49 protein-coding genes (2 of these 49 running past the window's edge) are annotated in these 57671 nt (G+C 66.7%); 31 read left to right on the forward strand and 18 right to left on the reverse strand.

Features of this window, described 5'->3' with window-relative positions:
- Nucleotides 1–580 carry the 3' portion of a PEP/pyruvate-binding domain-containing protein gene (locus tag JYA52_RS09510; protein WP_205652940.1) on the forward strand. Its footprint begins 1910 nt before the window's first position, so 580 of the gene's 2490 nt are visible here — the last part of the coding sequence; its start codon lies beyond the left edge, outside the window; the stop codon is at nucleotides 578–580.
- On the opposite strand, the gene JYA52_RS09515 is transcribed toward JYA52_RS09510, so the two are convergent.
- Together JYA52_RS09515 and JYA52_RS09520 are read right to left on the reverse strand one after the other, a co-directional pair.
- Nucleotides 577–1395, reverse strand: a complete 819-nt coding sequence (locus tag JYA52_RS09515; RefSeq protein ID WP_205652941.1) for an alpha/beta fold hydrolase — start codon at nucleotides 1393–1395, stop codon at nucleotides 577–579. The two genes, JYA52_RS09510 and JYA52_RS09515, sit on opposite strands and share 4 nt — an antisense overlap.
- A 42-nt stretch (nucleotides 1396–1437) precedes the next feature.
- Complete coding sequence (locus JYA52_RS09520; RefSeq protein WP_205652942.1) at nucleotides 1438–2022, reverse strand: hypothetical protein; 585 nt, start codon at nucleotides 2020–2022, stop codon at nucleotides 1438–1440.
- 249 nt (nucleotides 2023–2271) lie between these two features.
- On the opposite strand from JYA52_RS09520, the gene JYA52_RS09525 reads away from it, so the two are divergent.
- The 4 genes from JYA52_RS09525 to JYA52_RS09540 all read left to right on the forward strand — a co-directional run bounded on the left by JYA52_RS09525 (nucleotide 2272) and on the right by JYA52_RS09540 (nucleotide 8020).
- Nucleotides 2272–2652 (forward strand): VOC family protein, encoded by a 381-nt coding sequence (locus JYA52_RS09525; RefSeq protein ID WP_205652943.1) that lies wholly within the window; start codon nucleotides 2272–2274, stop codon nucleotides 2650–2652.
- Nucleotides 2653–2695: 43 nt separating this feature from the next.
- Complete coding sequence (gene hrpB / locus JYA52_RS09530) at nucleotides 2696–5383, forward strand: ATP-dependent helicase HrpB (RefSeq protein ID WP_205652944.1); 2688 nt, start codon at nucleotides 2696–2698, stop codon at nucleotides 5381–5383.
- A gap of 172 nt (nucleotides 5384–5555) precedes the next feature.
- On the forward strand, nucleotides 5556–5699 hold the full coding sequence (locus JYA52_RS09535) for a hypothetical protein (protein WP_205652945.1): 144 nt from the start codon (nucleotides 5556–5558) through the stop codon (nucleotides 5697–5699).
- A 143-nt stretch (nucleotides 5700–5842) separates the two neighbouring features.
- Nucleotides 5843–8020 (forward strand): elongation factor G-like protein EF-G2, encoded by a 2178-nt coding sequence (locus JYA52_RS09540; protein ID WP_205652946.1) that lies wholly within the window; start codon nucleotides 5843–5845, stop codon nucleotides 8018–8020.
- A 65-nt stretch (nucleotides 8021–8085) separates the two neighbouring features.
- Here the strand turns inward: JYA52_RS09540 and JYA52_RS09545 are convergent, their stop codons facing one another.
- From JYA52_RS09545 to JYA52_RS09555, 3 genes are all read right to left on the reverse strand, one after another.
- Nucleotides 8086–9243 carry a M23 family metallopeptidase gene (locus JYA52_RS09545; RefSeq protein ID WP_205652995.1) on the reverse strand — a complete coding sequence of 386 codons (1158 nt, stop codon included), beginning with the start codon at nucleotides 9241–9243 and terminating at the stop codon, nucleotides 8086–8088.
- A 342-nt stretch (nucleotides 9244–9585) separates the two neighbouring features.
- Complete coding sequence (locus JYA52_RS09550; protein WP_205652947.1) at nucleotides 9586–10263, reverse strand: alpha/beta hydrolase family protein; 678 nt, start codon at nucleotides 10261–10263, stop codon at nucleotides 9586–9588.
- A 67-nt stretch (nucleotides 10264–10330) separates the two neighbouring features.
- Nucleotides 10331–12244, reverse strand: a complete 1914-nt coding sequence (locus tag JYA52_RS09555) for an alpha-amylase family protein (protein ID WP_205652948.1) — start codon at nucleotides 12242–12244, stop codon at nucleotides 10331–10333.
- A 264-nt stretch (nucleotides 12245–12508) separates the two neighbouring features.
- On the opposite strand from JYA52_RS09555, the gene JYA52_RS23080 reads away from it, so the two are divergent.
- Entirely contained in the window at nucleotides 12509–12667 is a 159-nt protein-coding gene (locus JYA52_RS23080; protein ID WP_372433781.1) for a hypothetical protein, read from the forward strand.
- A 54-nt stretch (nucleotides 12668–12721) separates the two neighbouring features.
- Here JYA52_RS23080 and JYA52_RS09565 read toward each other — a convergent pair whose 3' ends face one another.
- Nucleotides 12722–13063: a YciI family protein gene (locus JYA52_RS09565; protein WP_205652949.1), complete on the reverse strand. Its 342-nt coding sequence runs from the start codon at nucleotides 13061–13063 to the stop codon at nucleotides 12722–12724.
- Nucleotides 13064–13278: 215 nt separating this feature from the next.
- On the opposite strand from JYA52_RS09565, the gene ligD reads away from it, so the two are divergent.
- Nucleotides 13279–14301: a non-homologous end-joining DNA ligase gene (gene ligD / locus JYA52_RS09570; RefSeq protein ID WP_205652950.1), complete on the forward strand. Its 1023-nt coding sequence runs from the start codon at nucleotides 13279–13281 to the stop codon at nucleotides 14299–14301.
- 6 nt (nucleotides 14302–14307) lie between these two features.
- On the opposite strand, the gene JYA52_RS09575 is transcribed toward ligD, so the two are convergent.
- On the reverse strand, nucleotides 14308–14928 hold the full coding sequence (locus JYA52_RS09575) for an L-threonylcarbamoyladenylate synthase (RefSeq protein ID WP_205652951.1): 621 nt from the start codon (nucleotides 14926–14928) through the stop codon (nucleotides 14308–14310).
- 174 nt (nucleotides 14929–15102) lie between these two features.
- Here JYA52_RS09575 and JYA52_RS09580 point away from each other — a divergent pair, with 174 nt between their 5' ends.
- From JYA52_RS09580 to JYA52_RS09590, 3 genes are all read left to right on the forward strand, one after another.
- Complete coding sequence (locus JYA52_RS09580; RefSeq protein WP_205652952.1) at nucleotides 15103–16212, forward strand: DUF6528 family protein; 1110 nt, start codon at nucleotides 15103–15105, stop codon at nucleotides 16210–16212.
- Nucleotides 16213–16332: 120 nt separating this feature from the next.
- Nucleotides 16333–16764, forward strand: a complete 432-nt coding sequence (locus JYA52_RS09585) for a VOC family protein (RefSeq protein ID WP_205652953.1) — start codon at nucleotides 16333–16335, stop codon at nucleotides 16762–16764.
- An 84-nt stretch (nucleotides 16765–16848) separates the two neighbouring features.
- Nucleotides 16849–17529 (forward strand): hypothetical protein, encoded by a 681-nt coding sequence (locus JYA52_RS09590; RefSeq protein WP_205652954.1) that lies wholly within the window; start codon nucleotides 16849–16851, stop codon nucleotides 17527–17529.
- Between the two features lie 27 nt (nucleotides 17530–17556).
- Here JYA52_RS09590 and JYA52_RS09595 read toward each other — a convergent pair whose 3' ends face one another.
- The 5 genes from JYA52_RS09595 to JYA52_RS09615 all read right to left on the reverse strand — a co-directional run bounded on the left by JYA52_RS09595 (nucleotide 17557) and on the right by JYA52_RS09615 (nucleotide 23673).
- Nucleotides 17557–19968 carry a phosphoketolase family protein gene (locus JYA52_RS09595; protein WP_205652955.1) on the reverse strand — a complete coding sequence of 804 codons (2412 nt, stop codon included), beginning with the start codon at nucleotides 19966–19968 and terminating at the stop codon, nucleotides 17557–17559.
- 67 nt (nucleotides 19969–20035) lie between these two features.
- The gene (locus JYA52_RS09600) at nucleotides 20036–20788 is read right to left on the reverse strand and encodes a maleylpyruvate isomerase family mycothiol-dependent enzyme (RefSeq protein ID WP_205652956.1); all 753 of its coding nucleotides are present in this window, start codon (nucleotides 20786–20788) and stop codon (nucleotides 20036–20038) included.
- Nucleotides 20788–21627, reverse strand: coding sequence for a fumarylacetoacetate hydrolase family protein (locus tag JYA52_RS09605; RefSeq protein ID WP_205652957.1), 840 nt, complete (start codon nucleotides 21625–21627; stop codon nucleotides 20788–20790). Before JYA52_RS09605 ends, JYA52_RS09600 begins: the two co-directional genes overlap by 1 nt.
- The gene (locus tag JYA52_RS09610) at nucleotides 21627–22769 is read right to left on the reverse strand and encodes a cupin domain-containing protein (protein ID WP_205652958.1); all 1143 of its coding nucleotides are present in this window, start codon (nucleotides 22767–22769) and stop codon (nucleotides 21627–21629) included. Before JYA52_RS09610 ends, JYA52_RS09605 begins: the two co-directional genes overlap by 1 nt.
- A gap of 106 nt (nucleotides 22770–22875) precedes the next feature.
- A complete protein-coding gene (locus JYA52_RS09615; RefSeq protein ID WP_205652959.1) occupies nucleotides 22876–23673 on the reverse strand; it encodes an IclR family transcriptional regulator in 798 nt (265 codons plus the stop codon).
- Nucleotides 23674–23721: 48 nt separating this feature from the next.
- Here JYA52_RS09615 and JYA52_RS09620 point away from each other — a divergent pair, with 48 nt between their 5' ends.
- The 6 genes from JYA52_RS09620 (at nucleotide 23722) to JYA52_RS09645 (ending at nucleotide 29144) form a co-directional block, all read left to right on the forward strand.
- On the forward strand, nucleotides 23722–25017 hold the full coding sequence (locus JYA52_RS09620) for an MFS transporter (RefSeq protein WP_205652960.1): 1296 nt from the start codon (nucleotides 23722–23724) through the stop codon (nucleotides 25015–25017).
- A complete protein-coding gene (locus JYA52_RS09625) occupies nucleotides 25010–26260 on the forward strand; it encodes an FAD-dependent oxidoreductase (RefSeq protein ID WP_205652961.1) in 1251 nt (416 codons plus the stop codon). The genes JYA52_RS09620 and JYA52_RS09625 overlap by 8 nt, the downstream gene beginning before the upstream one ends.
- A 145-nt stretch (nucleotides 26261–26405) precedes the next feature.
- Nucleotides 26406–26930: an HAD domain-containing protein gene (locus JYA52_RS09630; RefSeq protein WP_205652962.1), complete on the forward strand. Its 525-nt coding sequence runs from the start codon at nucleotides 26406–26408 to the stop codon at nucleotides 26928–26930.
- 153 nt (nucleotides 26931–27083) lie between these two features.
- A complete protein-coding gene (locus JYA52_RS09635; RefSeq protein ID WP_205652963.1) occupies nucleotides 27084–28313 on the forward strand; it encodes an inorganic phosphate transporter in 1230 nt (409 codons plus the stop codon).
- Nucleotides 28310–28531 carry a hypothetical protein gene (locus JYA52_RS09640; protein WP_205652964.1) on the forward strand — a complete coding sequence of 74 codons (222 nt, stop codon included), beginning with the start codon at nucleotides 28310–28312 and terminating at the stop codon, nucleotides 28529–28531. Before JYA52_RS09635 ends, JYA52_RS09640 begins: the two co-directional genes overlap by 4 nt.
- Before the next feature lie 61 nt (nucleotides 28532–28592).
- Nucleotides 28593–29144 (forward strand): dihydrofolate reductase family protein, encoded by a 552-nt coding sequence (locus JYA52_RS09645; protein WP_205652965.1) that lies wholly within the window; start codon nucleotides 28593–28595, stop codon nucleotides 29142–29144.
- 28 nt (nucleotides 29145–29172) lie between these two features.
- On the opposite strand, the gene JYA52_RS09650 is transcribed toward JYA52_RS09645, so the two are convergent.
- Nucleotides 29173–29718 carry a hotdog fold thioesterase gene (locus JYA52_RS09650; protein ID WP_205652966.1) on the reverse strand — a complete coding sequence of 182 codons (546 nt, stop codon included), beginning with the start codon at nucleotides 29716–29718 and terminating at the stop codon, nucleotides 29173–29175.
- A 19-nt stretch (nucleotides 29719–29737) separates the two neighbouring features.
- Between JYA52_RS09650 and polA the strand changes: the two genes are divergently transcribed.
- The 3 genes from polA to rpsA all read left to right on the forward strand — a co-directional run bounded on the left by polA (nucleotide 29738) and on the right by rpsA (nucleotide 35621).
- On the forward strand, nucleotides 29738–32536 hold the full coding sequence (gene polA / locus JYA52_RS09655; RefSeq protein ID WP_425545812.1) for a DNA polymerase I: 2799 nt from the start codon (nucleotides 29738–29740) through the stop codon (nucleotides 32534–32536).
- 90 nt (nucleotides 32537–32626) lie between these two features.
- Complete coding sequence (locus tag JYA52_RS09660; RefSeq protein WP_205652967.1) at nucleotides 32627–33916, forward strand: GNAT family N-acetyltransferase; 1290 nt, start codon at nucleotides 32627–32629, stop codon at nucleotides 33914–33916.
- 229 nt (nucleotides 33917–34145) lie between these two features.
- On the forward strand, nucleotides 34146–35621 hold the full coding sequence (rpsA, locus tag JYA52_RS09665) for a 30S ribosomal protein S1 (RefSeq protein ID WP_026537355.1): 1476 nt from the start codon (nucleotides 34146–34148) through the stop codon (nucleotides 35619–35621).
- Between the two features lie 120 nt (nucleotides 35622–35741).
- Here rpsA and JYA52_RS09670 read toward each other — a convergent pair whose 3' ends face one another.
- Both JYA52_RS09670 and JYA52_RS09675 read right to left on the reverse strand, forming a co-directional pair.
- Nucleotides 35742–36308 carry a type 1 glutamine amidotransferase domain-containing protein gene (locus JYA52_RS09670; RefSeq protein WP_205652968.1) on the reverse strand — a complete coding sequence of 189 codons (567 nt, stop codon included), beginning with the start codon at nucleotides 36306–36308 and terminating at the stop codon, nucleotides 35742–35744.
- Nucleotides 36309–36470: 162 nt separating this feature from the next.
- Nucleotides 36471–37163 (reverse strand): IMPACT family protein, encoded by a 693-nt coding sequence (locus JYA52_RS09675; RefSeq protein ID WP_307869345.1) that lies wholly within the window; start codon nucleotides 37161–37163, stop codon nucleotides 36471–36473.
- A 123-nt stretch (nucleotides 37164–37286) separates the two neighbouring features.
- Here JYA52_RS09675 and coaE point away from each other — a divergent pair, with 123 nt between their 5' ends.
- From coaE to JYA52_RS09695, 4 genes are all read left to right on the forward strand, one after another.
- Nucleotides 37287–38525 carry a dephospho-CoA kinase gene (gene coaE, locus JYA52_RS09680; protein ID WP_205652969.1) on the forward strand — a complete coding sequence of 413 codons (1239 nt, stop codon included), beginning with the start codon at nucleotides 37287–37289 and terminating at the stop codon, nucleotides 38523–38525.
- Nucleotides 38522–40621, forward strand: a complete 2100-nt coding sequence (uvrB, locus tag JYA52_RS09685; RefSeq protein WP_205652970.1) for an excinuclease ABC subunit UvrB — start codon at nucleotides 38522–38524, stop codon at nucleotides 40619–40621. Before coaE ends, uvrB begins: the two co-directional genes overlap by 4 nt.
- Nucleotides 40622–40812: 191 nt before the next feature.
- Nucleotides 40813–41850 (forward strand): TerC family protein, encoded by a 1038-nt coding sequence (locus tag JYA52_RS09690; protein ID WP_205652971.1) that lies wholly within the window; start codon nucleotides 40813–40815, stop codon nucleotides 41848–41850.
- A 132-nt stretch (nucleotides 41851–41982) separates the two neighbouring features.
- Entirely contained in the window at nucleotides 41983–43332 is a 1350-nt protein-coding gene (locus tag JYA52_RS09695) for an MFS transporter (RefSeq protein ID WP_205652972.1), read from the forward strand.
- Here JYA52_RS09695 and JYA52_RS09700 read toward each other — a convergent pair.
- From JYA52_RS09700 to JYA52_RS09710, 3 genes are all read right to left on the reverse strand, one after another.
- The gene (locus tag JYA52_RS09700; RefSeq protein ID WP_205652998.1) at nucleotides 43318–44598 is read right to left on the reverse strand and encodes an alpha/beta fold hydrolase; all 1281 of its coding nucleotides are present in this window, start codon (nucleotides 44596–44598) and stop codon (nucleotides 43318–43320) included. The two genes, JYA52_RS09695 and JYA52_RS09700, sit on opposite strands and share 15 nt — an antisense overlap.
- A gap of 64 nt (nucleotides 44599–44662) precedes the next feature.
- The gene (locus JYA52_RS09705) at nucleotides 44663–45163 is read right to left on the reverse strand and encodes a GNAT family N-acetyltransferase (RefSeq protein WP_205652973.1); all 501 of its coding nucleotides are present in this window, start codon (nucleotides 45161–45163) and stop codon (nucleotides 44663–44665) included.
- 64 nt (nucleotides 45164–45227) lie between these two features.
- Nucleotides 45228–47771: a DEAD/DEAH box helicase gene (locus tag JYA52_RS09710; RefSeq protein WP_205652974.1), complete on the reverse strand. Its 2544-nt coding sequence runs from the start codon at nucleotides 47769–47771 to the stop codon at nucleotides 45228–45230.
- 142 nt (nucleotides 47772–47913) lie between these two features.
- Here JYA52_RS09710 and JYA52_RS09715 point away from each other — a divergent pair, with 142 nt between their 5' ends.
- From JYA52_RS09715 to uvrC, 8 genes are all read left to right on the forward strand, one after another.
- Nucleotides 47914–48690 carry a trans-aconitate 2-methyltransferase gene (locus JYA52_RS09715; RefSeq protein WP_205652975.1) on the forward strand — a complete coding sequence of 259 codons (777 nt, stop codon included), beginning with the start codon at nucleotides 47914–47916 and terminating at the stop codon, nucleotides 48688–48690.
- 130 nt (nucleotides 48691–48820) lie between these two features.
- On the forward strand, nucleotides 48821–50611 hold the full coding sequence (locus JYA52_RS09720) for an ABC transporter ATP-binding protein (protein WP_372433783.1): 1791 nt from the start codon (nucleotides 48821–48823) through the stop codon (nucleotides 50609–50611).
- A 106-nt stretch (nucleotides 50612–50717) separates the two neighbouring features.
- Nucleotides 50718–52502, forward strand: a complete 1785-nt coding sequence (locus JYA52_RS09725) for an ABC transporter ATP-binding protein (protein WP_205653000.1) — start codon at nucleotides 50718–50720, stop codon at nucleotides 52500–52502.
- Nucleotides 52499–52879, forward strand: a complete 381-nt coding sequence (locus JYA52_RS09730; protein WP_205652976.1) for a GntR family transcriptional regulator — start codon at nucleotides 52499–52501, stop codon at nucleotides 52877–52879. The genes JYA52_RS09725 and JYA52_RS09730 overlap by 4 nt, the downstream gene beginning before the upstream one ends.
- Before the next feature lie 44 nt (nucleotides 52880–52923).
- Nucleotides 52924–55851, forward strand: coding sequence for an excinuclease ABC subunit UvrA (uvrA, locus tag JYA52_RS09735; RefSeq protein ID WP_205652977.1), 2928 nt, complete (start codon nucleotides 52924–52926; stop codon nucleotides 55849–55851).
- 131 nt (nucleotides 55852–55982) lie between these two features.
- Nucleotides 55983–56699, forward strand: coding sequence for an HAD hydrolase-like protein (locus JYA52_RS09740; protein WP_205652978.1), 717 nt, complete (start codon nucleotides 55983–55985; stop codon nucleotides 56697–56699).
- On the forward strand, nucleotides 56686–57354 hold the full coding sequence (locus JYA52_RS09745; RefSeq protein WP_205652979.1) for a lysophospholipid acyltransferase family protein: 669 nt from the start codon (nucleotides 56686–56688) through the stop codon (nucleotides 57352–57354). Before JYA52_RS09740 ends, JYA52_RS09745 begins: the two co-directional genes overlap by 14 nt.
- Before the next feature lie 41 nt (nucleotides 57355–57395).
- Nucleotides 57396–57671: the start of an excinuclease ABC subunit UvrC gene (gene uvrC, locus JYA52_RS09750; protein WP_205652980.1), read on the forward strand. The gene runs 1740 nt beyond the window's last position; the window shows 276 of its 2016 coding nt (coding positions 1–276); it begins with the start codon at nucleotides 57396–57398; the stop codon falls past the right edge of the window.

A 57671-nucleotide genomic window follows, 5' to 3' on the forward strand; every position in this document is an offset into this window, starting at 1 on the left:
GCGGCGCGCCCTGCTTGAGCTGGGCCGCAGGCTTTGCGCGGCTGGCGTGCTGGCGGATCCGGAGGAGGTCCACCACCTGCGGTATGAAGAGCTGGCCGCAATCACCGACCCCGGCGCGCTCCCGCCGTCGGAGCGGGAACGGTACCGCCGGCTGGTGCTGGACAGGGCGGCCAAGCGCCGTGAGCTGGACGGGATTCCGCTGCTTGACCCTGCCGTGCTGTTCCGGCAGGGGCGCCGGCCGCCCGGTGTCCTGGTTTCCGGTGTGCCTGCCAGCAGGGGTCAGGCCACAGGAAAGGCAAGGATCATCCGTGGCCCTGCCGAATTCGGGCTACTGCGCAGCGGCGAGGTCCTCGTTTGCCCGTACACCAACCCCTCCTGGACCCCACTGTTCCAGCGGGCCGCCGCCGTCGTGGTGGACGCTGGCGGTATCGGTTCGCACGCTGCCATCGTGGCCAGAGAGTATGGAATACCTGCGGTCATGGGCACCGGATCCGGGACCAGTTTGCTGCGGAACGGGGACCTGGTCAGAGTCGACGGGAGCACCGGCCGGGTCTTCCCGGCAACTGCGCGCGAGCTCTAAGCCCAGGCGTCTCCGCTGGCGGCGATGCGGTCCACAAAGTCCAGGACCGCAGGGTGCGCAGGGTTGATGAGATGGCTGCCGGTGACGAGCACGGTCTGGGTAAAGGGCAGGGCACCGGACAACCTGGCGTTCACCAGCCGGCAGGCCTCAATTGAATCCTGGGCGGTGACGATGAGCGCCGGCCGGCGGATCCCGGCAAGTTGGTCCTCGTCCAGCTCCAGCGCGTCCTCGCTGAGGTCCATGCCGTGGCCCTTGATTTCCGCGAGGACGGCCGGCCCGGTCGCTGCAAAAATCTGCTTGATGTCCTCGGGGAATGACTCCCAGGCGGCGTCGCCCAGGGCCTGCCGAATCACCGCCTCCGCAATCTGGCCGGGTTGCTCGGCGGACTGCTCAAGCACCCTGAGCCGCAGGTTGCGTGCCCAGGCGTCAGCGAGCGGATCGAGCGTGAACAGTGCCGGTTCCAGGAGAACCAGCGCCTTGACCTTGTCGGGAAACCGGCGGGCCAGTTCGATGGCGATGAGGCCGCCGGTGCTGCGGCCGATCACGACGGCGGGCCCCGCGTGCAGTGCCGCCAGCACACCGGCAGCGTCGTCGACGTGGTCAATCAGGTCCAGGGTGCTGAAGGGCGCTGGAGGGGCACTGCGCTGGAAGCCTCTGCGGTCATAGATGATGCACCGGCCGTGCAGCGCGAGCTCCGTGGCGGCGTCCGCCCACATCGCCGCCGAACTTGGCGTTCCGTGCAGGCCAAGGAGCGGGATCCCGTCACCGTGTTCCTCGTAGTAGAGATCCACGCCGTTGACGCTGAGCCTGGACATAGTTCCAGCCTAGGTGTCGGGGTTTTCCAGCGGAAGGGCGCCTTATTCGGCGTCGACAGCCGGGAGGGACTGACGGTTCCTGATCCGTGATTCGCCGAATTCGATCGCAAGCGGCCGGATCTCCCAGTAGCCGGTGCGCGACATTGGACGTCCCACGGCGACGTGCGGTACCCAGCGTGGATACCGGAAGCCGAGGGCGCGTGAGCTGAGGATAAAGTCGTCGACGTTGTCCACGAGAAGGTCCTCCAGCAGTTGGTGCAGCGCCTGCACGAGCATCACCTGAAAGTCCCGAACGCGCTGGGGAACGTCCACTTCGAGTCCGCACACATGGCCGCCGCCCAGCACGATCAGCCGGGCGGCACTGCCCGGGAATCCGTCCAGTATGGGTAGCCCCTTCAGCCAGGCAACTGTCCTGCGGGTGGCCGCTTCGGCGCTGGTGGATCCCTTGGTCCACTCAGTGATGTCCTGTGCAAAGTCCGCAAGGATGCCGATGTGCAGCAGGGTGAGGTGCAGGCCCTGTTGCCTGCGCAGCCCGACGACGTAGCTGCCCAGCTCCTCGTAATCGGAGGAACCGGACCCGATGCTGGTTACCGGAACCTCCACCGTGATCCGCGGAAGCCCATACATCCGGACCCCTCTTGTCGGTGCTGGCAATTGACTTCGGTGCCATTATCCTCCCGGGCGTCGTTTCCCGCGCCCTACTGCGGGGATTTGATCGTCTTCATCGATCTACCTGGTCTGACGTCTTGCCGTGCGGCATTGACTACCAGACGCTGAAGCCTACGATGGTGCGCACAGGACCTTCCGGCACGCCTCCCTATGTCGCCGTGCCTTTCGGGCAGCTCCCCGGGGACCTGGTGAGAAGGAGAATTCATCATGCTTAAGGAACGTGAAGTTATGGCCGTCCTTCCCGCGAAGGACATTTCCAGGGCCAGGAATTTCTATCGCGATGTCCTCGGCCTGGAACCCTCAGATATCTTGGACGAGGAGAACCTCGTCTACCGCTGCGGGAACGGAACGGCTTTCTTGCTTTACCTGACCGACAACGCGGGAACAGCGAAGAACACGCAGTTGAGCTGGGCCACCGACAATCTCGAGGGCGAGGTTGAGGATCTGCGGAGCCGGGGTGTTGTCTTTGAAGACTATGATTTCCCGGGACTGAAGACCGAGAACGGCATCGCCACGAGCAGCGCCGGAAAGGCTGCCTGGTTCCTGGACACCGAGGGCAACATTCTCAGCCTCTTCGAGATGCCGTAGCTCCGTGACCGGCGTGGCTGCCTGATCCGTGCACAATGGACGGGTGACTTCCGCTTTCCTGGACCCTGCAGGCACCGCTGGCCCCTTTAACCTGGGGGCCATCGGTGCCGGACTGGTCTTCGCAGACTCCCTGGGGCGGCTCGCCGCGGCGCTGCGTGCGGACAGCCCGGCCGGGGCCGCGGTGGTGCAGGCCCCGCCCGGCACAGGCAAGACCACGCTGGTTCCTCCGTTGGTCGCCAACCTCCTCTCCGGCGGGTCACCTCCGGAGCCCGGCCCGGCGGGCGGCAAGGTGCCGCGCACGGTGGTGACCCAGCCCCGCCGTGTTGCCGCGCGCGCGGCGGCCCGGCGTCTTGCCGCCCTGGACGGCAGCCGGCTCCGGGACCGCGTGGGGTATACCGTCGGCGGCGAGCGCAAGGCGGGCGCGGGGACCCTGATCGAGTTCGTCACTCCGGGCATCCTGTTGCGCCGCCTGCTCTCGGATCCCGGGCTGGAAGGCACCGGTGCAGTGATCCTCGATGAGGTCCATGAACGAGGGCTGGAAACCGACCTCCTGCTCGGGATGCTCGCCGAGGTCCGCCTGCTGCGTGGCGACCTCACGCTCGTCGCCATGTCGGCCACGCTGGACGCACCGCGGTTCGCCGCGCTGTTGGGGGAGCACGACGGCGGCGCTCCGGTTCCCGTCGTCGACTGCCCTTCGGCGCTGCACACCCTCACAGTGGACTGGGCGCCCTCGGCGATGCCCCGGCTGGACAGCCGGGGCGTGACCCGGCCCTTCCTGGACCACGTCGCAGACACCACGGCCGCCGCCCACCTCCACGCCCTCGAAACAGACCCCGGCATCGACGCGCTGGTGTTCCTTCCGGGCGCCCGGGAGGTGTCCCACGTCGCAGACCGGCTGCGCGGCAGGGTCAAGGCCGAAGTGCTGGAGCTGCACGGCCAGGCCGGCCCGGCGGAGCAGGACCGCGCCGTCTCCGGACGGGACCCCGGCGGCCCCGCCCGGATCGTCGTCTCCACGGCATTGGCCGAATCCTCCCTTACCGTTCCCGGGGTCCGGCTGGTCATCGACGCGGGCCTGTCCCGCGAGCTGCGCCGCGACGCCAACCGCGGCATGTCCGGCCTGGTGACCGTGTCCTGTTCGCGGGCGTCCGCCGAGCAGCGGGCCGGACGGGCGGCCCGCCAGGGTCCCGGAACAGTGGTCCGCTGCTATGACCAGAAGGCCTTCGGTGCTGCGCCGGCCCACCGTACCCCGGAGGTCGCTGCGGCGGACCTGACCGGCGCCGCCCTGGTCCTGGCCTGCTGGGGATCCCCCGGCGGAAGCGGACTGGCCCTCCCGGACGCGCCGCCCAAGGCAGCAATGGACGACGCCGTCGAAGTGCTGCGGGAACTCGGGGCGGTGGCACCGGACGGCCATGCCACACCGCTGGGCAAGATCCTTGCCAGGATTCCGGCTGACCCGCGGCTGGGACGCGCGCTGCTGGACGGCGCCGCCATGGTGGGGCCACGCACGGCGGCGGAGACAGTCGCCGTCGTTTCCGGAGACCAGCGCGCGCCGGGCGCAGACCTTCCGCGCCTGCTCGCATCGCTCCGCGGTGGCAAGGATCCGGCCGCCGGGCGATGGGCCGAGGAAGCCCGGCGCATGGAGGCGATTGCACGCCAGGAGGCGTCCGGCCTGGAAACCGCCGGACTGGAAACCTCCGGCCGTGCGCAGTCCCGGCCCGCCGCGCAAACGGCGTCGGCGGAAGCCGTAGGGTTCGTCGTCGCCCTCGCGTTTCCGGACCGGGTGGCGCGCCGTGTTCCGGGCCCGGGACCGGAGCGCTACCTGCTGGCCTCCGGCACGCGGGCGGGCCTGCCGTCGGGCAGTCCGTTGTCCGGCCATGAGTGGCTGGCTGTCGCCGAGGTGTCGCGGGCCGGTGGGCGGGATGCGGCCGGGACCGGAGCCGTCATCCGCTCCGCGGCGCCGCTTACCGCGGACACGGCCGAAGCCGCCGCCCGGAACCTGCTGGGCGAGACGGTGGAAGCCGGGTTCAGCCAGGGAAAGGTCACCGCCAGAAGGGAACGCCGGCTGGGCGCGATAGTCCTTTCCTCAACCCCGGTGCGGCCCACGGCCGGGGAGGGCCGGGCCGCCGTGGCCCGGGCGCTGGAGCGTGAAGGGCTGGGAACCATCGGATGGTCGACGGCGGCGGACGCCCTGCGCCGCCGGCTCGCCCTGCTGCACCGGGAACTGGGTGCGCCGTGGCCGGACGTTTCCGAGCAGGCCCTGCTGTCGCGGCTGGACGAATGGCTTGCCCCGGAGCTTGAGGCACTCGCCGGCGGGACCCCGGTGAACAGAATCGAGCTGGCAGACCCGCTGCGCCGGCTCCTGCCGTGGCCGGAGGCGGCACGGCTGGGTGAACTGGCGCCGGAAGGCCTTGACGTGCCGAGCGGTTCCCGTGTGCGGATCGACTACCCGGATGTTGGCGACGACGGCGGCCGGCCCGTGGTGGCGGTCAAGCTCCAGGAATGCTTCGGCTGGGCGGAGACGCCGCGACTGGTGGACGGGACAGTTCCGGTGCTGTTCCATCTGCTCTCGCCGGCGCGGCGTCCGCTTGCCGTAACCGATGACCTCGCATCGTTCTGGTCCGGACCTTACGCGCAGGTCCGCGCCGAGATGCGCGGACGCTATCCGAAGCATCCCTGGCCGGAGGACCCGTGGACCGCCCCGGCCACGGCGCGCACGAAAGCCCGGATGTAACCCCCGAACACCGTGTTCCCTGGCACCGGAGGCGATGGCACGGATGCCGGCGGGGTCCGGATAGGTCCCGGTTACAAACCTGAAACTTTTTGTCCCCGCGGTGAAACATTGCCCGGTTACGCTAATGCCAACTGAGACAACGTGGTCTCGGTCCGCATGAAAGGACACAACGATGATGCTTTGGAGCAACTTCCTTCTCGATTTCAGTCCGCATGACGACGATCCGCAGGCAAATGCCGGCAAGGGTGTCACCGAATTTCCCAGCGGCCAGCTGACGTCGAGCGCCTGGGAAGGGTGGTGGCACGACGACTCCTAGGGCTGGTCGCGTCCGGTGACGGGCTCCGGCTCCCGGTTCCACAGTGGCACGCCTCTCCCTATTGCTGTCCGGCCGCCTCAGGGTGTCGAATCGACTTACCAAGGCCGCGTGGCGGCTCAGCACTAGGACGCCGGGAGATGGTCATGTCCCTGAAAGGCACAAATGGCCGGGGCAAGGGCCCCGGCCGCGGCAGTACGGATCTTCGTCGGGCCGATGCGTCTGCGGGGATGCAGGCCGACGCGCCGGAGAAGGTCCGCAACATTGCGCTTGTGGGCCACTCGGGAGCGGGAAAGACGCTGCTGCTTGAGGCACTGTTGGCAGCCACCGGCGTCATATCCCGGATGGGGTCGATCGAGGACGGTAATACGGTCAGCGACGCGGAACCCTCCGAAATCCATCAGCAGCGCTCCGTGGTGCTCTCGGTGGCCCCGCTGCTGTACGACGGCATCAAGGTGAACCTCCTGGACACGCCGGGCTACGGGGATTTCACGGGTGAGCTGCGCGCCGGGCTGCGCGCAGCCGATGCGGCGCTGTTCGTGGTGTCCGCCCTGGATGACATCGATGCGGCCACCACGGCGCTGTGGGCGGAGTGCGACCAGCTCGGAGTGCCGCGGGCCGTGGTGATCAGCCGGCTGGACCATCCGCGGGCCAATTTCGAAGCGACCCTCGCCGCATGCCAGCGGGCCTTCGGCGACTCGGTGGTGCCGGCCTACCTTCCGGTGCGCACCGGTACGGAGATCACCGGTCTGCTGGGGCTGCTCTCCGGGACGGTAGCGGATTACACGGACGGCGACCCGGTCCCGGCAGAGCGCGGGGCCAGCCCCGACGAGCTTTCCGAATCGGAGGCGGCACGCGGGGCCCTCATAGAGGGCATCATCTCGGAGAGCGAAGATGAGACGCTGATGGACCGCTACCTCGGCGGCGAGGAAATCGACGTCGACATCCTGGTGGCGGACCTCGAGACCGCCGTGGCCCGCGGGTCCTTCTTCCCCGTGCTCGCGACTTCGGCGACGACGGGACTTGGAGTAGCCGAACTCCTGGACATGCTGACCCGCGCTTTCCCCTCGCCGGCGGAGCGTGAGCTGCCCGCGGCAACCGATCTTGCCGGGGCGCCGGTGGGCCTGACCTGCGATCCGGCGGGGCCGCTGGCAGGAGAAGTCGTGCGCACCACCATTGACCCGTTCCTGGGCAGGGTGTGCCTGGTCCGCGTCTTCTCCGGCACCCTGCGGGAGGATTCGGCGGTGCACGTCGGCGGCCGCGGGCTGTCCGAGCGGGGCCACGAGGACCACGACAGCGACGAACGCCTCACGCACCTCTACTCGCCGGTGGGAGCCAGCCTGAAACCGGTGAATTCCTGCGTGGCCGGCGACATCTGCGCGATCGCCAAGCTGGCCAATGCCGAGACAGGGGACACCATTTCGGCCAAGGAGCGCCCGCTGCTGGTGGAGTCCTGGGACATGCCGGAGCCCCTGATGCCGGTGGCCGTTGAGGCAGCCTCGCGCAGCGATGAGGACGCCCTCGCCAAGAGCCTCGGGAAAGTGGCGGCCGGCGACCCGACCCTGCGGGTGGAACGTAATGCCGAAACGCACCAGCTGATCCTGTGGTGCATGGGGGAGGCCCACGGCGAGGTGGTGCTGGACCGGCTGCGCGACCAGGGCGTGAAGCTGCAGACGGTGCCGGTGGTGACGCCGCTGCGGGAAACGTTTGCCGCACCCGCCGCCGGCCACGGACGCCATGTCAAGCAGTCCGGGGGCCACGGGCAGTACGCGATCTGCGACATTGAAGTGGAACCCCTGGACCGCGGCGCAGGTTTCGAGTTCATCGACAAGACCGTGGGCGGAGTGGTTCCCGGCCAGTACATCCCGTCCGTCGAAAAAGGCGTCCGGTCCCAGATGCAAAAGGGAGTTTCGGCCGGCTTCCCGGTGGTGGACATCCGGGTGACGCTGGTGGGCGGCAAAGCCCACAGCGTCGACTCGTCGGACGCCGCGTTCCAGGCCGCAGGGGCGCTGGCCCTGCGCGAGGCGGCGGCCGCCGGACGGATCCAGCTGCTTGAGCCGGTCTCCGCCGTGACCATCAGCACCCCGGACGAGTACGTCGGGCCGGTGATGAGCGACCTGTCTTCCCGTCGCGGGCGGCTGACAGGAACGACGTCGGCAGGCGGCGAGCGCACCGAGGTCACCGCCGAGGTGCCCGACGGCGAACTGCTGCGCTACGCCGTCCAGCTGCGTTCGCTGACGGCCGGGACCGGCCGCTTCCGCCGCAGTTACCTGCGGCACGAGCCCGTGCCGGGCAACGTGGCACCGGCTGCCGCCAACGCCTGAACGCAGGTGACGGCTACACTCACCCACTGGCGTGAAGCGGGAACCCCGCTGAGCTAGGGTGCTTTCTACGGTGGCGAGCTACGCCCGAACGCGGACGCCACGGCGGCAGCCGGGCCCTCACTGAAGGACGCTGAAGTTCGTTCAGAAGTACCGCCCTGGCCCTTGGCAGGCAGCAGGGCATGTGACGCAAACGCCTGCACAAGGAAATCCATCAATTCGCGCGAGTCAACCAGCAATGAAGCCAGTGGCGCCTGGCAGCCGGTGGGTGGGGGTGTGGTGGTGCAGTCCTGTTGTGGTGTGCAGCCGGTGGGTGGGGGTGTGGTGGTGCAGTCTTGTTGTGGTGTGCAGCCGGTGGGTGGGGGTGTAGTGGTGCAGTCCGGCTTCGGCGATGATGGCGGGGGTGATGGAATGAGGGGCTCAGTCGGCAAGCCCTCGCTGTAGGTCTTCCCAGGAATAAAGGGAATTGTCCACCCGACGGTTCGCACTGCGCTCGGGTCAAAGCTGATCATCTTGCCAGGCACTAGTTGGTCAATCTGCCGAATGCTTAGTAGTTTCCAGCGTTCCGGGTCTGTATGCACTTCGTTCTCAATGACCTCGAAGTGGAGGTGACACCCTGTGGAGGATCCAGTAGTTCCAACCTCCGCGATAACCTGGCCGACCCGGACCTGACGGTCCTTCTCGGTGGCCACCGCTAGCAAGTGGTTATAGGTCGTTATCAAGCCGTTGCCGTGGTCGACCTCCAACCTGTTGCCGCCTCCCCACGGGTGCCAGCCCGCCGCCCGGACGACGCCAGCGTCGGCCGCGTAGACTCGTTTTCCGCAAGGGGCAGCGAAATCCTGCCCAAAATGAACTTCACCGGGCTCACCGGTAATCGGACTCCGCCGCGGTCCGAACGGAGACGTCCTGACTAACTCTTCAAGAGGCGCCATGAGGAAACCCTTGGCAGGCCGATCCAGTAGCGAAGAAGCCAGTCCAGGTGACGAGGGTCCACTGGCCGTACCCGAACCCACTGGACGATAAGGCACCCTTACCCGGGGGGTGTTGTTCGGATCCAAGAGGACCCCCATCTCGCTGCCGGAGGAGGGCGCCGAAAGGTTCATCTCTGAAGTGGCGGGGCCGTGGAACCCAAACGCGTAGAAGAAGAAACCAAACACTAGTGCCGCCGCGAGAGTTCGCCGCGCTAACCCGTCAAGGCTCTTCCTCTCAGCGAAATCGAGTGCCATAGGTGAGTGTCGTCCGCTTTGAGCTGTCACAGAGTGCTCCTGAAATTGACCCACGTACTCGGTCCCCGGCGAGCATGGACTTCATTTTGACGTCACCTATTGGGCGAGGAAACCCGCCATCGCTGCGCCTGCTTCTGGGCTTTGCCCCTTAGGGCCCCTGCGAGAGAACGTGATCATCGCAATTTCCCTAGAGTACGAGGGGAGAAACACAAACGGATCCCGACGGCCGGTCCGGCTCCGTTTGCCCGTTCGGGCACGGAAGGTTGCCCATGCGGCGACCCGGTACTTCCTCTCCCGCTCACCGCAGCCCTCGGAGGATGCCACCCGCCAGCAGCTGCAGGCCTAGCGGCCGGAGGGGCTGTCGGTGCGTATAAATGCCACCACCGGTTCGGCCAGGGACGCGCCGATCTCGGCCGCGCCGCGCTTGTGTCCTGCCGCGGCAAAGGAATGGTCGCCGCCCTCGCACCAGTGCAGGGTGGCGTTTGGTCCGACGCGGGAAACGACGCCCTCAAGCAGTTCGGGCGTCGCGAAGGTGTCGCGCGTTCCCTGCAGGAACAGCATTGGCAGTTCCAGGCCGTACAGGTGCTCGTCGCGCAGCTTCTCCGGCTTGCCCGGCGGGTGCAGCGGGTAGCCGAGATAGACCAGGCCGGAGGCGGGCATGCCTTCTGCGACCGCCATGGATGCCATGCGGCCGCCAAAGGACTTGCCTGCCGCCCACAAGGGTTCGCCCTCCGACCGGGACCGGGCCGCGTCCATGGCGGCCCGCCACGCGGCGATAGCGGCGGGCGGCCGGTCGGGAAACTTCCTGCCCGCCTCACGGTAGGGGAAGTTGAAGCGCAAGGTGGCGACGCCGTCGTCGTTGAGTGCGCGGGTGAAGCCGCTCATGAACGGATGCTCCATGCCCGCGCCCGCCCCGTGCGCAACCACCAGCGTGGCGAAGGGGTTGTCCGGGCGGGCGTATACACCGGAGACCTGGACGTCGCCGACAGCAATGGTGACAGGGGATTCAGCAAGTGGCATGAGTCCATAATGCCGGATCCCGGATGCGGCGCCCGCACTCGGTGGTCCGGCATAGCCGGACGCCGGCTTAGCCGGCCGGCACCACCCTGAGCCAGACGTAGTCCTGCGGGCGCAGGACGATGCCCTCGTCAATGCGGACGTCGTCGTCGGAAAACAGGTCCCGCGCCACCGCATCGAATCCGGACAGCGTGTCGGCCGAAATCACTGCGGGTCCGTCGCCGAAGTTGGCCAGCGCGAGAACCAGCGACCCGTCTCCGGGCCGCTGGTAGCCAAGTACTCCGGGGTTGTTGGTGGTGAAGGGGACCAGCCGCGTCCCGGCCAGTTCCGGGGTGGCGGCGCGTACCGCCGTCATCCTCCGCAGCCCGGCGAAAATGGCGCCCTCCGGGGTGGCCGGATCTGTCCGGTTGGCGTACCGTTCCGCGGGGAACTGCGGCCGGTGCACCCATCGGCTGTCCGCGTCGTGGCCCTCTTCGAGCGCATAGTCGTAATCGTTTAGCTGGCCCACTTCGTCGCCCAGATACAGCAGGGGGATGCCGCCGGTGCTGAAAGCCACCGAATGGGCGAGCAGGATCCGGCGGATCGCCTCCGCCGAGCCGTCCTCGAGCCCGCACAGCGAGGCGGTGGTTCCGGAGATGCGGCAGTCACCCGTGCGCGGATTGTCCTGGAACGGCACGCCCCGGGCGAAGCTGCCCGGGAAACGGTTGACGTAAAAGGAATTGAGGAAGCGGCGGTGGTCGAAGCCGTTGATGCCGAGCTCGGCGGCGTCCTCATCGGCAAATGTCCAGCCGATGTCGTCGTGGCTGCGCACATAGTTCACCCAGGATGTTCCCGCCGGAATGTTGTGGCGGCGCTGGAGGGCCTGGGACAGCAGGGAAACGTCACGGGTGGCCACCGCCTCCCAGATCAGCGCCATCTGCAGAGGATTGTACGAGAGCTGGCATTCGGCCGGATCAATGTACAGGGCCACTTCGTCGGGGTGGACGATGGCCTCGGACTTGAAGAGCAGCGACGGGGCAGCGAGCCGGCAGACCGCATTGAAGGCCTGCAGCAGCGTGTGGGCTTCCGGCAGGTTTTCGCACGTCGTGCCGAGTTGCTTCCAGATGAAGGCCACGGCATCCATCCGCAGGATCTCCACCCCCTGGTTGGCGAGGAAGAGCATCTCGCCGGCCATGGCCCGGAATACCTCCGGGTTGGAATAGTTCAGGTCCCATTGGAACGTGTGGAACGTCGCCCACACCCAGCGGCCGTCAGGCAGCGGCACAAAGGAGCCCGGATGGTCCTCCGGGAAGATCTCGCGCACGCTCAGCTCGAAGGCATCCGGCATGGTCCGGTCCGGGAAGATCCAGTAGTAATCGCTGTAGCGCGGATCGCCCGCACCGGCTTTCCGGGCCCACTCGTGATCGTTGGAGGTGTGGTTGAAGATGAAGTCGACGACGAGGCTGATGCCGTTGGCGCGCAGTTCGGCGGCCAGTTCGCGCAGCTGTTCCATCGTCCCGAGCTTGGGGTTGACCTCCCGGTAGCTGGACACGGCGTAGCCGCCGTCGGACAGGGGCTCGGGGGCCAGGAACAGCGGCATCAGGTGCAGGTAGGTGAGGCCGAGTTCCTTGAAGTAGGGAATCCGTGCACGCACACCGTCAAGGTCCGCGGCGTACCGGTCCACGTAGCAGACCCCGCCGAGCATGCGGTTGGACTGGAACCAGTCACCGCTGCCCTCCCGTTCCGCGTCCAGGATCTTCAGATCTGTGGGGCGTTCCTTCCAGGAACGTGCGGTCTCCAGTACGAGGGATGCCAGCTGGTCCTGGAAGTCCGGCCGTGAGCCGTAAAGGGAATGGAACAGCCGGGCCAGGTCGGGGAAATGGCGGTCGAAGCGCCGCTCGAAGTCTGCCCAGTCCCTGCTTCCACGTGGAATATCCACCTGCGCGGCGACGGCGCTGAGCACCTGCTGGCCGGCTGTCTGGTCCAGACTGGCGGATTCAACCATGGAAAGTGTCCCCTTCGACGACGGTGGGCGCCAGATGGCGCCGGGTCAGTTCACATCCTTGCGGTTTCTACCGGACGCCGCAACAGGCCCCTGCGCCCGCGCCCCCCGTAAAGTAAGCAGGGTGAGCAGACGAATCAGCCCGTACGATGCATGGCAGCGCCTGCTTGACGGCAACGAGCGGTTCGTCTCGGGAGATTCGCTGCACCCGAACCAGAACGCCTCACGGCGCAGCGCGCTAGTGAGGACAAGACGGACGTCAACGACATGGTCGTCGAACACGCCAAGCAAACCGTTCGCCGGTTGCTGGACAGTTCACGGGTGATTTTTGACGCCGTGGACGATTACTCCACTGCGGTGATCGCCGTCGCCTACCGGCTCGAAGAGGGCCGGGCGCAGCTCGTCTCCGCATCTGGCGTCCTGTAAGCAGCTAAAGCGGCTCGCGCGACGTACGACCGACTCTGCCTGAGGTTGCCCCCGTCAGCTGGCCGGGTCGTACCCGAATTGCCGGACCTCTTGCGAACAGCGGCAGGCGACGGCGATCTTCGCGGCCCACTCGAGTGCCGCCTCCCGCGACGGCAGCTCCAGAACGGTGTAGCCGCCGTTGGGCACCTTGTGGCCGGGGTACGTGCCCTCGGTGACGGTGCCGTCACCGGCCACGAGCACCGGGTCTACGTCCTCATCGATCCCGCCGCCGAAGACATACACGCCCGCCGCCTTGGCTTCCTCGATGACGGCATGCGAGGCTTCGACCACCGCCTCGAAGTCCTCCTCGGGGACCACCATGGCCTCGCCGGGGAACGAGATCAGGTACTTCGTCATTCGAGGGCTCCTCTGCTCCGGCGGCGCCATCCGTCGGCTCTTCACTGCGGCACCGCTTTGGTGCCCCGCCCGATTATGGCTCCGGCGCCTGGCATGTGGTCAAGGGTCAAGCGTCGCGTCCGACACTTGTGCCTGGTTGCCGGGCGGCACCAGTGGCCCAATGCACTGGGCGGAAGGTACTGACGCGCCGGTGAAGGCCGGGGTAGGTTGTCCCCATGGCCAGCGAACAGACCACCCTTACCGTAACCGGCCCCAACGGCCCCCGCGACATGCGCATCTCGAGCCCCAGCCGGGTCCTTTGGCCCGAGTTGGGCCTGACGAAGCTGGACTTGGCGCGCTACATGGTGGACGTCGGCGAGCCCTTCATCCGGGCCAACGGTGACCGGCCGGTCTCGCTCCAGCGGTTTTCGGACACCGTCGACGGCGAGCAGTTCTTCTCCAAGAACCCGCCGAAGGGAACGCCGGACTTCATCCGGTCCGTCAAGGTGACCTATCCGAGCGCCCGATCGCATCCCCAGCTGGTCCTGGACGAGCCTGCGGCCGCGGTGTGGGCCGTGCAGATGAACACCGTCGTGTTCCACCCGTGGCCCTCGCGCGCCGAGAACTCCGACAACCCTGACCAGCTCCGAATTGACCTTGACCCCCAGCCCGGCACGGACTTCGATGACGCCGTCCCGGCCGCCCTGGCGCTGCGGGAAGTACTGTCCGAGGCGGGGCTCGATGCCTTCATCAAGACCTCAGGCAACCGCGGCCTGCATGTCTACGCCGCGATCGAGCCGAAGCGGGAGTTCCTCGACGTGCGCCATGCAGTGATCGCCGCCGCACGGGAACTCGAGCGTCGGATGCCGGACAAGGTGACCACCAACTGGTGGAAGGAAGAGCGCGGCGAACGCGTCTTCCTGGACTTCAACCAGGCCAACCGTGACCGCACCATTGCCGGCGCGTACAGTCCCCGCGCGCTTCCGCATGCCCCCGTGTCCTGCCCGATCAGCTGGGACGAGCTGGAAGGCGTCAACCCGAAGGACTTCACCATCCTCACCGTGCCCGAGCGGCTGAAGACCGTGGGCGACCCGTGGGCGGACATGAACGCCAACCCCGGGACCGTCGATACGCTGCTCGGCTGGTGGGAGCGGGACCTCAAGGACGGGCTGGGCGAACTGCCGTTCCCGCCCGACTACCCCAAAATGCCGGGCGAGCCGCCCCGCGTGCAGCCGAGCCGGGCCAAGAAGCAGGAGTAGCGCGCGCTATTCGAACCGCGAAGGATCACCGGTTCCCCGGCGCACCACCTCGGCGACGCCGCTCGAGAAGTCGACCACCGTCGTCGGCTCTGCCCCGCAGTCGCCGGAATCGACGACGGCGTCCACCACGTGGTCCAGCCGTTCCTTGATTTCCCAGCCCTGGGTCAGAGGATCCTCCTCGTCCGGCAGCAGCAGCGTGCTGGAAAGCAACGGTTCGCCCAGCTCAGCAAGGAGCGCCTGGACGAAGCTGTGGTTCGGAATGCGCACGCCCACGGTCTTCTTCTTCGGGTGCAGAAGCCGGCGCGGCACCTCCTTGGTGGCCGGCAGGATGAACGTGTAGCTGCCCGGCGTCACGGATTTGATGCTGCGGAACACGTCGTTGCCGATGTTCACGAACTGTCCCAGCTGGGCGAAGTCCCTGCAGACGAGTGTGAAGTGGTGCTTGTTGTCGAGCTGGCGGATGGTGCGGATCCTGTCCAGCGCCTCCTTGTTGCCCAGCTGCGCGCCAAGCGCGTAGCAGGAGTCCGTGGGGTACGCGATCAGCCCGCCGGAGTGGAGGAGATCCACGATCTGGGCAATCGCGCGCGGCTGGGGGTCCTCGGGGTGCACATCAAAGTATCTCGCCATGGCTAGAGCCTACGGCCACCAGGAGCCGCGGGGTATCGGGAAACGCAAGTCAAACCGAAACCGGCATTCATTTACTGCATCGACTGGACATATCTTCGCCGATTCCGTCAGGGTGGATAAAGTGTCCGGCGTCATCCGGCGCCGGCAGCTCTGAGATTCCTGTGGGGGGAAACTATGGCCATTCTTGACCTTGGTGCCGACACGCTCGGAAACCTGAACAAGCAGACGACCCAAGCCCGGGCCGGGGCGAGCCGGCGCACAGTACACAGGCGCACAGTGCTCAAGGGCCTCGCCGCGGGCGCGGTCCTCGGACCGGCGTCGGCCCTGACCAGTGGCGGCACCGCAGAGGCCGCTGCGGGCTACCACCTCGCCGTGGTCGACCAGAACTCCAGGACGGTGCGGATCTTCGACCGCGACGCGGAGCGGTGGAACGATGACGCCGTGATCTGGTCCTTCGCGGGCAAGGAACCATGGCTCGGCAAGAAGTGGTGGTCGGACCTGTCCGACGTCAAGATCCGCAAGACCCAGGCGCGGGGGCGGATCGCGCTGGTCTGCGCCTCCGGCGGTGCCGCTGGAATCGTCCAGGTCAGGCGCGGCGAACACACGGACTCCGACAACGACCTGATCTGGCAGGCCTACCCGGATGACAACCCGCATTCCATCGAGAGGATTCCGCACAACGGCTCGATCCTCACCGCCAGCTCGAAGGGCGGGAAGAACCTCCAGCTCTACTCCCCGAAGAACCCGGACTCGATCGACGACTTCGACAGCTATGAGAAGGTCAACTCCTGGAGATTCCCGGGCGCCCATGGCATCCTCTGGGATCCGCGCACCAAGAACGAGGTTTCCAAAGGAGTCCTGTGGGTGCTCGGCGACGGCAAGCTCGTCGGCTATAAGGTCAAGGGGTCCGGCCAGAACACTGACCTCGACGTCTGGCGCGAAGTGGCCATCGACCATCCCGGCGCCAAAATGGGTCACGACCTGCAACCCGACTTCACCATGCGCGGCCACCTCCTGCTGACCGACAGCAAAGGCGTCTACCGCTACGACGTCAACAGCAACGACAAGGTCATCAGCAACCCGATCTGGGCCAAGGGGCGGGTCAAATCCATTGCCCGGCACCCCGTCACCAAGGAGTACATCTGGGTGGTCGGTTCACCCGAAACAGGCGAGATGGGCACACAGGTAAGCATCGGCAAGGACCTGGGGACGCCGACCCACGAGCGCGGCTGGCCCGAGGCACGCTTCTACAAGGCCAGGATCTTCAGCCCCGACTATGAGTGACCACGTCACGGCAACACCCCGTGGACCCTATGAAGGGCCGCTCGTTTGAGGCAACATGTGTAGTGCGGTCCGCCACATCAGCGGCCATCCAGCCTGTCCCGACTCTCGAAGGAGAATGCTGTGCCTACCGTGCTCAACCCTTACCTCGGCTTCCGCGACAACGCCCGCGATGCGATGACCTTCTACCAGTCGGTTTTCGGCGGGGACCTGGCCCTCAGCACCTTCGGCGACTTCCATGCCAGCGAAGACCCGTCGGAGGCGGACAAGATCATGCACGGGATGCTGACGTCCGGCAACGGGCTCGTCCTCATGGGTGCTGACACGCCGGCGGGCATGGACTACACGCCAGGCAATACCATCTCTGTCTCGCTCAGCGGCGATGACGAAACCGAGCTGCGCGGTTACTGGGAGAAGCTCTCCAGCGAGGGCGGTACCGTCACGGTGCCGCTGGAGCCCGCGCCGTGGGGCGACACGTTCGGCATGTGCACGGACCGGTTCGGCATTGCCTGGCTGGTCAACATCGCCGGAGCCCAGCAGGCGCCGACTGCATGACGCCTACTTCCGTGCGACAGGCGCGGTGCCATCGAGACCGATGTGTCCCTTGAGGTAGGTGCAGGCCGGTGCGACGATTGACGGGTGGAGCCCCTTCTTGATTTCCTCGGCCACTACTGGTGGCTTGTCTTTCCGCTGAGCGGAGTTATCGGCGGCTGGAGCCAGGCCTGGTCCAAGGCGAGTGAACGGCGGCACCAGCGCAAGCTGGAGCTCTACCGGCTCAAGAACCAGGCGCTGTCAGCCGAGAAGGTCCATGAGAACGACGTCGCGTCCTTGATGTCCGCGCACGACGCCGTCAACGGGCGCTGGCTGGAGTACGAACTCGACGTGGGCAAGCTCATCGATTTCCCGGTCATGACGGACGTCCGGGAACCTCTCACCGTTGCCTTTCTGCGGGCCAAGCGTGACGCTGACGGACTGCGCCCGTCGAGCCAGTCGGACATTCTGAGCAAGTCACGCCTGGACGAATACCGGGCCGCGGTCCGCAGTTTTGAAGTCGCCTTCGACGTTGCCGAGCGCGAAGCCCGAAGAATCAGGCACAGCAATTTTTCCGCGGGCGAGCGCCACCGGCTGGCCACGGCCAGGAAGCTGCTGCGCATCGCCGAGGACGAAGCTGCCACACCTGCGGAACGTCAGACGGCATACAAGCGTGCGCGGCACGAATTGGAGGGCCTTATCGTTCTGCCCGATGCCACACGGGCAGCACTCGAGGAAAAGGTCGCCCGGATGCTCGGCACCGGTTCGTCGACGGCCACCCGACCGTAGGACGTGCCTACTCCGGCGGAGCCGGCTCTACTCAGGCGGAGCCGGCGGCGTCCAGGTCCAGTTGCGGATTTCGGGGAGGTCTTCGAAATACTCGCGGATGTACCGGGCGTGGGCGTCCAGCTGCCGGCTGCACAGTTCGGCCAGGTCCTCGGCCCCCGGGAGCCGGCGCGGCAGGCGCCGCAGCGCCTCGAGAGTGAGGTGGTAGCGGCTCATCCGGTTCAGCACCACCATGTCGAAGGGGGTGGTTGTAGTGCCCTGCTGGCTGTACCCGCGCACGTGGAACCGTTCCGGGTTGGGCCGCCCGTGCAGCAGCTGGTGGAAGGATCGGGCATAGCCGTGCCAGGCGACGACGACATCGCATCCTTCCGTGAACAGGGAGCTGAAGGTACCGCCGTCGAGGCCGTGCGGGTGGGTCTGCCGGGGCGGGAGGACCATGGCGTCCATGATGTTGACCACGCGGACACGGGCTTCGGGGACGTGGCGTTGCAGCAGCCAGGCGGCCGCCAGCGTCTCCTCGGTGGGGATGTCGCCGGCACAGGCAAGGACGATGTCCGGGTCGGACGTGCCTTCCGGCGGCTCGTTGCCGGCCCAGTCCCAGCGCGATGCGCCTGCCTCGGCGTGGGCGCGGGCCTCGTCCAGCGTGAGGTATTGCGGGTGCGCCTGTTTGTCCACCACCACAAGGTTGACGTAGTCGGTGCTGAGCAGCGCGTGTTCGGCCGCGGCCAGCAGGGTGTTGGTGTCCGGCGGCAGGTAGATGCGCGTCACCTCGCCGGAGAGGGAGAGCACCGTATCAATGAGGCCCGGCCCCTGGTGGCTGAACCCGTTGTGGTCATTGCGCCAGCAGGTGGACGTCAGCAGGATGTTGAGGCTCGGAACGGGCGAGCGCCAGTCCAGTTCGCGCGCGTGCTGGAGCCATTTGGCGTGCTGGACTGTCATGGAGGCACTGACCATGGCGAAGGCTTCGTAGCTGGCGAAGAAACCGTGCCTCCCGCTGAGCAGATACCCCTCGAGCCAGCCCTGGCACAGGTGCTCGGAGAGCACCTCCATCACGCGGCCGTCGGGGGAAACGTGGTCACTGGACCCCGCGGCGTCGCCGCTGCCGGGCGGGAGCAGCAGGCAGCGGTCGCTCGCCTCGAAGACAGCCCCCAGCCGGTTGCTGTTGGTCTCGTCAGGGCAGAAGAGCCGGAACCGCGGGTCTGCCTCCGTGCTCCGGTAGAGGTCGCGGAACAGTTCGCCGAGCGGTTTGGTGGTTTCTTTGCTGGTGGAGCCGCGCTCGCCGGGATCCACGGCGTACCGCGTCAGATCAGGGATCTCCAGCGGGACGGACGGCAGGCCGTTTGCGGGCGGTACGGATCCCATCCGCAGTGCACCCTCCGGGGCCAGGGCCGCCAGCTCAGGAACCAGCCTGCCGTCGGCGTCGAACAGTGTTTCGGGCTGGTAGGAACGCATCCACTGTTCGAGCTGGGCGAGGTGCTCCGGATTGTCCCGGACCCCCGACAGCGGCACCTGGTGGGAACGGAACGTTCCTTCCACCGGGCTGCCGTCGACGGTTTCCGGTCCCGTCCAGCCTTTGGGAGTCCTCAGGATGATGGCCGGCCAGCGGGCGGCGCCGGTCACGCCGTCGCTGCGGGCAGCCTCCTGGAACCGGCGGATATCCGCATACGCGCGGTCCACGGCGGCGGCCAGGTCCCGGTGGACCCGTTGGGGGTCGTCGCCGGAGACCGTGACGGGAGCCCAGCCGTGGGCGTGCAGGAGGGCCTCCACGTCCGCGTCGGAACGGCGGCCCAACACGGTGGGTCCGGAGATCTTGTGCCCGTTGAGGTGGAGGATCGGCAGGACGGCGCCGTCTCGGGCCGGGTTGAGGAAGAAGGGCGCATCCCATGACGCCGCAAGGGGACCGGTTTCGGCCTCTCCGTCGCCCACCACACAGGCAGCGATCAGCCCGGGGTTGTCCATGACGGCGCCGGTGGCGTGCATCAGGGAGTAGCCGAGCTCGCCGCCCTCATGGATGGATCCGGGTGTGGCCGGACCCGCATGGCTCCCGATGCCGCCGGGGGTCGAAAACTGGCGGGCCAGGCGCCGCAGCCCCGCCGCGTCCTGGCTGACCTCCGGGTATACCTCGGAATACGTGCCTTCGAGGTACACGTTCGCCACCACTGCCGGCCCGCCGTGGCCCGGGCCTGCAAGGAACAGGACCTCGGCGCCGGTCCGCCGGATCAGACGGTTGAGATGCACGTAGATCAGGGACAGCCCCGGGCCGGTTCCCCAGTGGCCGAGCAGCCGCGGTTTGATGTGGTCCGGTGCCAGCGGTTCCCGCAGCAGCGCATTCTCCTGGAGGTAGATCTGGGCCACCGTGAGGTAGTTGGCGGCGCTCCAGTACCGGTGCAGCAGGTCAAGTTCATCGGTGGAAATGGCGTCGGCCGCATCGGTGGTGCCCATGCCCTGCCTCTCGTCGGATCTGGTCCAGCGCTGACGGGCACAGTCTATCCTCCGGGATTTTCGAACCTCAGATCCACGGGGGCGCGGCCGGCACTTCCGCTCGTGGGGCTCCGCTGTGTGTGGCTGTGAGCCTTTGGGTGCCGCGGCCGGTGGCCCATTGCGCGACGGCGGCCAGCGGCCCGGTGATGACCGTCGGGTTTTCGGCGGGCGTGTCGCCGAAGGTCAGGTCCGTGCCCGTCACCTTAATGAGGAGCCCCGCATCGGTGCCGCGGGTGTGCCAGGCTGCGGTGATGTCTTTGAGGAGCCGGGTGAGGACGGGTGCGGGGATGTCGGTGAAGGCTGCGCCGTTGTCGAGGTCGACGGCGTGGACCCAGACTTCGCGGGTGCGCATCCAGACTGTTTCTTCGGCCGGGACGGTGCGGCCCTGGGCGGTTTTGACTTTGTGGTGCCAGGCGTCGGCGGGCAGGTCGCGCCATTCGACGTTGAGGTGCACGGCGGAGTGGTCGAAGAGGTTCCGCAGCGCGGTCGGGGATAGCGTGGCGCCGAAGTCGATTTCGTAGCTCCGGGCCTCGGTGGAGGCGTACATCGGAGTCTCGACTCCGGTGGCGGCCCACTCGATGAGCCGGGCGATGGCGCGGGCGTTGTAGCCCACATGGGCCACGAGGTGGCGGCGGGTCCAGCCCGGAAGCAGGGTGCCGCCGTCGAGCTCTGCGTCGGAGAGTTCGTTGAGTTTGCGGGCGAAGTACGCCGTGCCGCGCCGCGCCTGCAGGAGTTCGTCCTGCAGGCGCGGGTCGGTGGTTTGGTCGGTGCGGGCGGCCATCAGGCTTCCTTGACCACGCGGTTGCTCAGCTGGCCCAGGCCCTCGATGGTGGTGACCAGGATCTGGCCTTCCTGCAGGTAGCGCTTGGGGTCTTGGGCGTGGCCCACGCCGCCGGGGGTGCCGGTCGCGATCACATCACCTGGGTTCAGCGTGATGATGGTGGAGATGTAGGACACCAGGAACTCCGGAGTGAACACCAGGTCCCCGGTCGGGGTCTGCTGCTGGATTTCGCCGTCCACGGCGGAAGTCATCAGCGGTCCGGCGCTGAATTCGTCCTTGGTGACCAGGGCCGGGCCGAACGGGGTGGACTTCTCCCAGGTCTTGCCCTGCAGCCACTGGATGGTGCGGAACTGATAGTCGCGCATGCTGATGTCGTTCAGGACGGCGTACCCGGCGATGTGCTCGGCGGCGTCGGCTTCGCTGATCCGGCGGCCCTTTTTGCCGATAACCACGGCCAGTTCGGCTTCCCAGTCCACGGTGTCCGATTCCTGCGGCAGGGCGAGGTCATCGTTCGGGCCGATCAGGGACTCGGCGTACTTGGCGAACAGCGTGGGGTACTCCGGGACCTCCCGGCCCATTTCCTTGATGTGGTTGCGGTAGTTGTGGCCCACGCAGATGATCTTGCCGGGGGAGGGGACGACGGCGGCGAGGTCCGCGCCCTCGAGCGCGTGCGTGGCGCCGCTGGCCGCCTTCGCCTTTTCCTCCCACGCGGAGTCGCGGAGGAGCTCCCCGACGTCGGCGAAGCCGCCGATTTCGGTCAGGGTGTCGCCGTCCTGGCGGACGGCCGTCGTCGTGACTGTGTTGTCGGCAGAGGGGAGGCGGAGGGTGAGGAGTCTCATTACTTGGTGCGTCCTTCGGTGTAGGTGCGGTTGAAGTTCAGGCGTTCAAAGATGGGGGCGTCGCTGAAGCGGAACAAATCAAACTCTGTTTGAGAGCCAGTCTCGGCCTGCAGGGACCATTCCTGCCAGGAGGGGACGACGAACAGGTCGCCCTTTTCCAGGGTCCGGGTTTCGCCGTTGAAGACCACGGAGCCGGTGCCTTCGAAGACCTGCCACACACTGGAACCGACCTCGCGGACGGGTTCGGTGGTGGCTCCGGCGCGGAGGCGGTGGAACTCGGCGCGGATGGTGGGCATCACGTCCCCGCCGGTGGTGGGGTTGGAGTACCGGATGGCGGCGTGGCCCTGGGACACGGTGGCCGGATGGCCCTCGTCCTCGAGCAGCAGCTGTTCGCGCAGCGCCGCGTCAGTGTGTTCCCAGCGGTAGGCGGCGATGGGGGAGTTCGTGGTGTCCTCCAGCCCGGAGAGCGGGCGCAGCCCGGGGTGGGCCCAGAGCCGCTCGGAGCGGGAGATGTCCGGGGTGGCCTCGTCGGTGACGCGTTCGGTGCCGAACTCGAAGAACCCGGCATCGGCGTAATGCACGAACGGGATGTCCAGCCCGTCGATCCACGCCATGGGCTGGTCGGTGTCGTTGTGGTGGCCGTGGAAATTCCAGCCCGGGGTCAGCAGGAAGTCACCGCGCCGCATCGCCACCGGATCGCCGTTGACGACGGTCCAGACGCCCTCGCCCTCGACGACGAACCGGAACGCGTTCTGCGAATGCCGGTGCTCCGGGGCGGTCTCGCGGGCGCCCAGGTACTGGATCGCCGCCCACAGCGTCGGCGTGGCATACGGCGTGCCTGCCAGGCCCGGGTTCGCCAAGGCGATGGCCCGGCGTTCACCGCCGCGGCCCACCGGCACCAGGTCACCGGCACGCGCGGCCAGCGGGTACAGGTCGCTCCACCGCCAGACGTGCGGCACGGCCTTCGGGGACGGAACCATCGGCATCAGATCCCCGATCTCCGTCCACAACGGGATCAGATTCTCCGTGTCGAAGTCCCGGTAGAGCTGCTCCAGCTGGGCAGCCTCCTCCGGGGTCGGCTCCGGACCGGCCTGTCCGGCGGCAACAGATTCGTGCGTTGGATTTTCGGCGCTGATGGACACGGGGGCCTCCTCGTTGAGTGCGGAATACGTTGGGCGCATTTCCGACATTAGAGAGGCGTGTCCGCAAGCCTCCAATAAATTCTGCTATACAGAATTTAGTGCGCGCTCAGTCCGGTTCCGCCGGATTCGCGGCGATGTCGATTTCCAGCTGGCGGCGGGTCTCCAGCATGACGCCCACGAGTCCGGCGTCGAACAGCTTGCGGAACCTGGCCACAGGGGTCGCGACACTGATGGCTCCCACAACGTCACCCTTCCGGTTGTGGAGTGCCATGCCCAGGGCGCTGATGCCTTCCTCGGTTCCCTCGAAGTTGGCGGCAAAGCCGTTGCTGCGGATGGTGTCCAACTCGCGCACGAATGCCGGAAACTCCTCATCCGGAATGCTGTCCCCGCCAATCTCAGCGTTCTGGCTGCGGAATAACTGGTCGAGCATTGCCGGCTCGAGCTCTGCCAGCATCGCCTTTCCGCCCGAAGCCTTGTTCGCGGGAAGGACTGTGCCCTGGCGGTCACCCACGCGGAGGGCGTTCGTGCTTTCAACGGTGTCCAGGAACCGGACCTTCGTTCCCACGCGGATCATCAGGTTGACCGACTCGTTGACGCGGGAGCACAGCAGCTCCATGTGGGGGCGGGCCAACTCCCGCAGGAGCCGCGTCCAGCTGACGCCCGCCGGTCCTGCGCCCATCGCCGGCCCCGGCACATAGCGCCGGGATTCGTCCTGGACCGCAAAGCCCCGGTACACCAGCATGGCCAAGAGCCGGTGGGCAGTGGAGGGCGCTACCCCGAGCTCGCTTGCCGCATCCTTCAGCCTGAGGCTCCCGCCGTCGCGCAGCAGCTGCAGCAACTGGAGTGCGTTGTCCACCGCCTCGATGGAGTAGGTGGGCTTCTTCTGGAGTGGAAAGTTCTGCATAGCAGAATTGTATAGGCGCTGCCGGGCGGCGGCCCCGACAGTGGTGGGATGAATCACACACCTTCCGCTGCAGCGCCGGAGCGGTCCACCCACGGCGCAGACGCTTCCACCGGGCCCTCGCCCCGGTTCTCCAGGCAATCTGCCATGGCGGTTCTCGTTTGCTGGTTGCTTGTCGTTTTCGACGGCTACGATCTCATCGTCTACGGCACTGTGCAGGCCTCGCTCATCAATGACACCGGCTGGGGGCTGACGAAGGCGACGGCCGGGACGGTCGGGTCCATGGCTTTCGTGGGAATGATGATCGGCGCCATCTTCGCGGGCAGGATGTCCGACACGTGGGGGCGCCGCCGGACCATCCTCGGCTGCGCAATCCTGTTCTCCGTTTTCACCATCCTGTGTGCCTTCGCTCCGAACGCCCCGGTCTTCGGCGGCCTGCGGCTGCTGGCCGGCATCGGCCTCGGCGGGCTGGTTCCTTCGGCCAACGCCCTCGTGGCGGAGCTGGTACCCGCAAAATGGCGGTCCACCATCGCCACCCTGATGATGTCCGGGGTCCCGATTGGCGGCTCGATTGCCGCGCTGGTTGGCATCCCGCTGATTCCCGCCTTTGGCTGGCCCGTCATGTTCCTCATCGCGGTCATCGCGTTGCTCGTCGTCATTCCGGTGGGTCTTCGCTACCTGCCCGAGACCCTGCCTCCGGTCCGCGCCGGTGACGAGGCCAAGGAGCCTGCTGGCTTTGGTTCCCTGCTCCGGGCCCCATTCCTGGGCATGAGCGTGCTGTTCGCCATCGCTACCCTCGTAACGCTCTTCGCGTGGTACGGCCTGGGCACCTGGCTGCCCAACCTCATGCAGCTGGCCGGCTACAACCTCGGCTCGGCGCTGACCTTCGCCCTGGCACTGAACCTCGGCGCCGTCGCGGGCTCGGTCATCACCGCCTGGGCCGGCACCCGCTTCGGCCCCATACCGACGGCGATAGCGGCGGCCGCCGTCGCCGCCGTCGCCCTGGTGGTCCTGGTGGCGGGTCCTCCCGTCACCGTCGTCTATCTCATGCTGGTCCTGGCCGGCATCGGAACGCACGGCACACAGTGCCTGGTCATCGCCGCAGTGGCCAGCCACTACCCGCCGCATCTCCGCGGCACCGCCCTGGGCTGGGCGCTCGGCGTCGGACGCATCGGCGCCGTCGCCGCACCCCAGGTGGGAGGGCTGCTGCTCGCAGCCGGACTGGGCGTCAATTCGAACTTCCTGGCTTTCGCCGGGGCAGCCGCCGTGGCAGCCATTCTGCTCGGAGCCATCGGCATCAAAATCACCTCAAAACCCACAACTTCAGTAGGAGCAAGCAATGTCTGACCCGAAACCGTCCACGGATGTCCTCGTTATCGGCGGGGGAATGGCCGGCCTGGCCGGAGCCCTGGCACTGCGCGCGAACGGCGCCGAGGTAACGCTGGTGGAACGCGCGCCGGAATTCGGCGAAGTCGGCGCCGGCCTGCAGATGGCCCCCAACGCTTCCCGGGTCCTGAAGCGCTGGGGGCTTCTTGAGAAGGCGCTCGAGATAGGGGTTCGGCCCAAGCACCTCGTCTTCCGCGATGCAGTCACCGGCGAAGAACTGACCCGCCAGACGCTTGGTGGCGAGTTCGAAGAACGCTACGGCGCCCCGTACGTCGTCATCCACCGCAGCGACCTGCACCGGGTCCTCCTTGAAACCTGCCAGGAGGCCGGCGTCCGCCTCGTCAACGACGTCACGGTGGAAAGCGTGGAGACGGTCAATGGCCGCGGCGTTGCCCACACCGCCGGTGGCACCGATCATGAGGCCGACGTCGTGATCGGCGCCGACGGGCTCAAGTCCACCCTCCGTCCGGCGGTGGCGCAGGACGGACCCGTCTCTTCGTCCTACGTTGCGTACCGCGGAACCGTTCCCATCACGGAAAACACGCCCGCCACGGACCTGGAAGACGTGATTGTCTACCTCGGGCCGGACTGCCACCTCGTGCAGTATCCGCTGCGCAAGGGTGAGTTGCTGAACACCGTTGCTGTTTTCAAATCGCCGTCCTTCGAGCGCGGCGAGGAGCAGTACGGCGGCGTGGACGAACTCGAGGCCGCCTACCAGGACTGCGTCCCCGCCGTCCGGGCAGCCCTCAAAAACCTGGCCACCGGCATCCGCTGGCCGATGTACGACCGCGATCCGATCGAGAACTGGGTTGCCGGCCGCCTGGTCCTAATGGGCGACGCCGCCCACCCCATGCTGCAGTACCTCGCCCAGGGCGCCTGCCAGGCCCTTGAGGACGCCGCGGTCCTCCAGGATGTCAGCCACGGCACTGTCTTCACTGACGACGGCGTGGACGCGGGCGCCTGGGACGCTGCCATCGCCGAGTTCAATGCCAAGCGGGCAGCACGGACCGCCCGCGTTCAGCGCACGGCCCGCGTCTGGGGTGAGTCGTGGCATGTCTCGGGACTTGCCCGGACCCTGCGGAACCTGCTCTTCAAGAGCCGCAGGGACGGGGACTTCCAGTACAACGACTGGCTGTACGGCCAGGCCAACGAGGGCGTGCCCGCCGCGGAGGCCCCTGCTGCGCGCGTCAGGGCGGCCGCCTAAGCCCCAGGCACGGGGGGCGGCCGGACAGACACGCGCAGTGTCCCGGCCGCCCCGGGCTGTCCCCGGTGCCCTTGCCCGCCGGCACCCCTGATCCGTAGCGTTGGCTGGAGGACCTGGGACGTGCCGCGCAGGAAGGACACATGCCGTGGGTCAGGACGGTGCAGCGGAAAGAGTGGCGCTTTACCTCGACGTCGACGGCGTGGTGTGCCCGTTTGGCGTGACCGGGCGTACGCCGTGGGGTTCGGCCTGGAGGTACGCCTACGCCGGCATGCTCGAGGTGGCGTATGCGGCGGAGTTGGTGGATGAGCTGAACAGCCTGGCGCCCACGCCGGGCCTGCGCTGCGTCTGGCTGACCAGCTGGGAGGAACTGGCGCCCGCGGTCCTGTGCCCGGCCACCGGGCTCGACGGCGGAGAATGGCCGGTGTTAACCGCGGACGGCGCAGGCGGCGGAGCGGACTGGTGGAAGCTGGAGGCCATCCAAGCCGACGTCGAGTTCAGCCGTCCCGAGCGGATCGTCTGGGTGGACGACCAGCTTGCCTTCGAAGGACGGGCCCAGTCGTGGGCCAGGTTCCTGCGCGGGCGCGCGCTGCTGGTCTCACCCGATCCGAGGCGTGGACTGTCGCCCGGGGAGCTCGCGGCCATTCGGGCCTTCGCCGAGGACCGGGTTTGATCTCAAGTGCGTGGCGCGTACGATCTATAGGGTTTCAAACCCGTTCTGCAGCCACTGAAAGTCCCATCGCGTGAACAAGCGGTGAACTGTGCCTTGCAGGCAGCCGGGGAAATGTGGAACTGCTGATCGTCGACTCTGCAGATTGGGCAACAGGTGGATATCACCTTAATGGTGGCGCTGGTCATAGCACTGGCCTTATTTTTCGACTTCACCAACGGATTTCATGACACCGCGAATGCGATGGCCACGCCTATCGCCACCGGTGCCATCAAACCGAAGACGGCAGTTGCACTTGCAGCGGTCCTGAACCTGGTGGGTGCGTTCCTGTCCACGGAAGTGGCCAAGACCGTTTCCGGCGGCATAATCCGGGAGGGAAACGACGGCATCCAGATCACGCCGGAGATCATATTCGCCGGCCTCATGGGTGCGATCCTCTGGAACATGATCACTTGGCTCAAGGGACTGCCGTCGAGTTCGTCGCACGCCCTCTTCGGCGGGCTGATCGGCGCCGCGGCCGCCGGCATCGGATTCCATTCCATAAACCTGGAGTCGCTGCTGCAGAAGGTCATCCTGCCGGCGATCTTCGCTCCCCTCATCGCCGGGATCGTTGCCTACATCTGCACCCGCGTGGCCTACGCGCTGACCTCCCGGCACGATCCTGAAACGGGCAGCAAGCTCACGCAGAAACGCGGCGGCTTCCGGACCGGCCAGATATTCACGTCCAGCCTTGTGGCACTGGCGCACGGCACCAACGACGCCCAGAAGACCATGGGCATCATTACGCTGGTGCTGATTGCCGCGGGAACGCAGGACCCCGGATCGGGCCCGCAGTTCTGGGTCATCGCCGCCTGCGCGTTCGCCATCGCCATAGGCACGTACGCCGGTGGCTGGCGGATCATCAGGACCATGGGCGCCGGACTCACCGAGGTGAAACCCGCTCAGGGCTTCGCGGCCGAATCCAGCACCGCCTCCGCCATTCTCGCCTCCTCGCACCTGGGCTTCGCCCTCTCCACCACGCAGGTGGCGTCCGGGTCCGTGATCGGTTCGGGCATGGGCCGCAAGGGGACGACCGTCCGCTGGGGCATGGTGGGGCGCATCGCCCTTGGCTGGCTCTTCACCCTTCCCGCGGCGGGCATTGTCGGGGCCCTCACCGCCATCCTCGTCAAGACGGGCGTCGTCGGCGTGGTGATCGCAGCCGTCGCCGGAACGGCAGCCGTGCTGTACATGTTCCTGGTCTCACGCAAGTCCCAGGTTGGCCACCATAACGCGGTGGAGGTCGAAGAAGCAGGGCAGGCAGTCCGCTTCGCCAAGAAGAAAGCCCTCGCCCGGGCACGCGCCGCCGAGCGCGCCAAGGCGAACAAGCCGAAGGATGCGCAGCGATGAAGTGGTTGGAACTCCTCACCGTGGCGGGTGCCACGCTGACGGCTGCGGTAACCGTCGTGGTCCTGTATTCCCTGGGCGTCCGCCTCACCGCCATTGCCGGGGACAGCCAGACCGTCGCCCCGGCATGGGTCCGTTACTTCGCCTACATCTGCTTCGGCCTTTGCGGAGTTGCGGTGCTGTTCGGACTCTACCTGATCATTCCCTACTTCAGCGGATAGGGTTCAGCGGCCGTCGCCTGCCGCTCTGGGAACCCGGCGTGCGAATCGCTAGGCTGGGCCCATGTCCAGCGTCCAGTACTACGTAGCTTCATCCCTCGACGGGTTCATCGCCACGGCCGACGATGACCTTGCGTGGCTGCTGCAGTTCGACGGCTTCGAAGGCGGCAAGGAAAGCTACGACTCCTTCATGGCCGGAGTGGGCTGCATCGTCATGGGCGGCACCACGTACCAGTGGCTCATGGACCATGAGCCCGGCAACTGGCCGTACCCCGACATGCCCTGCTGGGTATTCACGCACCACGAATTCAGCGCCCCGCCCGGTGCGGACGTCACGTTCGTCCGCGGTGACGTCGCTGAGTTCGCCGGCGACTTCACCGGCGACGCCGGAGGCAAAAACGTCTGGGTGGTCGGAGGCGGCGAGCTCGCCGCCCAGTTCGCCGACGCCGGCCTGCTGGATGAGCTGATCGTCTCGATCATCCCCGTCGTGCTGGGACAGGGAAAGCGGCTGCTGCCGCTGAAAGGGCCGACGCCGCCGCTTGAGTTGGCGGAGTCCCGCACCCAGGGGCGGGGCATAGTTGAGCTCCGCTACCGTTTCGGGGGCACGCCGGGCTAGGCGCTGGAGCAGTTAGGCGCCGGAGCAGCTACTGGCCGATGTCCCGGATCAGGTTGGTGAGGCGGGCCGTGGAGAGCCTGCGGCCCTGCTCGTCAGTCATGACAATCTCGTGGGTGGTCAGCGTTCGGCCGAGATGGATGGCCGTGCAGGTGCCCGTCACGGTGCCTGACGCGATGGACCGGTGATGCGTTGCCCCCACTTCGATGCCCAGTGCCTGCCTGCCCGGCCCCGCATGCATCCCTGCCGCGAAGGACCCCAACGTTTCGGCCAGCACCACGTGGGCGCCGCCGTGGAGGATTCCGGCCACCTGGGTGTTCCCTTCCACGGGCATGGTGGCAACCGTCCGTTCGGGGCTCATCTCCAGGAACCGGATCCCCATCTTCACCACCAGGGCGCCGATTCCGAACCCGCCAAGCCAGTCGTGGAGGTTTTCGGGAACCCCGGCTACCAGGAGCTCATCCTTGAACCGCGCTTCATCGCCAGTGCCCGCCGCTTCCGGCGGCCGGGCCTCCTGGCCTTCCCCTCCGGCAGGGCTGGTCTCTCCGGCACGGCCGGGAGTGAAATTGTCCACCATGGCAACTAGGCTGGCACCTGTGAGTGAAACAACCAAACCGGCCCCCTTCCCGTCCACAACCGAAACCCGTCAGGACATCGCGGTGTCCTCGCCTGCCGGCCCGTCAGTGTCGGCCACCGAGGCCCCCGTCATTCCCCTGACGGAGCAGCCCCGGCTTCTGGTGCTGGACGGTCACTCCATGGCGTTCCGGGCTTTCTTCGCCCTTCCGGCTGACAAGTTCTCAACCGCCCGGGGCCAGCACACCAACGCGATCCACGGCTTCACGTCCATGCTCATCAACCTGATCAAGGAACAGAAGCCCACGCACATCGCGGTGGCCTTCGACGTCTCGGACGACACCACTCACCGCAAGGCCGAGTACAGCGAGTACAAGGGCGGCCGCAATGAGACTCCCCGGGAGATGAGCGGCCAGATCGACCTCATCGACCAGGTGATGGGCGCCTGGGGCATCAAGACCATCAAGATGCCCGGCTATGAGGCGGACGACATCCTGGCCACGCTGGCGGCCATGGGTGAAAAGGCCGGCTACGAAGTCCTGCTCGTGTCTGGTGACCGTGACGCCTTCCAGCTCATCACCGACAACGTGTTTGTGCTGTACCCGCGGAAGGGCGTGAGCGACATCCCGCGCATGGATGCTGCGGCGATCCAGGAAAAGTACTTTGTCTCGCCCGCGCAGTATTCGGATCTCGCTGCCCTGGTGGGGGAGACTGCGGACAACCTCCCCGGAGTGCCGGGTGTGGGTCCCAAGACGGCCGCGAAGTGGATCAACCTCTATGGCGGGCTCGAAGGAGTCCTGGAGCACCTTGACGCCATCGGCGGGAAGGTGGGCGACGCGCTGCGGGCGAACGTTGATTCGGTGAAGCGCAACCGCAAGCTGAACAGGCTCCACACCGACCTTGACCTGCCGGTGACGCTGGACGAGCTCGCGGATCCGCGGCCTGACCAGGAGGCGCTCGAGGAGCTCTTTGACACTCTCGAGTTCAAGACCATTCGCACGCGGCTCTTCGACCTTTATGCCAGCGACGCCCCGGAAGCGGAACGCGAGACCCTGGAGACGCGGGACTTCGCCACGCTGACGGACGCGGACGCGCTCCGGTCCTTCCTCACGGCCGGCGCCGGCCAGCGGTCTGCCCTTGCCGTCGATGTACTGCCTGGCCGGATCGGCGAGGACGCCGACGCCGTCGCGATCGTGCGGGACGACGCCGCCGCCTACATCGACCTCACCTCACTGGACGCCGAGGCTGAGAATGTTCTGGCCCAGTGGCTCCGGGACGCGGAGTCCCCGAAGGTCATGCACGGCTACAAGGCAGCCCTGAAAGCACTGAACAACCGCGGACTCGGCCTGGAAGGGGTGGTGGACGACACCTCCATCTCCGGCTACCTGATCCAGCCCGACCGCCGCACCTACGAGCTGGCCGAACTGGCCCAGTACCACCTGAACATCCACGTCTCCCCGGAGGCCGCCAAAGCCGGCCAGCTGGAACTGTCATTCGACGACGACGCCGCCGCGGCGTCGGGCGCACTGGTCCAGGTCGCCGCCGTCGTCCAAAAGCTGAGCCGGTTCTTCGACTCGGAACTGCGGGAACGCAAGGCCGAGGAACTGCTGGCCACACTGGAACTGCCGGTGAGCCGGGTCCTGGCCGACATGGAGCATACGGGCATCTCCGTCTCCATGGAGCTGATGGACGAGCAGCTGGCGGACCTCGCCAGGGTGATCGACGACGCCCAGGAGCGTGCGTTTGCCGCCATCGGCCACGAGGTGAACCTGGGCTCCCCGAAACAGCTGCAAACGGTGCTGTTCGACGAGCTGCAGCTGCCCAAGACCAAGAAGATCAAATCGGGCTACACCACAGACGCCGCCTCGCTGAAGAACCTGCTGGAGAAGACGGGACACGAATTCCTGGTCCAGCTGATGGCCCACCGTGAATCGGCCAAGCTGCGCCAAATGGTGGAGACGCTCAAAAAATCCGTGGCCGAAGACGGCCGCATCCACACCACGTACGCCCAGAACGTCGCGGCCACGGGACGCATTTCCTCCAACAACCCCAACCTGCAGAACATCCCGATCCGCAGCGAGGAGGGCCGCCGGGTCCGCGGCATCTTCGTGGTCAGCGACGGGTATGAGTGCCTGCTGTCCGCGGACTACTCGCAGATTGAAATGCGCATCATGGCCCACCTGTCCGGTGACGCGGGGCTGATCGAGGCCTACCGCCAGGGCGAGGACCTGCACCGCTTCGTGGGCTCGTCCATCTTCCACGTGCCGCCGGCAGAGGTCACCAGCGCCATGCGCTCCAAGGTCAAGGCGATGTCCTACGGCCTGGCCTACGGGCTGACCTCGTTCGGGCTGTCCAAGCAGCTGGAAATTTCGGTCGATGAGGCCAGGACGCTCATGAAGAACTACTTCGACCGGTTCGGTGCCGTCCGCGACTACCTCCGGGGAGTGGTGGACCAGGCCAGGATCGACGGTTACACGTCCACCATCGAAGGGCGCCGCCGTTACCTGCCGGATCTCACCAGCACGGACCGGCAGATGCGGGAAAACGCCGAGCGCATCGCCCTCAACTCGCCCATCCAGGGGTCTGCCGCGGACATCATCAAGCGGGCCATGCTGGGAGTGCACGCCGAGCTGGCGGCCCAGGGGCTCAAGTCGCGCATGCTGCTGCAGGTGCACGATGAACTGGTGCTGGAGGTGGCCAACGGTGAACGCGAGGCGGTCGAGAAGCTGGTCACCGAGCAGATGGGCTCCGCTGCGCAACTGAGTGTTCCCCTTGATGTGCAGATCGGCGTGGGCACCAGCTGGTACGACGCAGGCCACTAGACGATGCAGGATGCGGAGGGCGCCATATCAGGCGCCCTCCGCAGGTGATTCACTGGGGTGCAAATTCATTCGGTTCAAAGGGGGCAGTACATGGCAGACAACTATGAGATCAGGCGGTTCAGGGCGGCGGACAAGGGCACGCCCGATTACGCCCACGGGACCGACTGGATTCAGGCCGTGGGCTTCGGTTTCCACGACACCCGCCGGAATGACGAATTCGTGGACAAGATCATGGCCATGTACCGGCAGGATGACCGTGAGCTGACGGGCGTCTACCAGACGGCCCACGTTGCACCGCATTCCCTGGGCGCCAACGTTCCCGTGGCCACGTTCGGCACACTGCGCAAAGACATGAACGTCGGCTACGGCCGTCAGCTCCGGACGCACATGGTGACGGCTGTGACGGTGCGCGGCACGCACCGTCGCCAGGGCATCCTGCGCCGCATGATGACCGAAGACCTCGCTGCCGCCAAAGCCGACGGGCTGGCCGTGGCGGCGCTTACGGCCTCGGAAGGCTCCATCTACGGGCGCTTCGGCTACGGCGTGGCAACGTTCGAGCGCAGCATCAAGGTGGACACCGGAGCCCGGTTCCGGCTTCGGCACGCGGCAACAGGCAGAGTAGAAATAGCGGACCGGAAAGTCCTCCTGGACCTGGCGCCGGAAGTGTTCGAACGCGTGCACCGGCACACCCCGGGCTCCATCGTCCGGCAGGATGCCTACCGGCAGACCGTGTCAGGCGTCTGCGGCCGCGACGGCGCGGAAGACGAGGCCATCAAGTGCGCACTGCACTACGACGCCTCCGGCTCCGTGGATGGCTACGTCTCCTACAAGTTCGCCGGCTGGGACACCAAGCCGTACACGATCGAACTCGTCGACCTCGTGGCCGCCACCAACTCCGCCTATCTGGAACTGTGGCAGTTCCTCGGCAGCATCGACCTGATCGAGCGTGTCAGCTGGGCGGAGGCCCCGGCGGACGACCCGCTCGCATGGGCGCTGGAAGACCCCCGGTGCATCGAGTCCTCGGACCACCGCGACATGCTCTGGCTCCGGGTCCTGGACACGGGCAAGACGCTGGCCGCCCGGCGCTACTCCGCGGACGGCGCCCTCATCCTGGGGATCAGCGACGCCCTGGGACTTGCCGGTGGCACGTTCCGCGTCGAGGTCAGCGGCGGGGAAGCGAACGTCACGGAGGCCCCGGCCGGCTCGGAGCCGGACCTGTCGCTGGACGTCGCCGACCTCGGATCCGTCTATCTGGGGGCCGTCTGTCCCGTCACCCTGAAAGCCGCAGGACTTATCACGGAGCACACACCGGGAGCGGCGCTGAAAGCGCGGCTCATGTTCGCTGTCGAACGCCCGGCGCACTGCCTGACACATTTCTGACAGCATTTTGGCAGGTCACAGGCCTCCGGCGTAGCGGCGGCGCTTTGACCGGCGTTGGCGAGTGCGACTAGAATAAACGGGCGTGTACTAGGTGCACGTATCTATAATCCACAAAATCAGGATGACCCGGCACATCCGCGTGATATGCCGTGCTTTGCGCCTGCGTTCCATAACGCGGGCGCGATGGTTTGCCTGACCGACTAACTATCCACAACGGAGCCCCTACTACATGACCATCACCTCCACCGAGAAGCCCGGTACCCCCGTAGTCGCCATTAACGACATCGGTACCGCTGAGGACTTCCTCGCAGCAGTCGACGCCACCATCAAGTACTTCAACGACGGAGACCTCGTCGAAGGTACCGTCGTCAAGGTCGACCGCGACGAAGTTCTGCTCGACATCGGTTACAAGACCGAAGGTGTCATCCCCTCCCGCGAGCTTTCCATCAAGCACGACGTTGACCCCGGAGACGTCGTCTCCGTTGGCGATCAGGTCGAAGCCCTGGTGCTCACCAAGGAAGACAAAGAAGGCCGCCTGATCCTCTCCAAGAAGCGTGCTCAGTACGAGCGCGCCTGGGGCGACATCGAGAAGGTCAAGGAAGAAGACGGTGTTGTCACCGGTACCGTCATCGAGGTTGTCAAGGGTGGTCTTATCCTCGACATCGGTCTGCGCGGCTTCCTGCCGGCGTCCCTCGTCGAGATGCGCCGCGTGCGCGACTTGGCTCCGTACATCGGTCAGCAGATCGAAGCCAAGATCATCGAGCTGGACAAGAACCGCAACAACGTTGTGCTGTCCCGCCGTGCATGGCTCGAGCAGACCCAGTCCGAGGTCCGCTCCACGTTCCTCAACAAGCTGGAAAAGGGCCAGGTTCGTCCCGGCGTCGTTTCCTCCATCGTCAACTTCGGTGCCTTCGTGGACCTGGGCGGCGTAGACGGCCTCGTCCACGTTTCCGAGCTGTCCTGGAAGCACATCGACCACCCGTCCGAGGTTGTCGAAGTTGGCCAGGAAGTCACCGTCGAGGTTCTCGAGGTCGACCTGGACCGCGAGCGTGTTTCCCTGTCGCTCAAGGCTACGCAGGAAGATCCGTGGCAGACCTTCGCCCGCACCCACGCCCTCGGCCAGGTTGTTCCGGGTAAGGTCACCAAGCTCGTTCCGTTCGGTGCGTTCGTTCGCGTCGAAGACGGCATCGAAGGCCTCGTTCACATCTCCGAGCTGGCTGTCCGCCACGTGGAGCTGGCTGAGCAGGTTGTCTCCGTTGGCGACGAGCTGTTCGTCAAGGTCATCGACATCGACCTCGAGCGCCGCCGTATCTCGCTCTCCCTCAAGCAGGCCAACGAGGGGGTCGACGCCGACAGCACCGAATTCGACCCGGCACTCTACGGCATGGCCGCCGAGTACGACGAAGAGGGCAACTACAAGTACCCGGAGGGCTTCGACCCGGAGTCCAACGAGTGGCTTGAAGGCTACGAGAACCAGCGCGCCGCCTGGGAGCAGCAGTACGCTGACGCCCAGACCCGCTGGGAAGCACACAAGAAGCAGGTTGCCCAGCACGCTGCCGACGACGCTGCCGCTGCAACGTCCGGTGAGAGCGATTCCGGCACCACCAGCTACTCCTCGGAGCCGGCTGCAACCGAGACCGGCGCAGGCACGCTTGCTTCGGACGAGGCTCTTGCAGCACTGCGTGAGAAGCTGACCGGCAACTAATTGCCAGTAAAGACTGATTGCCAGTAAAAAGGTGGCCGTCCCCGGAAGGGGACGGCCACCTTTTTTGCTGTCTTTGGAACTACGTGCCCGGCCTGTCTGCTGCCGCTGCGTTCCGGCGGCTCAGGCAGTCTGGCCGGCGTGCTCGCCTTCGGCGATTTCCTCGAGCACCTTGTCATTAAAGGCCGGGAGGTCGTCCGGCTTGCGGCTGGTCACGAAACCCTGGTCCACCACCACTTTCTCGTCCGACCAGTTCGCGCCGGCGTTCCTGAGATCGGTCGCGAGGGTGTGGTACGAGGTGAGGTTCCGGCCCTTGACCACGCCGGCATCAATCAGCAGCCAGGGGCCGTGGCAAATCGCGGCCACGGGCTTGTGCTGCTCGAAGAAGCTCCGGGCGAAGGCCTGGGCGTCCTTGTTCACGCGCAGGTGGTCGGCGTTCACCACGCCACCGGGGATCACCAGGGCGTGGAAGTCCGAGGCGTTGGCCTCCGCCAGGGTGAGGTCCACGTCAAACGTGTCCCCCTTCTCGACCCCATTGAAGCCTTGAATCTTTCCGCTGGACGGAGCAACGAGGGTGGGCTCACCGCCGGCCTCCTTGACCGCGTTCCAGGGGCTTGTCAGCTCCACCTGCTCCACCCCGTGGGTGAGCAGAAAGGCGACCTTCTTGCCTGCGATGTTGTGTTCCGACATTCGTCCTCCTTCAACTTGGCGCGCCGCCGGGCGTGTGCCGCGGGGACATGCGGGCGCGGCGCGCGGTGTGCTGGCTTACACATCAACCCTAGGAAGCAGGAAACTGATAAGCAACCTGAGTATTGGTTAGGGCCTGGCACGTTAGTTCAGCGGCCAGCACCGTCAGTGGGGGAGCGGCGCGTCCACCCAGTCTGTGCCCTCCGGCTCAAGCGCCGCGGTTCCGGACGTCATTGCCGCGAGCCGCTCGGTCGCTTCCGCCAGCGGTTCCGGCGCGTCAGGCAGCGCGATGCGCAGGACAGTCGCCTGCGGCTCGTAGCCCGTTTCGGCCATGGCATAGCCGGCGGCGCGGAGATCGTTCTCAAGCCGCCCGGCAGCGGCATGGGGCACCCGGACAGCGCAGAGGCGCAGCCGCCTGCGCTGCACCAGCGGCGCGAGTTCAAGGGCCGCGGACACCGACTCGGAATACGCCCGCACCAACCCTCCGGCCCCCAGAAGGATTCCGCCGAAGTACCGCACGACGACGGCACTCACATCGCTGAGGTCCGTCACCCCGGACGCGGTTTCCCGCCGGATGAGGGCCTCGAGCATGGGGATCCCCGCCGTTCCGGAGGGCTCGCCGTCGTCGCTCGAACGCTGGACGCTGCGGTCCGGGCCCAGTACGAACGCGGAACAGTGGTGCCGGGCGTCGTGGAATTCCCGCCGCAGGTCCGCCACGAGCGCCCGGGCAGCCTCTTCGCTGTCCGTGCGCCGCAGCACAGTGATGAACCGTGACCGTTTGATCTCCAGCTCATGGCGGAAGTCTGGCCCGGCGGCCAGGGTGGTGAAGGACGACGTCCTGCTCTCCTGCTCTTGCACCGCCCAAGTCTAGTCCGGGCATGGGCCCACGAGGTCAGGGGGGCGGTGGGTGGGCCCACGCCGTCAGGGTTCCCTGGGTGAGCGGAGCGAGGTCAGGGGGGCGGTGGGGACTAGTCTGGGGGAGTGTTGAAGATTGGGTTGACGGGCGGCATCGCCTCAGGGAAGTCCATGGTGGCCGCGCGCCTCAAAGAGCTGGGGGCGGTGCCGGTCGACGCTGACGCCATTGCCCGTGACGTCGTGGCACCCGGCACGCCCGGCCTCGCGGCCGTGGTGCGGGCGTTCGGGGCAGATATCCTCGACGCCGACGGGCGGCTCGACCGGCCCCGCCTCGGTGCCGTTGTGTTCGGTGACCCGGAGCGGCGTGCGGAGCTTAATGGCATCGTCCATCCCCTGGTCCGCCGGCAGGCCGCCGCGGTGATCGCCGCGGCGCCCGCGGACGCCGTCGTGGTCCAGGACATCCCGCTCCTCGTCGAAACGGGCCAGCAAAGCAGCTTCCACCTCGTCGTGGTGGTGGACGCGGCGGCCGAGGTCCGGCTCCAGCGCATGGTCAAGCACCGCAACATGACGGAGGAGGAAGCCCGCTCCCGGATGGCCGCCCAGGCTGCGCGGGACGTCAGGCTGGCGGCGGCCGATGTTGTGCTGGACAACTCCGGCACGCCGGAGGATCTGCGGGGTGAGGTGGACCGGCTGTGGCAGGACCGGCTCGTGCCGTACGCCATGAACATCAGCAACGCCACCGTTGCCGCCCGAAACGGCGGGCCGGTGCTCGCTCCGCACGATCCCGACTGGCGGCGCCAGGCGAGCCTGCTAATGGACAGGCTGCGGGCCGCTGCCCCCGACGAAGTCCTCGCCGTTGAGCACATCGGCTCCACGGCCGTTCCCGGACTCGACGCCAAGGACGTCATCGATCTGCAGATGGCGGTCACGGACCTGGAGGCAGCGGACCGCATGGCGCCGCTTCTCGGTGCCGCCGGCTTTCCCGCCTGGCCGGGCATCCTGCTCGACAGCCCCATCGCCGGACGCCCAGATCCCGCCGCGTGGTCGAAGCGGCTCCACGGCAACGCGGACCCCGGGCGGCCCGTGAACCTCCACGTCCGCGTCGCCGGCTCTCCGGGCTGGCGCTTCGCACTGGGCTTCCGTGACTGGCTGACCGCAGACCCGGCCGCCCGGGACGCCTATGCTGCCGAAAAGCGCCGGGTCGCGGCGCTCCACGCATCGGACAGCTCAACCTCCGGGTACGCCCAGGAGAAGGAGGCCTGGTTCATGGAGACCGCCGGCCCCGGCATGGAGCGGTGGGCCGCAAGCAGCGGCTGGCAGCCGCCGTCGTACGCCTCTGCGGGCAGCGGTAGATTAGATACATGAGTCTTGCGCAGGAGATCAACCGCGTCGTCGCGCCCTTTGAGGTCATCAGCGAGTTCAAGCCCGCCGGCGACCAGCCGGCCGCCATCGCCGAACTCACCGAACGGATCAAGAACGGTGAAAAGGACGTGGTGCTCCTCGGCGCCACAGGTACCGGCAAAAGCGCCACCACCGCGTGGCTGATCGAGCAGATCCAGCGTCCAACCCTGGTGATGGTGCAGAACAAGACGCTCGCCGCGCAGCTGGCCAACGAGTTCCGCGAGCTGCTGCCCAACAACGCGGTGGAGTACTTCGTCTCCTATTACGACTACTACCAGCCCGAGGCCTACGTGGCGCAGACGGATACGTTCATTGAGAAGGACTCCTCCGTTAACGAGGAAGTGGAACGGCTCCGGCACTCTGCCACGAATGCGCTGCTGACCCGCCGGGACGTGATCGTGGTGGCCACCGTCTCCTGCATCTACGGCCTCGGCACACCGGAAGAGTACATCGCCGGCATGGTGACCCTCCGCAAGGGGGCGGAGATGAACCGCGACGATCTGCTCCGGAAATTCGTCTCCATGCAATACACCCGCAATGACATGGACTTCCACCGCGGCACGTTCCGGGTGCGCGGCGACACCGTGGAAATCATTCCGATGTACGAAGAGCTTGCCATCCGGATCGAGTTCTTTGGCGACGAGATTGAGAACATCCATACGCTGCACCCGCTCACCGGGGAGGTCATCCGGGACGAGACCGAAATGTACGTCTTCCCGGCCTCGCACTATGTGGCCGGCCCGGAACGGATGAGCCGGGCGATCAAGCGGATTGAAGACGAACTTGCCGAGCGGCTCGCGGTGCTCGAGGGCCAGAACAAGCTCGTGGAGGCCCAGCGGCTCCGGATGCGCACCACGTACGACCTGGAAATGATGCAGCAGATGGGCTTCTGCAACGGCATCGAGAACTATTCTTCGCACATCGACGGACGCGCCCGCGGCACCGCGCCGCACTGCCTCCTCGACTACTTCCCGGACGACTTCCTCCTCGTGATTGATGAATCCCACGTCACCGTGCCGCAGATCGGTGCCATGTACGAGGGCGACATGTCGCGCAAACGCAACCTGGTGGACCACGGCTTCCGGCTTCCCTCGGCGATGGACAACCGCCCGCTCAAGTGGGATGAGTTCCAGGACCGCGTGGGCCAGACGGTCTACCTGTCCGCCACCCCGGGCAAGTACGAGCTCGGCAAGGCGGACGGCTTTGTCCAGCAGATTATCCGCCCCACCGGCCTGATCGACCCCGAGGTGGTCGTGAAACCCACCAAGGGCCAGATCGACGACCTGCTGGATGAGATCCGGACCCGCACCGAGAAGAACGAACGCATCCTGGTCACGACTCTCACCAAACGCATGGCCGAGGACCTCACCGACTACCTCCTGGGGCACGGCGTCAAAGTCGAGTACCTGCACTCGGATGTGGACACCCTTCGCCGCGTGGAACTGCTCCGCGAACTGCGGATGGGAACGTTTGACGTCCTCGTGGGCATCAACCTGCTCCGCGAAGGTCTTGACCTGCCTGAAGTGTCGCTCGTGAGCATCCTGGATGCGGACAAGGAAGGCTTCCTGCGGTCGTCCACGTCGCTGATCCAGACCATCGGCCGTGCGGCCAGGAACGTGTCCGGGCAGGTGCACATGTATGCGGACCGCATCACCGACTCCATGGCCCATGCTATCGACGAGACAAACCGCCGCCGGGCCATCCAGGTCGCCTACAACACCGAAAACGGCGTGGATCCGCAGCCGCTGCGGAAGAAGATCGCGGACATCACGGACCAGATTGCCAAGGAGGACGCCGACACCCAGGAACTGCTGAACAACAACCGCCTGGCCAAGGGCGCCAAACGCGGCAAGTCGGGGGCCAAGGGTGCGGCGACGGTCCGGGCGGACGGTCTCGCGGCGGCCCCCGCCGAGGATTTGGTCGGGCTGATCGAACAGCTGACGGAGCAGATGCACGGCGCCGCAGCCGAGCTGCAGTTCGAGCTGGCTGCCCGGCTCCGCGACGAAGTGGGCGAGCTGAAAAAGGAACTCCGCCAGATGCACGCAGCCGGGCACGCCTGAGGTAGGCGCGGGCAGGCGCCGGCGTGAGGTAAAGTTGAGGTCACGTAGGGGAGTATCCCAAGCGCTACGGACGTCAACACGCAAGGCACAGATGCCTTGCCGGGCGTAGCGGGCAACCAAATCAGCACTAAGTGCACAGGTTCGCCGGAGAGACTTACACCAGTTTTTTGTACCCTGCGAAAGGTATCTCTGTGCAGCTTCCCGTCTGGTTTGAGGTCGGCTCGTTCGTCGTCCTCGGCATCATCCTCCTGTTAGACCTGCTCCTGGTGGTGCGGCGTCCGCACGAACCCTCCATGAAGGAAGCCGGCCTCTGGGTCGCCTTCTATGTGGCTCTTGCCTTGGTCTTTGCCGGTGCCATGTTCATGTTCGCGGGCCCGGAGTACGGCGGGCAGTTCGTCGCCGGCTGGGTGACCGAATACAGCCTGAGCATCGACAATCTCTTCGTCTTCATCATCATCATGGCCCGCTTCTCGGTGCCCCGTAAGTACCAGCAGGAAGTGCTGATGGTGGGCATCATCATCGCCCTCATCCTGCGCGGCATCTTCATCATGCTCGGAGCGATCGTCATCGAGCAGTTCAGCTGGGTCTTCTATATCTTTGGTGCCTTCCTGCTGTGGACGGCGTGGAAGCAGGCCCAGGACGAAGGCGAAGATGAAGAGGACCGGGAAAACCCGATCATCGCCAAGATCCGCACCGTCATCCCCATGTCGGAGAAGTTCGACGGCGGCAAGCTCCGCACCGTGGTCAACGGCAAGAAGGTCTTCACCCCCATGCTGATCGTCTTCGTGACCATCGGCATGACGGACCTGCTGTTCGCCGTGGACTCCATCCCCGCGATCTTCGGCCTCACGCAGAGTGCGTTCATCGTCTTCACGGCGAACATCTTCGCGCTCATGGGCCTGCGCCAGCTCTACTTCCTGCTCGGCGGCCTGATGAACCGCCTGGTCTACCTGAAGCACGCGCTGTCCGTGATCCTGGCGTTCATCGGCGTGAAGCTGATCCTGCACGCCATGCACGTGAACGAACTGCCGTTCATCAACGGCGGCCACCACATCGAGTGGGCACCCGAGATCCCCACGTACGTTTCTCTGGCGGTCATCGTGGGCACCATCGTCGTCGCCGTGATCGCCAGCCTGGTCAGTTCCAAGGCAAAGCAGGCCAAAATGGACGCCCGCCTCGAGGAGGACGCCCGGAAGAGCCGGAGCGACGTGGACGTGGACCAGACGTAGGGCCTCCAGGCCTTAGGCAGCCCTCCGAGGGACTGCGGCGAGAACCCCGGTCACTGCGTGGCCGGGGTTCTCGCTTCAAAAACTTTGCAGTGGAGCCTCCTCGTGCCGCCGGGCCCGGACTATGCTCGGAGGATGGCAACCACTTCCCGGGCAGAGCCGGATGTGCGCCAGGTGCAGCGCCGCACCGTGCTGCTCCTGGGGTCCGCGCAGTTGCTCAGCGCCATCGTTACAGGAGCCACCGTTTCCATCGGCTCCCTGCTCGCCGTCGACCTGTCCGGCTCCGAGGCATGGGCCGGGTCGGTCGCCACCATGATGACCCTCGCTGCTGCGCTGGCGGCGCTGCCGCTGGCCTCGCTGGCCGAGCGCCGTGGACGCAGGATCAGCCTGGCCACCGGTCTGGCCGCGGCCCTCGCCGGCGCGCTCCTCATCGTGGTGTCCGTGGTCACGGGCATTTTCGTGTTCCTGGTGCTTGGCGCGGCCGGCGTCGGGGTGGGCACAGCCGCCAACCTGCAGGCCCGTTTCGCCGCCGTCGATCTGGCAGACGCTGAGCACCGCGGACGTTCCCTGTCCGCCGTCGTGTGGGCCATCACTGTCGGAGCCGTGGCCGGGCCCAACCTGGTCCAGCCCGGCGCGGTGGTGGGGCAGAGCCTGGGCTTGCCGCCCATTGCTGGACCGTTCGTCATCTCCGCCGCCGGGCTGCTTCTTGCCTGCGGCCTGCTCCTGGCCGGGCTTCGCCCCGACCCCCTCATTCTGGCGCGGCAACTTGCCGCACGGGCCCAGCCCGCCGGGCCTCCCGCAGGCGGCGCGCCGGTTCCGGCGCCAGCCGGAGGCTCACTCGCAAGGGGCCTTCGGGCGGTCCGCCACGCACCGGCCGCGATCCTGGCGCTGGCCGCCGTCGTCGGGGCCCACGCCATGATGGTGGGCGTCATGTCCATGACGCCGCTCCACCTGCAGGCACTCGTTGCGGGCCCGCACAGTGTCCACGGCAGCCATGCCGCCGGAAGCGATGCGCTGGTCATTATCGGCTTCACCATCTCGCTGCACATCGCGGGGATGTTCGCGCTCTCCCCGGTCATGGGGTGGCTGACCGACAAGCTCGGGAGGACGCAGACCATTGCGCTTGGCCTCGCCACCCTGCTCGCCGCTGTTCTGGTGGCCGGCTTCGGCCAAGGGTCGACGGCGGCGGTCGCGGTCGGTCTCGTGCTCCTGGGCGTGGGATGGTCTGCCTCCACCATCGCCGGATCCACTCTCCTTGCTGAAAGCGTCAGCCAGAAGGACCGGGTGGCCGTGCAGGGCGTCTCGGACATGATGATGGGCGTGGCGGGTGCTGTGGGCGGGGCTGTCTCGGGCCTGGTCCTGAGCTGGGTCGGATACCTTGGCCTCAACCTGGCCGGCGGCGTGCTCGGTGTCGCGGTCCTTGCGGCCGCCGTCGTTGCCCTGCTGGCAGGGCGATCGAAGCCCGTCGGGTCAGTCCCTGACTGACCGCACCATGCCCAGCAGGCGGCCGAAGATTGCTTCGCCGTCGTCGGCGATGCCGTCGTGGTGGAAGTCGGCCGATTCCCAGACCTGCAGGCCGCGGACAGCTGCGGCGGTCTCCAGGGACAGGCCGCGCTCCACGTAGATGTCGTCGGTGTATACGGCCGCTGCCGCCGGCACGGTATTGGCCGCCAGCCGGAGCGGGTCGTAGAGCGGCTTCCAGTCCGGCTTTGCTGCCAGCAGTCCGGCCACTTCCTTCAGCGGGCGCAGCGCCTGGTCCTGCTCGAAGTACCACGGATACACCATCTCGCCGGTCAGCAGGAGTTCCGGTGCGTCCGGGCTGAACTCCGGGAACTCCCGGAGGACCCGCCACGCTGCCCAATCCGTGGCCGAGCCCTGGCCGTAAATGGATTCATGCATCAGCGCGTAGAGCGGATTGCCGGCCCGTGAGACCAGGGAGCGGAGCTGCTCGAGGAAGGTATCGGACAGCCGGGCGCCGCGGGGCGTGTCCACGAAGGCATCCTCCAGCAGGTTGTGGAGCCCGTCCACCCTGGTGTTCCCGCCGAGGAAGGCGCCCGCCATCTGGAACCGCTCCACGGTCAGGCGTTCACCGCCGGGCAGGAATTCGTCCGTACTCCGGAGGTGGCGGGCGATCCGGTCGACGGTCGCGCGGTCTTCCGGATACCAGCCAAAATACTCCGCGTTGCGGGCGGCCACGCGCTTGAAGGTTTCCCGGTACACACGTTCTGCAGACCCCGTCAGCGGGGCCAGCCCGCCGGTGATGAGGACTTCCCGCAGCCCTTCGGGGGCGAACGAGAGGTACGTCAACGCGCAAAATCCGCCGTAGCTCTGGCCGTAGATGCTCCACGGCTCCGATCCCAGGGCGCGGCGGACCAGCTCCGCGTCGGCCACAATCGAATCGGCGCGGAAATGTTCGAGGTAGCGGGCCTGGGCAGCGGCGTCGCCCCTGGCCGGAAGCGTGTTCCGGTCGATGGGGGAGGACAGCCCGGTGCCGCGCTGGTCCAGCATGAGGATCCGGAAATCCTTCGCGGCCGCCTTGCTCCAGCCGCCGAGGGACATCAGCCGGTTGCCGCGGCCGCCGGGTCCGCCCTGCAGGTACAGGAGCCACGGCAGCTTTTCCGCCGCTGCTTCGCTGTGATCTGCGGATACGTACTCGCGCGCAAAGACGGTGATGGTCTCGGCGGCGTCCTGGCCGGGGGACGCATTGAAATGGTCCAGCGGGACAGTGAAGTAGTGCTCCGCCGTGCGCATCCCGCGGAACTCATGCCGGGCGCGGACAGTGTGGACGGCAGCATCGACAGCGTTCACAGCTGCCTCAGCCACGGGCGCCCGCCCCGCTGCGGGCCCCGAACGCTGCCAGGGCGTCGCCGGTGAGGCGGAAGGTGGACCACTCCTCCATCGGGTTCGCCCCGAGCTTCCGGTAGAAATTGATGGAGGGTTCGTTCCAGTCCAGGACGCTCCACTCAACCCGGGCGTACCCGCGTTCGACGGCGGTGGCCGCCAGATGCTGCAGGAGCGCCTTGCCGTGGCCCTCGCCGCGCGCCTCGGGAGTGACGTAGAGGTCTTCCAGGTAGATGCCGTGGACGCCTTCCCACGTCGAGTAGTTCAGGAACCAGAGGGCGAATCCCCGGACCTCTCCGGCGTCGTTCTCGGCCATGTGGGCGAACACTCGGGGGTGCTCGCCGAAAAGCACCTCGGCCAGCATCTCCGGCGTGTTCCGGACGGCGTCCGGTTCCTTCTCGTAGATGGCCAGTTCATGGATCATCTGCAGGATTACGGGGACATCGGCCGGGGTTGCGGGACGGATTACGCTCATGTTCCGAGCTTACTAGGGCCGGGGAGGGGACCGCGCTTGTGCTTGAGCCAGCCCCGGGTGGCCGTCAGAGCCTGTTGACCTCTGTCACCCGGACCACGGCGGTGCCGGTCTCGTCGGAGGCAGCGAGGTCCACCTCTGCGGAGATGCCCCAGTCATGGTTGCCTGCGGGATCATCGAAGATCTGGCGGACCTTCCACACGTCCGGTCCCTCCGTGAGCATCAGCAGTCCCGGGCCGCGGGCATCGGGGCCGGTGCCGATATCGTCGTGCTCGTCGAAGTAGTCGTCCAGGATGTCCTCCCAGCGGTCGGCATCCCAGCCGGCGTCGCCGTCGAGCTCGCCCAGCGCCGCGGCGTCCTCGTCCGCGAACAGCTCCACGCGGCGGAACATTTCGTTCCTGACCATGACACGGAAGGCCCGCGTGTTGGAAGTCAGCGACGGCGGCGGCGGGGGCGGCGCGTCGTGCGGAGTCGGTGCCGCACCGGACGTCAGCTCCTCCCACTCGTCCAGCAGGCTGGAGTCAACCTGGCGGACCAGCTCGCCGAGCCAGGCGATGAGGTCTTCCAGGTCCTCCCGGAGGGCATCCTGCGGGACGGTCTGGCGCAGGGCCTTGAAGCCGTCGGCCAGGTACCGCAGCACAATGCCCTCGGAACGTGCCAGCCCGTAGAACTGGACGAATTCTCCGAAGTTCATGGCGCGTTCGTACATGTCACGAATGACGGACTTGGGCGCCAGTTCGAAATCGCCCACCCAGGGCGCTGCCTTCCGGTAGACCTCGAAGGCCTCGCCGAGGATTTCCGCGAGGGGCTGCGGGTACGTGACGTCGTCGAGCAACGCCATGCGCTGCTCGTATTCAATGCCGTCCGCCTTCATAGCGGCGATGGCCTCGCCCCTGGCTTTCTTCTGCTGCGCGGAGAGGATCTGCCGCGGTTTCTCCAGCGTCGCCTCGATGACCGAGACCACGTCCAGGGCATACGACGGCGACTCCGGATCCAGCAGCTCCAGCGCGGCCAGGGCAAACGGCGAGAGCGGCTGGTTCAGGGCGAAGTTCGCCTGCAGGTGGACTGTCAGGCGGACGGTGCGGCCGTCGGCGCCCTGGTCGGCCAGCGGGATGCGTTCCACCACCTCCGCCGCGAGCAGTTCACGGTAGATGGAGAGCGCCTTCTTCATCAGCCGCAGCTGGGCTGACCGGGGTTCGTGGTTCTCGGTGAGCAGCCGGCGCGCCGCGGCGAACGGGTCGCCGGGACGCTCCATCAGGTTCATCAGCATCGCGTGGGTCACGGTAAAACTTGAACTCAGGGGCTCCGGAACGGATTCCACCAAGCGGTTGTAGGTGGGCTCTCCCCAGGAGACGAAGCCTTCGGGCGGCTTCTTCTTCACGACCTGGCGGAGCTTCTTCTGGTCGTCGCCGAACTTGGCGGTGGCCTTGGCCATGGCCTTGGCGTTCTCCACCACATGGTCCGGCGCCTGGACCACCACGGTGCCCGCGGTGTCGTAGCCGGCGCGGCCGGCCCTTCCGGCGATCTGATGGAACTCGCGGGAATTGAGCAGGCGGGTGCGGACGCCGTCGTACTTGCTGAGCGCGGTGAGCAGCACGGTCCGGATGGGAACGTTGATGCCGACGCCCAGGGTGTCGGTGCCGCAGATGACCTTCAGCAGGCCCGCCTGCGCGAGCTGTTCCACCAGGCGCCGGTACTTGGGCAGCATGCCTGCGTGGTGGACGCCGATGCCGTGCCGGACCAGGCGGTTGAGCGTCTTGCCGAACCCTGCCGCAAAGCGGAAATTCGCGATGAGCTCAGCAATCTTGTCCTTCTCCTCGCGGCTGCAGACGTTGATGCTCATCAGCGTCTGGGCACGCTCAATGGCTTCGGCCTGGCTGAAGTGCACCACGTACACCGGAACCTGCTTGGTGGACAGCAGTTCCTCGAGCGTCTCGTGCACGGGGGTCTGGTGGTAGTAGTAGTGCAGCGGGATGGGCCGCTCGGCGGAGCTGACGGTGGTGGTGGGCCGGCCGGTGAGTTCTGTCATGCCGGCCTCGAAGCGGCTGACGTCGCCGAGGGTCGCCGACATGAGCAGGAACTGGGCCTGCGGCAGTTCGAGCAGCGGGACTTGCCACGCCCAGCCGCGCTGCGGGTCCGAGTAGAAGTGGAACTCATCCATGATCACGGCGCCGAGGTCGGCCGCGGCCCCCTCGCGCAGCGCGATGTTGGCGAGGATCTCGGCAGTGCAGCAGATGATGGGGGCGTCCTGGTTGACCCCGGAGTCGCCGGTGATCATGCCCACGTTCTCTGCCCCGAAGATCTCGCACAGGGCGAAGAACTTTTCCGAGACAAGGGCCTTGATGGGCGCGGTGTAGTAGCTGCGTTCCCCGCGGGCCATGGCCTGGAAGTGCGCTGCGATGGCCACGAGGGATTTGCCCGATCCGGTGGGTGTCGCCAGGATCACGTTGGCGCCGGAGGCGAGTTCCATGATGGCCTCGTCCTGGGCGGCATACAGCTCCAGGCCCCGGCTTTCGGTCCACTCCAGGAAACGCATGTAGAGCGAATCCGGGTCTGCCTCCGCCGTCGTTGTCCGTGCGGCAGGGGCGGGGAGCTGTTCAACGAGTTTCATTGCTTTCCAGCTTAGTGCGTGTCCCTGCCGCGCGTGCTTTCTCCCGGGACCGGCGCTAGGCTCGCGTTGGCTGCACCTTTGGGGGCGGCCGCAGGTCAGCGGGCGCGGCGTGCCCGCTGTGTTTCAAGCCACTGGAGGCGATGTGCACTGGGATCCCGCGAAGTACGGCCAATTCGGCGACCACCGGCAGCGGCCGTTCTTTGACCTGACCGGCCGGATCGACGCGGCTGCGCCGCGTGAGGTGGTCGATTTGGGGTGCGGCCCGGGCAACCTCACCGCCACGCTCGCGGAGCGCTGGCCGGGGGCCCGGGTGGTGGGCGTTGATTCTTCGCCGGAAATGCTGTCCAAAGCCGAAGCGCATGCGGAGCCGGCGGCGGATCTGGAGTTCCGGCTCGGGGATATCGCCGCGTGGTCGCCGTCCCCGGAAACCGACGTGGTGGTGAGCAACGCGGCGCTGCAATGGGTCCCGGAGCATCTTGAACTGCTCCCGGGGTGGCTGGCGGCGCTCCGCCCCGGGGCGTGGTTCGCCCTCCAGGTGCCCGGCAACTTCGGTTCCCCGTCCCACTCCCTGCTGCGGGAGCTCGCCGAATCCCCGGCGTGGGCCGCCAGGCTCGACGGCGTGCTCCGGCATGATGACGCCGTCGCCGAACCGGCACGCTACCTTGACATCATGCTGCGAGCCGGCTGCGCGGCGGATGCCTGGGAGACCACCTACCTGCAGGTGCTTCCCGGCGACAACGCGGTCTACGAATGGGTGCGGGGAACGGCCCTGCGGCCCGTCCTGGCAGCCTTGTCGCGCGAGGACGCGGCAGAATTCGAACGGGGCTACGCGCAGCGCCTCGCAGAGGCCTACCCGTCCACGGAGTACGGCACCGTCTACCCGTTCCGCCGGATCTTCGCGGTGGGCCGGAAACTGTAGGGCCGTACCCGGTCCAGGCGCGTCCTATGCAGCAGGCAAGGGGAACTGTGAGGTAGCTTACAAGGACGAAGCCATTAGGGGGCCGGTCAGTGAGGCTCCTGTTCTGCCCTAGCTATGTGGAGGAGGCCCGGTGCTCATTGGCCTCATGCGCCGCCTTCTGTCGGAACACCGTGCCGCGGTGTGGGCCCTCATTGTGCTGCAGATGCTCCAAACGGCCGGCAACCTGCTGTTGCCCACACTGAACGCCAGCATCATCGACGACGGCATCCTGCCCGGCCGTCAGGACGTGATCCTGCGGCTCGGCGGCTGGATGGCAGCGATCTCCGTTGTCCAGGTCGCTGCCGCGCTGGGGGCCGGATACCTTGGGGCAGGAGTGGCCATGAAGATCGGCCACCGGCTCCGGCGCGACCTGTTCGCCAAGGTCCAGGAGATGTCTTCCCAGGAGGTCAGTGCCTTCGGCGCGCCGAGCCTCGTGACCCGGGCCACCAATGATGTGCAGCAAATCCAGACCTTCGCCGTCCTGGTCTTTACGATGCTGGCCGCCGCACCGGTCATGGGCATCGGGGGCATCATCCTGGCGGTCCAGCAGGACGCGGCCCTGTCCGTCGTCGTGATTGCCATCGTTCCCCTGCTGGTCCTGATCATGACTGTCATCGTGCGGCGCCTGATTCCGCTGTACCGGCAGGGGCAGGCGCTGATAGACGGCGTTACCCGGATCCTGCGGGAACAGATCATCGGCGCCAGCGTCATCCGCGCGTTCGTGCGGCAGGGCCACGAGGCGGCGCGCTTTGCCGAGGCGAACCGGCAGCTGACGGGCAACAACCTGCAGTCGGCACTGCTCGTCGCCGGCATGCTGCCCATGATCATGATCGTGGTGAACCTCTCCTCTGTGGCCGTGGTCTGGTTCGGCGGGCATCTCATTCAGGCCGGCAGCATGCAGGTAGGGGCGCTGACTGCCTTCATCGCCTACATCCTGCAGATCCTGCTGGCCATCATGATGGCCATGTACGTGTTCATGACCGCCCCCCGGGCGGCTGTCTGCGCAGAACGCGTTCAGGGGGTCCTGGATGTGGTGCCGGCCGTTGCCGGCATGGAAACTGCCGACGAAGCACCCGCCGCCGGGTCGGCAGCGGGAACGCCAAACGCCGGCACTCCGGCCGCGGGTGCTCCGGCTTCGGGAGCAAGAGTGGAGTTCCGGGACGTCGTTTTCGCCTATCCGGGCGCGGAAACCCCGGTACTTGGCGGCATCTCCTTCACCGCCCGCGCGGGATCCACGACAGCAATCATCGGCTCCACTGGCAGCGGAAAATCCACACTGCTGAATTTGCTGCCACGTTTCCTGGACGCCGTCGGCGGCGAGATCAGCCTGGACGGACGGGACATCCGCAGCTTCGGGCTGGATGACCTCCGGGGCCGGATGGCCGTGGTCCCACAGCAGGCGTACCTCTTCTCCGGCACCGTGGCCGGAAACCTGCGGATGGCCGCGCCCGCGGCCACGGACGGGGACCTGTGGCAGGCGCTCCGCCGTTCGCAGGCGGACGACTTCGTCCGCAGGCTGCCGAACGGCCTGAACGCCGCCGTGGGCCAGGGCGGTGCCGGACTTTCGGGGGGCCAGCGGCAGCGGCTCTGCATTGCGCGCGCCATTCTCCGCAAAGCGCAGGTCTTCCTGTTTGACGACAGTTATTCCGCCCTGGACTACGCAACGGAGGCGAGCGTCCGGCAGGCACTGGTCCCGGTCCTGGAGACCGCCACAGTGATCGTGGTAGCCGAGCGGATCGCCAGCATCATGGATGCCGACCAGATCCTCGTCCTCAACGACGGCCGCCTCGAGGCGCAGGGAACGCACGCGCACCTGCTCCGGACCTCCCGGACCTACCGAGAGATAGCCGAGTCCCAGCTCGCCATGAACGGGCTGCCATGAGAGGCGTGCTGCAGTGAGGGGTGCACACGCCGCCGCGCGGCCGGGCGGAGCCTTCCGGGCGGCCGCGGCCCGGCTCATCGGACTCCTGGCCCCGTCCAGGGGGCGGATGCTCATCGCCGTGGCGGCCACCTGCGGGTTCGCGGCACTCAACGTCACCGCCCCGAAACTCCTTGGGGATGCCACGGACGTGGTGGTGGAGGCGTTCGTCGGCGGTGACTTTGACGAGGGCAGGCTGGCGCGGCTGCTGCTGGTGGTGGCGCTGATGTACATAGGGACTTCGCTGTTCAACTGGCTGCAGGGGGTGCTCACCGCCAACGCCGTGCAGGAACTCGTTTTTGAGCTGCGTGCTGCTGTCGAAGACAAGCTGCACCGGCTGCCGTCGTCGCACTTCCAGGAGCAGACGCGCGGTGACGTGCTCAGCCGGGCAACCAACGACGTCGACAATATCTCCCAGTCCCTGAACCAGCTGCTGACGCAGGTGATCATGGCTGTCCTGATGCTCTGCGGTTCGCTGGCCATGATGCTGTGGATCTCGCCGCTGCTGGCCGCCATAGCCCTTGTCTCGGTTCCCGTTTCCACCCTCATTACCGTTTTGATTGCCCGGAAGTCCCAGGCCTACTTCGCCGAGCAGTGGGCTTCAACGGGAGCGCTGAACGCGCACATCGAGGAATACGTGACGGGGCACGAGGTCATCAAGGCCTTCGGACAGCAGGACGCTGTCTCGCAGATTTTCGCCAGCGGAAACGACCGGCTGGCCCGTACCTCTGCCAGGGCGCAGTACATGTCGGGCGCCGTGCAGCCCCTGATGGTGTTCATCGCCAACCTCAACTACGTGGCCGTGGCCGTGGTGGGCGCCCTGCAGGTCGCGGCGGGGGCCATGACCATCGGCGGCGTCCAGGCGTTCATCCAGTTCAGCAGGCTCTTTACCCAACCGATGGGACAGATCGGCGGAATGCTCACGCTGATGCAGTCGTGCGCCGCGTCCGCGGAGCGGGTGTTCTCCCTCCTGGATTCGGAGGAGATCGCTGATGCCGCCGCCGCGGCCGGGAAGCAAAGCCTCAGCGGGCGGATCGAGTTCGAGAACGTGACATTCGGCTACGTCCCCGGGGTTCCCGCCGTCAGCGGATTGACCTTCTCCGTCCTGCCAGGGCAGACGGTGGCAATCGTGGGCCACACGGGCGCCGGCAAAACCACTGTGGTCAACCTGCTGATGCGCTTCTATGAGATCGATTCCGGCCGCATCACCTTCGGCGGCACCGACATCGCTGACGTGCCGCTCGACTCCCTGCGCTCGCATTTCGGCGTGGTCCTGCAGGATGTCTGGCTTTTCAGCGGAACGATCCGGGAAAACATCGAGTACGGACGGCCGGGGGCAAGCGGCGCGGACATTGTGGCCGCAGCCGAGGCAACCCACGTCGCCCCCTTCCTCCGCGCGTTGCCGGGCGGCTACTCCACCCGGCTCGGCAACGACGGTGATTCGCTGAGCCAGGGGCAGCGGCAGCTGATCACCATAGCCCGGGCCGAACTGGCCGGGCGCAGCGTTCTCATCCTGGACGAAGCCACCAGCTCCGTGGACACGCGGACAGAGGTGCAGATCCGGCTGGCCATGAAGAGGTTGCGCCGGGGCAGGACCAGCTTCGTCATTGCCCACAGGTTGTCCACGATCCGCGACGCTGATCTAATCTTGGTCATGGACCACGGACGCATTGTTGAACAGGGAACCCACCAGAGCCTGCTGTCCGGAGACGGATATTACACGCGGCTCTACAACGCCCAGTTCCGCGGACTCGACAGGGCCGCCGCCGCGGCGCAGGACACCGGTACGCATGGCAAGGCCGTCCAAAACACTCCCGGCCGGGCAAACGGCAGCGCGGGAGAGCCGGCCCTGTGAGCACCGGCCAGCCCTTCCCCGGACAGTGGAAACCCAACCACGGCAGCTCCGTGGCCCTCTACGAGCAGCTCCGGCTTCACGTCATCGAGCAGGCGGACCAGGGCAAGATCGCCCCCGGGACCCGGCTGCCCGCAGTCAGGAACCTTGCCGAGGTTCTCGGTGTGGCTCCCCATACGGTCGCACGGGCCTATAAGGAACTTGAAGCTGCCGGCGTGGTGGCCACGAAGGGCCGGAACGGGACCGTCGTGTGCGCCCGGGATGAACGCTGGGGAGCGCTTTCGGCGGCCGCCGCGGAATTCGCCGCCGCGGCAAAGTCGCAGGGCGCCACGTTCGCGGAGGCTGTGCACCTGCTGGCGGCGGCCTACGACGCGGAATAGCGGGGGCGTGGATATTCGAAGAAGTTTTCGATTAGCATTGGATGGTGCCTAAAGCCGTAGCTGAAGAAACAGCCGTAGATGCCCACTCCGCCGTCGTGCCCCTGACCTCTGCGAAGCCGGTGCGCCCGGACCTGTCCCGCCTGATCGTCAAGGGCGCCCGAGAGCACAACCTCCGCAACGTGGACCTAGATCTTCCGCGCGATGCCATGATCGTCTTCACCGGGCTGTCCGGATCAGGGAAGTCGTCCCTCGCCTTCGACACGATCTTCGCCGAGGGCCAGCGCCGCTACGTCGAATCCCTCTCTGCCTACGCCCGGCAGTTCCTGGGCCAGGTGGACAAGCCCGACGTCGACTTCATCGAAGGCCTTTCGCCCGCGGTCTCGATCGACCAGAAGTCCACGAGCAAGAACCCCCGCTCCACTGTCGGTACCATCACCGAGATCTACGACTACATGCGCCTCCTTTGGGCGCGGGTGGGCCGTCCGTACTGCCCGGTCTGCGGCGAGCCCGTCATCAAGCAGACGCCGCAGCAGATCGTGGACCAGCTGCTGGAGCTGGAAGGGGGCACGCGGTTCCAGGTGCTCGCGCCCGTGGTCCGCGGCCGCAAGGGCGAGTTCGTTGACCTCTTCAAGGAACTGACCGCAAAGGGCTACTCGCGTGCCCGCGTGGACGGCGAGCTCATCCAGCTCAGCGATCCGCCCAAGCTCGGCAAGCAGTTCAAGCACACCATCGAAGTGGTGGTAGACCGCCTAGTGGTTAAGGAAGGCATCAGCCAGCGGCTGACCGATTCGATCGAAACGGCCCTCGGACTGGCCGAAGGCCGTGTGCTGGCCGAATTCGTGGACCTCGAGGCCGATTCGCCCGACCGGCTGCGGGCGTTCTCCGAGAACCTTGCCTGCCCGAACGAGCACCCGCTGGCCATCGATGAAATCGAGCCCCGGTCATTCTCGTTCAACAACCCGTTCGGCGCCTGCTCGGCCTGCAGCGGCATCGGAACGCGCCTCGAAGTCGATGAGGACCTGATCGTCCCCAACCCCGAGCTGTCCCTGGCAGAGGGTGCCATCGCGCCCTGGTCGCTCGGCACCGCCACCACGGAATATTGGAACCGGCTGCTGGACGGGCTCGCCAAGGAGGTGGGCTTCTCCATGGACACGCCATGGGAGAAGCTGCCGGCTGACGTGCGCCAGACCGTTCTGCACGGCAAAGACCACAAGGTTGTGGTCCAGTACCGCAACAGGTTTGGCCGGGAGCGCAAATACAGCACAGGGTTCGAAGGCGCCATCCAGTATGTGCACCGCAAGCACGGCGAGACGGACTCGGACTGGGCCCGCGACCGCTACGAGGAATACATGCGGCAGGTTCCCTGCCCTGCGTGCAACGGTGCCAGGCTCAACCCGGCGTCGCTGTCGGTCCTGATCAACGGCAAATCGATTGCCGAGGTAGCTGCGCTGCCCATGCGGGAGTGCGCCGCATTCCTCAACAACCTGGTGCTGACCGGACGTGAAGCGCAGATCGCCCACCAGGTCCTGAAGGAGATCCAGGCCCGGCTGACCTTCCTGCTCGACGTCGGCCTGGAATACCTGAACCTCGAACGCCCGTCCGCAACACTTTCCGGCGGCGAGGCCCAGCGGATCCGGCTTGCCACGCAGATCGGTTCCGGCCTGGTCGGTGTGCTGTATGTGTTGGACGAGCCCTCCATCGGGCTGCACCAGCGGGACAACCGCCGGCTGATCGAAACCCTCACCAGGCTCCGGGACATGGGCAACACGCTCATCGTTGTGGAGCACGATGAAGACACGATCCATGAAGCCGACTGGATCGTGGACATTGGACCGGGGGCGGGGGAACACGGCGGGCAGGTGGTCCACTCGGGCTCCTACGCATCCCTGCTCGAAAACAATGCGTCCCTTACCGGTGACTACCTCTCCGGGCGCAAGAAGATCGACGTCCCCAAGAAGCGGCGGAAGTACGACAAAAAACGCGAAATCAAGGTCGTCGGGGCCAGGGAAAACAACCTGATCAACGTCGACGCCGCCTTTCCGCTGGGCCTGTTCACGGCCGTCACCGGGGTCAGCGGCTCGGGCAAGTCCACCCTCGTCAACGAGATCCTCTACAAAGTGCTGGCCAACAAGCTCAACGGCGCCAAGCAGGTCGCCGGCCGGCACCGCACGGTGCAGGGGCTGGAGCACCTCGACAAGGTGGTCCATGTGGACCAGAGCCCGATCGGCCGCACGCCGCGCTCCAACCCGGCCACCTACACAGGTGTCTTCGACAACATCCGCAAACTGTTTGCCGAGACCACCGAAGCCAAGGTCCGCGGCTACCTGCCCGGGCGGTTCTCCTTCAACGTCAAGGGCGGCAGGTGCGAGGCCTGTTCCGGTGACGGCACCCTGAAGATCGAGATGAACTTCCTGCCGGACGTCTACGTCCCGTGCGAGGTCTGCCATGGTGCCCGGTACAACCGCGAGACGCTCGAGGTGCACTACAAGGGCAAGACCATTGCGGACGTGCTGAACATGCCCATCGAGGAGGGCGCCGAGTTCTTCGCCGCCTTCTCGCCGATTGCGCGCCACCTGAACACGCTGGTGGACGTCGGCCTGGGGTACGTGCGCCTGGGCCAGCCTGCCACCACGCTCTCCGGCGGCGAAGCCCAGCGCGTCAAGCTGGCTGCCGAACTCCAAAAGCGTTCGAACGGCCGCAGCATTTATGTTCTGGACGAGCCCACCACGGGCCTGCACTTCGAGGACATCCGGAAGCTGCTGCTCGTGCTCCAGGGTTTGGTGGACAAGGGCAACACCGTCATTACTATCGAGCACAACCTCGATGTCATCAAGAGCGCGGACTGGATCGTGGATCTCGGACCGGACGGCGGCTCGGGGGGAGGCCGGATCGTGGCGTCGGGTACGCCCGAGCAGCTGGCCAAATCGAAGGAGAGCCACACCGCGACCTTCCTGGCCGAGATTCTCGGCTAGGACGGCAGCCCCCGGGCCTGCACCGGCACCGGGGCTCGTGGGGGCCATGAACGGACACATGCCGTGCCGGGAAGTATTCCCGGCACGGCATGTGAATTTGTGCAGGGGTGCTCTCGTGAGAAACTAAGCCGGTGACTTCAACAACAGTGCCCGTGATCTTCGACCTGGACGGCACTCTTGTCGATCCGGCCGGCGGCATAACAGACGGAATTGCCGCGGCTCTCACTGAATTCGGGATCCCCGTCCCGAGCCAGGATCTCCTGGACGCGATGGTCGGGCCAAAGCTGAGTGACTCACTGCTGACCATCGCGGGAGTTCCGCCAGCCATGCTGAAGAACGTCATCCGCAGCTACCGGATGCGCTACCTGGACACAGGCATCTCGCAAAGCCGCCTCTACCCGGGAATCGCAGAGCTTCTGGAAAGCTACGCGGCAGCAGGGCGCCCCGTGGCGGTGGCAACCCAAAAGCCGGAGAACCTCGCGCACGTGGTCCTGGAACACCACAAGATTGCCCGCCGGTTCGCGGCGATCCACGGATCCGCTGTGGACGAAACCGCCGCAGCGGCCGGCCCCATCGGCAAGACCGGGATCATCGCCGCCGCCATGGCAGAGCTCCGCACGCAGCACGCCATCATGGTGGGCGACCGTGCGCAGGACGTGGCAGGTGCCCTCGCCAACGGCATCGACTGCATCGGTGTCAGCTGGGGGTTCGCCCCCGACGGCGAACTTGAGGCAGCAGGGGCTGTGGCCGTGGTCCATGACGCCCCGAGCCTCCGCAACGCCATCGAGGAGCTGGAATCTGTCCGGGCCGCGGCTTTGAGCGAGGTGCGCAACGATGGAGCTCTTTGACGGCATCAGGTGGACCACCCGCGGGCTGATCTCGGGCACCTGCCGGCCCACTGTGACCGGCCTGGAGAACGTGCCGAAGGACGGGCCCTTCATCGTGGCACCCAACCACCTTTCCTTTCTGGACAGCGTGATCGTGCAGGCGCTGATGCCGCGCCCCGTGGCCTTCTTCGCCAAGGCCGAATATTTCACGACGAAGGGCGTCAAGGGGCGCCTGATGAAGTCCTTCTTCCAGGCTGTCGGCTCGATTCCCGTGGAGCGCGGCGAGCAGGCCGCGAGCGTGCAGGCCCTGCGGACCCTCCTGGACATCCTGGAGGACGGCAGAGGCATCGGCATCTACCCCGAGGGCACCCGCTCACGCGACGGCATCCTCTACCGTGGCCGGACCGGGGTGGGCTGGCTTGCCCTCACCACAGGAGCACCCGTCATCCCCGTTGGCCTCATCGGCACGGAGAAGCTGCAGCCCGCGGGCCGCAATGCCGTGAAGCCCCAGCATTTCATCATGAAGGTCGGCGAGCCGCTGTACTTCGAGAAGACCGGGCCGGACCACTCCCTGCCGGCGCGCCGGCAGGTAACCGACCGCATCATGGACGCCATCGCGGAGCTCAGTGGGCAGGAACGCTCCACGGGCTATAACCAGAGCAAGGCCATCGAGTAGGGACGGCCAGCAGGCGTCCGCAGGCTCAGTAGACTGGAAGCGTGGCAGATCCAGCAAGTTACCGACCCCAGACGGGTGAAATTCCAACCAATCCGGGCGTATACAGGTTCCGGGATCCCCACGGCAGGGTCATCTACGTCGGCAAGGCAAAGAACCTCCGCTCTCGCCTGAACTCGTACTTCGCCAATCCCGCGGGCCTCCTGCCAAAGACGCACGCGATGGTCCACGCCGCAAGCAGCGTTGAGTGGACCGTCGTCGGAAGCGAACTGGAATCGCTGCAGCTGGAATACACCTGGATCAAGGAATTCAAGCCGCGA

Origin of the sequence: Arthrobacter pascens, assembly GCF_017052465.1 — a bacterium.
Taxonomy (GTDB): Bacteria; Actinomycetota; Actinomycetes; order Actinomycetales; family Micrococcaceae; genus Arthrobacter; species Arthrobacter pascens.

Excerpts from the sequence above, each read along its gene's own strand:
- JYA52_RS09515 (WP_205652941.1), bottom strand. The coding sequence starts at position 1,395 with ATGTCCAGGCTCAGCGTCAACGGCGTGGATCTCTACTACGAGGAACAC.
- JYA52_RS09520 (WP_205652942.1), bottom strand. The coding sequence starts at position 2,022 with ATGTATGGGCTTCCGCGGATCACGGTGGAGGTTCCGGTAACCAGCATC.
- JYA52_RS09525 (WP_205652943.1), top strand. The coding sequence starts at position 2,272 with ATGCTTAAGGAACGTGAAGTTATGGCCGTCCTTCCCGCGAAGGACATT.
- JYA52_RS09535 (WP_205652945.1), top strand. The coding sequence starts at position 5,556 with ATGATGCTTTGGAGCAACTTCCTTCTCGATTTCAGTCCGCATGACGAC.
- JYA52_RS09540 (WP_205652946.1), top strand. The coding sequence starts at position 5,843 with ATGTCCCTGAAAGGCACAAATGGCCGGGGCAAGGGCCCCGGCCGCGGC.
- JYA52_RS09545 (WP_205652995.1), bottom strand. The coding sequence starts at position 9,243 with ATGGCACTCGATTTCGCTGAGAGGAAGAGCCTTGACGGGTTAGCGCGG.
- JYA52_RS09550 (WP_205652947.1), bottom strand. The coding sequence starts at position 10,263 with ATGCCACTTGCTGAATCCCCTGTCACCATTGCTGTCGGCGACGTCCAG.
- JYA52_RS09555 (WP_205652948.1), bottom strand. The coding sequence starts at position 12,244 with ATGGTTGAATCCGCCAGTCTGGACCAGACAGCCGGCCAGCAGGTGCTC.
- JYA52_RS23080 (WP_372433781.1), top strand. The coding sequence starts at position 12,509 with ATGGTCGTCGAACACGCCAAGCAAACCGTTCGCCGGTTGCTGGACAGT.
- JYA52_RS09565 (WP_205652949.1), bottom strand. The coding sequence starts at position 13,063 with ATGACGAAGTACCTGATCTCGTTCCCCGGCGAGGCCATGGTGGTCCCC.
- ligD (WP_205652950.1), top strand. The coding sequence starts at position 13,279 with ATGGCCAGCGAACAGACCACCCTTACCGTAACCGGCCCCAACGGCCCC.
- JYA52_RS09575 (WP_205652951.1), bottom strand. The coding sequence starts at position 14,928 with ATGGCGAGATACTTTGATGTGCACCCCGAGGACCCCCAGCCGCGCGCG.
- JYA52_RS09580 (WP_205652952.1), top strand. The coding sequence starts at position 15,103 with ATGGCCATTCTTGACCTTGGTGCCGACACGCTCGGAAACCTGAACAAG.
- JYA52_RS09595 (WP_205652955.1), bottom strand. The coding sequence starts at position 19,968 with ATGGGCACCACCGATGCGGCCGACGCCATTTCCACCGATGAACTTGAC.
- JYA52_RS09600 (WP_205652956.1), bottom strand. The coding sequence starts at position 20,788 with ATGGCCGCCCGCACCGACCAAACCACCGACCCGCGCCTGCAGGACGAA.
- JYA52_RS09605 (WP_205652957.1), bottom strand. The coding sequence starts at position 21,627 with ATGAGACTCCTCACCCTCCGCCTCCCCTCTGCCGACAACACAGTCACG.
- JYA52_RS09615 (WP_205652959.1), bottom strand. The coding sequence starts at position 23,673 with ATGCAGAACTTTCCACTCCAGAAGAAGCCCACCTACTCCATCGAGGCG.
- JYA52_RS09620 (WP_205652960.1), top strand. The coding sequence starts at position 23,722 with ATGAATCACACACCTTCCGCTGCAGCGCCGGAGCGGTCCACCCACGGC.
- JYA52_RS09625 (WP_205652961.1), top strand. The coding sequence starts at position 25,010 with ATGTCTGACCCGAAACCGTCCACGGATGTCCTCGTTATCGGCGGGGGA.
- JYA52_RS09640 (WP_205652964.1), top strand. The coding sequence starts at position 28,310 with ATGAAGTGGTTGGAACTCCTCACCGTGGCGGGTGCCACGCTGACGGCT.
- JYA52_RS09645 (WP_205652965.1), top strand. The coding sequence starts at position 28,593 with ATGTCCAGCGTCCAGTACTACGTAGCTTCATCCCTCGACGGGTTCATC.
- JYA52_RS09650 (WP_205652966.1), bottom strand. The coding sequence starts at position 29,718 with ATGGTGGACAATTTCACTCCCGGCCGTGCCGGAGAGACCAGCCCTGCC.
- JYA52_RS09660 (WP_205652967.1), top strand. The coding sequence starts at position 32,627 with ATGGCAGACAACTATGAGATCAGGCGGTTCAGGGCGGCGGACAAGGGC.
- rpsA (WP_026537355.1), top strand. The coding sequence starts at position 34,146 with ATGACCATCACCTCCACCGAGAAGCCCGGTACCCCCGTAGTCGCCATT.
- JYA52_RS09670 (WP_205652968.1), bottom strand. The coding sequence starts at position 36,308 with ATGTCGGAACACAACATCGCAGGCAAGAAGGTCGCCTTTCTGCTCACC.
- uvrB (WP_205652970.1), top strand. The coding sequence starts at position 38,522 with ATGAGTCTTGCGCAGGAGATCAACCGCGTCGTCGCGCCCTTTGAGGTC.
- JYA52_RS09695 (WP_205652972.1), top strand. The coding sequence starts at position 41,983 with ATGGCAACCACTTCCCGGGCAGAGCCGGATGTGCGCCAGGTGCAGCGC.
- JYA52_RS09700 (WP_205652998.1), bottom strand. The coding sequence starts at position 44,598 with ATGCGCACGGCGGAGCACTACTTCACTGTCCCGCTGGACCATTTCAAT.
- JYA52_RS09705 (WP_205652973.1), bottom strand. The coding sequence starts at position 45,163 with ATGAGCGTAATCCGTCCCGCAACCCCGGCCGATGTCCCCGTAATCCTG.
- JYA52_RS09710 (WP_205652974.1), bottom strand. The coding sequence starts at position 47,771 with ATGAAACTCGTTGAACAGCTCCCCGCCCCTGCCGCACGGACAACGACG.
- JYA52_RS09725 (WP_205653000.1), top strand. The coding sequence starts at position 50,718 with ATGCTCATCGCCGTGGCGGCCACCTGCGGGTTCGCGGCACTCAACGTC.
- JYA52_RS09745 (WP_205652979.1), top strand. The coding sequence starts at position 56,686 with ATGGAGCTCTTTGACGGCATCAGGTGGACCACCCGCGGGCTGATCTCG.